This window comes from Yersinia fenwicki (assembly GCF_043099325.1).
In the GTDB taxonomy this organism is placed as follows: Bacteria; Pseudomonadota; Gammaproteobacteria; order Enterobacterales; family Enterobacteriaceae; genus Yersinia.
In genome coordinates this window covers 4665266-4722936 of record NZ_CP170755.1, presented here as the reverse complement: position 1 = coordinate 4722936, position 57671 = coordinate 4665266, and the positions used below count along the sequence as shown (strand labels likewise).

Genomic DNA, 57671 nt, shown 5'->3' with positions numbered 1-57671 from the left:
CCAGAGTAGTGGATGTGATCGGAATGGCGGATCATAGCGCAAAAGGAGCAATAGATCCTCCCCTTCCTCACAGATTAGATCCTTTTTATCCACAGGGCATAACTTCTGCTGGGAGTGTAACCTGGCGCACAGCTTTTCGTGCCCCTCAACAGCCAAGATCCGAAAGTATTTCGGAATATACTGGTATCACCTTCCCTTTTTCCAATCACAGATCCTCATTAATATGCAAAGGATCTCACGGCGATCCTTGCGATTTGTCAGGGAGTCCGTATAATCCTCAGCCCTACGTGTGATGCCTGTTCTCTTGATGACCTCGGTCAAAAAGAAACCAGCGGTGAACACGGACAGGCTCTTGGTAAACTCCCGATACAGAAAACTTCTGTGCGGGCGGGCGCAATGTCAATTGACTCAGGACTGTACAATTATTACAATCCCGCTTCTTTATATGTTGCGATTGAGGCGTCGGTGTCTTCACTCCGAGCAGCCAAACGCGTTTACTGAATCAGTAATTATTTTAAGTTTAGGTAGAAATCGCTATGAAACGCACTTTCCAACCGTCCGTATTGAAGCGCAACCGTAGCCACGGTTTCCGTGCTCGTATGGCCACCAAAAATGGTCGTCAAGTTCTGGCTCGCCGTCGTGCGAAAAGCCGTTCTCGTCTGACTGTTTCTAAGTAATAAAAGCTAACCATCTAAGTGGTTAAGCTAGCATTTCCTAGGGAGTTACGTTTGTTAACTCCCAGTCATTTCACTTTCGTCTTCCAGCAGCCACAACGGGCTGGCACGCCGCAAATCACCATCCTCGGCCGCCTGAACGAGCTGGGGCATCCCCGCATCGGTCTTACCGTCGCCAAAAAACATGTCAAACGTGCTCATGAACGTAATCGGATCAAACGCTTAACCCGCGAAAGCTTCCGGTTGCATCAACATACGTTACCGTCTATGGATTTTGTCGTTTTGGTGAAAAAGGGTGTGGCTGACCTCGATAACCGTGCGTTGACGGAAGCTTTGGAAAAATTATGGCGTCGCCACTGTCGCCAGGCTCCCGCATCCTGATCGGGCTAATCAGGGGCTATCAGCTCGTGATTAGTCCGCTGTTGGGGCCGCGTTGTCGTTTCCATCCGACATGTTCTCATTACGGAATTGAGGCATTGAGCCGGTTTGGTATGATAAAAGGCAGTTGGTTAACACTGAAACGCGTATTAAAATGCCACCCTTTGAACCCAGGTGGCGATGATCCCGTGCCGCCGAAACCCGACGATAACAGAGAACACTAACGATGGATTCGCAACGCAATCTTCTACTCATCGCTCTGCTGTTCGTGTCTTTCATGATCTGGCAAGCCTGGCAAGTGGACAACAATCCACAACCAGCCGCTCAGACCACGCAACAGACTGCGAATACTGCTACCGGTGATAAAGCAAGCCAGGCCGTGCCAGGCAGTGGTCAGGGTCAACTGATTACTGTAAAAACTGATGTGCTGTCTCTGACCATTAATACCCGTGGCGGTGACATCGAGCAGGCTAACCTGCTGGCTTACCCGGATGCTCTGGGTTCAGATAAAACTTTCGAATTACTGGAAACTACCCCTGCGTTCATTTATCAGGCGCAAAGTGGCCTGACAGGTAAAAGCGGTCCGGATAATCCAGCTAACGGCGAGCGCCCACTGTTTGAAGTTCCTCAAACCAGCTTTGTATTAGCTGATGGCCAGGACGAACTGCGTATTCCATTGACCTTCACCGGCAAAGATGGCTCCGTTTTCACCAAGACTTTTGTGCTGAAACGTAATGACTACGCCATCGGTGTGGATTATCACGTTAAAAACGTCTCTGCTGTCCCGCTGGAGCTGACACTGTTTGGTCAGTTAAAGCAAAGCATCAACTTGCCTAAACACCGTGATACCGGCAGCAATAACTTTGCGCTGCATACTTATCGTGGTGCGGCTTACTCTTCTGATGAAACTAAATATAAAAAATATAGCTTTAGTGATATCGAAGATAAGAGCCTGGACATCACCACCAAAGGCGGCTGGGTTGCGATGTTGCAGCAATATTTTGCAACCGCATGGATCCCAACAGCTAACGAAACCAACACCTTCTATTCCGCTGACTTGGGTAACGGTTTAGCGGCTATCGGCTTTAAAGGTGCACCGGTCGTTATTCAGCCAGGTGAGCAGAAACAACTGGGTGCCACCTTGTGGGTTGGCCCAGAAATTCAGGACAAAATGGCCGCTATCGCGCCACATCTTGACCTGACTGTTGACTATGGTTGGTTATGGTTTATCTCTCAGCCACTGTTCAAACTGTTGAAATTCATTCACAGCTTTGTCGGTAACTGGGGCTTCTCCATCATCGTTATTACCTTTATCGTGCGTGGTATCATGTACCCGCTGACTAAAGCGCAATACACCTCGATGGCGAAAATGCGTTTGCTACAGCCTAAACTGGCTGCCATGCGTGAGCGTATCGGCGACGATAAGCAGCGTATGAGTCAGGAAATGATGGCGTTGTACAAAGCTGAGAAGGTTAACCCGCTGGGTGGCTGTTTACCGCTGGTCATTCAGATGCCAATCTTCCTGGCGTTGTACTACATGTTGATGAGTTCCGTTGAATTGCGTCATGCGCCATTCATCTTGTGGATTCATGACTTGTCAGCACAAGACCCGTACTACATTCTGCCAATTCTGATGGGTATCACCATGTACTTCATTCAGAAGATGTCACCGACTACCGTGACTGACCCGATGCAGCAGAAAATCATGACCTTCATGCCAGTTATCTTCACAGTGTTCTTCCTGTGGTTCCCGGCCGGTCTGGTTCTGTACTATATCGTCAGTAACCTGGTGACCATCCTGCAACAGCAGTTGATCTATCGTGGTCTGGAAAAACGTGGTTTACACAGCCGCGATAAGAAAAAACAGTCTTAACATGATAGATACCCCAAGTCATTGGAGTCATAGCTAGATATCCAAGCCACTGGTATACATCAGTGACTTGGGGAGCAGCTAACAACGCTGTAACTTCAAATACGAAGGGTATATGAGGCGGTCATAATTATATGACCGCCTTATTCTTTTAAAGAGAGGCATACCATGAGCACCACTGATACTATCGTGGCACAAGCAACACCTCCAGGCCGTGGTGGCGTTGGTATTTTACGTGTTTCAGGTCGCGCTGCCGCCGCGGTTGCGCAAGCAGTTTTGGGGAAATTACCCAAGCCACGCTATGCCGATTATCTGCCGTTTAAAGATGTCGATGGCAGTACGTTGGACCAAGGTATCGCGCTCTACTTTCCTGGGCCAAATTCCTTCACCGGCGAAGACGTACTGGAGCTGCAAGGTCATGGTGGCCCAGTCATACTGGATTTACTGTTAAAACGCATTCTGGCCCTGCCAGGGCTGCGTATCGCACGCCCAGGAGAGTTCTCTGAGCGCGCATTCTTAAACGACAAGCTGGATCTGGCACAAGCAGAAGCTATTGCTGATCTCATTGATGCCAGCTCAGAGCAAGCAGCACGCTCGGCAGTGAATTCATTACAGGGCGCATTTTCAGTCCGTATCCATCAATTGGTGGAAGCACTTACTCACTTGCGAATCTACGTCGAAGCTGCGATTGACTTCCCAGATGAAGAAATTGATTTCCTGTCTGATGGCAAGATTGAAGGTCAGTTGAATGGGGTGATGGCAGATTTGGAACAAGTGCGCACTGAAGCCCGACAAGGCAGTTTGCTGCGCGAAGGGATGAAAGTGGTCATTGCGGGCCGACCGAATGCCGGAAAATCAAGTTTACTCAATGCGTTAGCGGGACGTGAAGCCGCAATTGTCACCGATATTGCTGGCACCACTCGTGATGTGTTGCGAGAACATATTCATATCGATGGGATGCCATTGCATATCATTGATACAGCAGGCCTACGGGAAGCCAGTGACGAAGTTGAGCGCATTGGTATCGAACGTGCGTGGCATGAGATTGAACAAGCTGATCGGGTGCTATTTATGGTTGATGGCACCACCACTGACGCCACTGAGCCGGCTGCTATCTGGCCAGAGTTTATGGCGCGCTTACCAGCTACACTGCCGATCACCGTGGTACGCAATAAAGCTGACATTACAGGTGAAACCTTGGGTCTGACCGAAGTAAATGGTCACTCACTGATTCGCTTGTCAGCCCGCACCGGTGAAGGCATTGACCTGCTCCGTAACCATCTCAAACAGAGTATGGGCTTTACCAGCAACACCGAAGGCGGTTTCTTGGCCCGCCGCCGTCATTTGCAAGCGCTGGAAACGGCCGCACAACATCTGGCACAAGGTCACGAACAGTTAGTAAGCGCTTACGCTGGTGAGTTACTGGCGGAAGAATTACGTTTAGCGCAACAGTCATTGAGCGAAATTACCGGTGAATTTAGCTCTGATGACTTACTGGGGCGGATTTTCTCCAGTTTCTGTATTGGAAAATGAGTGTGATGCCATAGAGGTATTTTGATAAGCTTGCTCTATGAGTCTGAACCGTCCATCAATCTGAACACGGCTCAAACACTTAACTATATCTATAAACCTGAGGTATCCATGATTATAAAACCACGTGTACGCGGCTTTATCTGTGTGACTGCTCATCCGGCGGGCTGTGAAGCTAACGTCAAAAAGCAAATCGACTATGTCACCGCAGAAGGCCCAATCGCTAACGGCCCAAAAAGAGTATTAGTGATTGGTGCGTCAACTGGGTACGGGCTGGCTGCCCGCATTACAGCAGCATTTGGTTGTGGTGCCGATACACTGGGCGTGTTCTTTGAACGTCCGGGTGAAGAAGGCAAACCAGGCACCTCTGGTTGGTACAACAGCGCCGCATTCCATAAATTTGCCGAGCAAAAAGGCCTGTACGCGAAAAGTATCAATGGCGATGCTTTCTCCGATGAGATTAAACGTCTGACAATTGAAGCTATCAAGCAAGATTTAGGTCAGGTTGATCAAGTCATCTACAGTCTGGCTTCACCGCGCCGTACTCACCCAAAAACTGGCGAAGTGTTTAACTCCACACTGAAGCCAATTGGCCATGAAGTGAAGTTCCGTGGCCTTGATACTGATAAAGAAGTTATCAAAGAAGCGGTGCTGCAACCGGCAACTCAAGAAGAGATCGACAATACTGTCGCGGTAATGGGTGGCGAAGACTGGCAGATGTGGATTGATGCACTGCTGGAAGCTGGCGTATTGGCCGAAGGCGCACAAACCACAGCGTTCACCTACCTGGGCGAAAAAATCACCCATGATATCTATTGGAACGGCTCTATTGGCGCGGCTAAGAAAGACTTGGATCAAAAAGTTCTGGCGATCCGCGATAGCTTGTCTGCTCATGGCGGCGGCGATGCGCGTGTTTCAGTATTGAAAGCGGTCGTGACTCAAGCCAGCTCCGCAATTCCAATGATGCCACTGTACCTGTCACTGTTATTCAAAGTGATGAAAGAGAAAGGTACTCATGAGGGTTGTATCGAGCAGGTTTATTCACTGTATAAAGATAGCCTGTGTGGCAGCGCGCCGCATATGGATCAGGAAGGTCGTCTGCGTGCAGATTACAAAGAACTGGATCCTGAAGTTCAAAACCAGGTACAGCAGTTGTGGGATCAGGTGACCAACGACAATATTTACCAGTTGACCGATTTCACCGGCTATAAAACCGAGTTCTTAAATCTATTCGGTTTCGCCATCGACGGTGTGGATTATGAAGCCGATGTTAACCCTGCGGTGAAGATCCCTAATTTGATTCAGGGCTAAACTCAGGTTTATATCGCAACAACCCACTGCATATGATGCAGTGGGTTGTTAATCTACTGATCGCACCCCTCTCGTTATTCCATCTGGATATACTCTCTCCTAATCCTATATATAGATAATGGATAAGCTAAGTCTATATTCTTCGTTTACGGAGAACCCAATAGCCTGCAACCTTGTGAATAAATTCCTCTTTAGAGTCTGAATTAATATTTATTCCACAGGGAAATGATGATGAAAATACGCTCGCTGGCAATAGCCTTACCTGGTTTAATTATTTTAACCTCATTGAATGCCCATAGTGAGGAGAAGAAAGTCATCAAATTAGGATTTAATCCTGGCCCCTATAAAGAGCAATTTGAGAAAGGCGTAGCACCTTATCTCATAAAGAAAGGCTATAGCGTCGAATATAAAGACTTCAATGATGGAATTCAGGTCAATAACGCCGTCAGTACTGGTGAAATTGATGGCAACATCATGCAGCATCCGATTTATCTGCAAGCGATAAATGACCGCTTACGAATTGATAATACTAGAATTGTTCAGGTTCCAACCCCACCGATGGGTCTCTATTCTAATAAGCATAAAAAAGAAGATAAGCCCAAAGATGGTGCATGGATTTCAGTCCCAAATCAGCCCTCAAACGAATACCGGGCAGCGCTATTACTGCAATCTATTGGCTGGATAAAGCTGAAAGAAAAAATTGATCCTGCCACCTTCTCCCAAAGAGATATTGCAGAAAACCCTTATCATTTGGTCATCAAAGAAATGGATAACGCTCAACAAGTCAGAGCATTACCTGATGTCGATTACGGTGCTATCCAAGGCAATTTTGCGGTTTCTAATGGAATAAAACTGACTTCTGCCCTGCAACTTGAAAAACCCACCTCTCAGTTTGTTAATGTGGTGACCGTTGCCGGTAAAAATAAAGATGCCGAGTTTGCCAAAGATATTATTGCAGGATATCACGCTCCTGAATTCAAAAAATATATTCTGGAAAACGAGAAGTACACAGGTTATATGCTGCCTGATTATCTAAACTAATGGAATAACAGATGATTGAGCTTCAACATATTTCTAAAACATTTGAACGTAAAGATATAAAACTACAGGCACTTAATGATGTTCATTTAACTGTCGAGAATGGCGATATATTTGGCATCATCGGCTACAGTGGTGCAGGGAAAAGTACCTTATTACGGATGGTCAATTCACTGGAAAGCCCAACGGCCGGAAATGTCACTATTGATGGCAAGAACCTGCATGATTTCAGCCAAGAGCAACTCCGGTTATTGAAAAAAAATATTGGCATGATATTCCAGAACTTTAATTTACTGGAATCAAAGACTGTTTTTAAAAACGTCGCAATGCCACTTATTTTATTAGGGAAAAACAAAAAATTCATTCAGGTACGTGTCGCTGAACTGTTGGATTTTGTCGGGCTGGGGGATAAAAGTCACAGTTTTCCTAGCGAATTATCAGGCGGGCAGAAGCAACGGGTCGGTATTGCCCGTGCGCTGGCAACTAATCCATCTATTCTGCTGTGTGATGAGGCCACCTCATCACTAGACCCCCAAACTACCGCTCAGATTTTATTGTTACTGAAGAAAATTAATCAGCAATACAATATTACGGTTTTACTGATTACTCATGAAATGTCCGTTATTCAAAAAATCTGTAATAAGGTGGCGGTTATGGAAAACGGTCAAATTATTGAGCAAGGTTCGGTATTGAAGGTATTTGGTCATCTAACTCATCCTACAACCATTAACTTTGTTCGCACCGTCATCAAAGATAGCTTACCCGAAAGTGTGAAAAAGCTATTGAATAATAGCCATACCGGTCGTCAATTCCGTTTGGCATTTGTCGGAGCTATAGCCACCCAACCGGTAATCAACCAGCTAATTAGGAAATACGATATTGGCGTCAATATTCTGTTTGCCAATATGTCAGAAATACAAGACACCACACTGGGCCATATGGTGCTGTTATTAACCGGCGAGAATCACACCATTGATAGCGCTGTTAATTATCTGGCAGGAACAGGAATTGATATACAGGAAATAAATTGATGATCGAAACCGCAATTACGTTAGACCAATTCGTCCAAGCGCTACGCGACACCTTGGTTATGGTCAGCATTTCATTAGTGATCGGTTCCCTTATTGGTATTCCTTTAGGCATTTTACTGGTAGTGACCCGGCCGGGCGGATTAATTAAAAACCGTACTTTTTATAATATTCTTAATCCCATCATCAATATCATCCGATCACTGCCTTTTATTATTTTGATGGTGGCGATTATCCCGCTCACTCGCCTTATTGTAAATACCACCATAGGAACACCGGGGGCGATTGTACCGCTGATTATTTTTATCGCGCCCTATATTGGCCGCTTAGTAGAAAACTCACTGCTGGATGTAAATCCTGGCATTTTGGAGGCAGCGAAATCAATGGGAGCCACCCCATTACAAGCCATTTGGTATTTTTTACTGCCCGAAGCACTCTCATCTTTAATATTGGCGCTGACCACAGCCACTATTGGTTTGATTGGCGCGACTGCGATGGCAGGTACCGTCGGCGGCGGTGGGATTGGCGATTTAGCCATTACGTATGGTTATCAGCGCTTTGATACTTTCGTCACTATAACCACGGCCATTGTATTGATTATCACCGTGCAGTTAATCCAATCGCTGGGTCATTTATTTGCCAGTAAAATTCGCCGTGAGTCATAAATAAAACTGAGGTTAATGATAAACCCATTGGCAAGCTAGGTGTGTGAAGGGGCGAGTGCTCCTAGGGCCGCTCCGGTCGCTTACGCGACTACGACCCCAACGGAACATTTCCCCTTCAATCGACTTAGCCAGCAGTCTTAACCCCTTCTGATATTTAAAAGGGGTTAATTTTTTGGCATAACAGCAATATATACCCTAAATAATTCGAGTTGCAGGAAGGCGGCAAGCGAGATACTAATCGGTCGGGAACCGATTTGTACAGCATTTATGCTGCCCGCAGGGTGGGCCTCAGGGATGAGGCTCAGTAATCCCGATGAGCTTACATAAGTAAGTGATTCGGGTTATTGAGCGTAGCCAACACACATGCAGCTTGAAGTATGACGGGTATAAAATTACACCTTAAAGCCGCTAATCACACTTTCTAACTGTAGGGTCTGATCCTGCATAGCTTGAGCCGCCGCCGCGACTTGTTCCACCAGGGCTGCATTTTGTTGCGTTGAGTTATCTAATTGATTAATAGCCAGATTAACCTGCTCGATACCCAAACTTTGCTCCTGGCTTGATGACATAATTTCATTCATTAATGCCGCCACATTAGAAACCCCACTCATCAGGTCATCCATCGTGGTACCCGCATCTGCCACCAAACCCGTGCCGATCGCAATATCAGCCACTGAGTCTTCAATCAGCTTTTTAATTTCACGAGCAGAAGTCGCTGAGCGCTGTGCTAAATTACGCACTTCAGAAGCAACTACCGCAAAACCTCGCCCTTGCTCACCCGCCCTAGCTGCTTCTACCGCCGCATTCAATGCCAGGATATTAGTTTGGAAGGCAATGCTATCAATCACACTAATAATATCGACGATTTTCTTCGACGAATGGTTGATTGACCCCATAGTATCCACCACTTTCTTGACCACCGTACTGCCTTTCACCGCCACTGTGGAAGCATCCATCGCCAGCTGGTTAGCATGGCTGGCATTATCCGCATTCTGTTTAACGGTACTGGTCAGTTCATCCATTGAAGCAGCCGTTTCTTCAATCGAACTGGCTTGATCTTCAGTTCGAGCGGATAAATCCAAATTACCACTGGCAATTTGGCGCGATGCCGACGCGATAGCTAAGCTACTTTCACCGACCTGACGCATTATTTGCTGCAAATAGTCGATAAAATCGTTGAAACTCTGGTTAATGGCATTGAATTCCGGACTACTGCTTTGTGGTAAGCGCTGGGTTAAATCAGCCCCTCCTGCAGATAATGCGGTAATATTCTCTTTCAAAGCCGCCAGACGTTTCATAAAGACGCGGATAGAGAATACCAAGAATAGTAGCAATATCAACATGATGGGAATCTGTACTAACCCCAAATGCAGCAAGATACTGTGGCTCTGTTTGACCAATAAGCTGGTTGGCAGGTCAGTGACCAAATACCACGGGCTATTGGCGATCGGACGTATAAACAGGGTATGAGAGGTTCCATCAACATCAAATTCACTTTCCAGTGATTTCTGGTCTTTCATCTGAGCCAATAACCGCTGTGTTTCTGCCGCCATTGGTGAGTTGGTAGCAAAGTCGGACAGATTTTTTAATTCTGCTTTGCCATCAGTCAAGGCGCTACTGCCTACAATCTTGCCATCAGCTTCAACAATCAGAATGGTGCCATTGACTTTCTGTTCCATCTCCTTAACCAGGCGGTTAAAGAAGCCTAAAGTGACATCAATGGTAGAAACACCATAAGCCTCATCACCTTTATAAATCGCCATTGCACAGTTGGTTCTCGGCTGCGGGCTGGCATCATCCTGATAAGCTTTCGCCCAGGCACAGAAACCTTTCGGGGCATTTAAGCCATCTTTGTACCACGGTTGTTCAAAATAATTTTGTGACTCTGGCGAATTCCAGTGGGTATTCACCGTTAATTTATTTTCCCCATTACGGGCAAAGAAAGTGCTGAATTTTATCACCCCTTGCTCGCGTTTATTAGGTAATGGCCAAATCCCACCACCAAAGACATTGCTGTCACCATATTGATCCACTAACCCCGGCAATAATGAGTCAATGGTATTACTGTCCATGATGGCAACGGCCTGGGTAATACTGCGGGCTTGTGCTTCCACCTTGTTCATTTGTGCGGTGATTGCAGTCGCGATTTGATCAACGCTATTACTAACAATGGTACTTTCAGATTGTTTAAGTTGTGGTGTCACAAAAAGCTGAATAACCACCACGGTGATTATTAGCAAGAAAATGAAAAACGCACTAACGAGTAAGGTGAATCGGGCTTGAGTGGTTTTTAGCATTATCGTGTCGCTCAATGTAAGAGAGCTGGATAGCTCCAGATCTATTAACGGCATTCCACTCATAGACTTGATAACAGTAAGAAACGATTTTTCCGTTTTTATCCTGCGATCACAATTTCAGTGCAATAAATCCACAACTGAGACTCATTTAAGTGAAATTTAAAGAGATAACAGGATAGATAGTCATTGTTTTATCGCATAAGTTTGCCCTACTCTGGGGATGGAACAGCACCATTTATTCACTTATCGGGAGCATGCAATGTCACAACCATCCCTTAAAATCGTTACCCTATTGGGTAGCTTGCGTAGTGGTTCCTACAATGCCATGGTGGCGCGAGCGCTGCCTAAATTAGCGCCAACTGGTATGATTATTGAAGCTTTGCCGTCTATTCGTGATATCCCGCTTTATGATGCTGATCTTCAGCAGGAAGAGGGGTTTCCGTCCACGATTGAGACCATTGCTGAGCAGATTCGTCAGGCCGATGGGGTCATTATCGTGACACCGGAATATAACTATTCTGTCCCCGGCGGGTTGAAGAATGCCATCGACTGGTTATCTCGTTTACCCAACCAGCCACTCGCCAACAAACCGGTGACCATTCAGACCAGCTCTATGGGGCCGATTGGCGGAGCGCGTTGTCAGTATCATCTACGCCAGATTTTGGTTTTCCTTGAAGCTATGGTGATGAATAAACCTGAATTTATGGGCGGAGTCATTCAAAGTAAAGTCGATGAACAAGCTAAAGAACTGACAGATCAAGGAACGCTGGATTTTCTGGCCAAACAGCTTGCGGCCTTTGCCACTTACATTGAGCGTGTTCGGGTGAAATAACTCTCGAAGGTTACAAAACCCCCACGGCACACGGTATTGGGGGTTTCCTCTGTATAGCGCCCTATGTTATCAATAGCCACCTTCTCTTTTGTGGATACGACCCACTCATGGCCTTTAAAATCACTGTCTGGTTTATCCTGACCCTGATGTCCACTCTCTGGCTGGGCTGGTACGGGCTGAACACACAACAAGCTGAGCGAGAAGTCGATTTTCGTACTATTCATCGTGAATTGAGCCAACAGTTGGCGCAGCAGCAAGCGATTTTATTTTTGGCGTTGGAACCGAGCCAACTGGTGCAATTACAGCGTCATTTCCCACAACTGGTAGCGATAAACCAAACACCAGCAGATCAATCGAAACCCGGTCAACTCACCTTGCACCTGCAGGATGGAGATTATCGTTTAGCGAACTCCTACAGTGGCAGTGGTTTGCAGGTTAATGCCCAGAAGTTACTGCAAGTGGTGGGTTTACCGCCCCATTTTGACAGTCTGGTATTGCGCTATCAGCAGCATCAACTCGCGATTTTAGGCCATTCAGCGCCTGAAAGTTTCTGGCAGTGGCAAAAACCGGTGGGCGAAGGGTCGCAATCTTTCACATTAATCGGTCATGCCACCCCAGTTTGGCGTGATTTACCCTGGTTCACCGCCCTACTACTTTCACTGATAATAGCCGCCGCCTTGTACAGTTGGCACCGCTGGCAACTATTGGCTCAGCACCGTTTACATGCCGAGCAGCGCGCCAAATTTGCCGATCAAGCCAGACTCAATGCCATGGGAGAAATTGCAACCGGCATCGCCCATGAATTAAACCAGCCGCTCACCGCAACATTGACCTATAACCAGACCGCGCTACGCCTGTTACCACCGCAAGATGAGAAAGTCGCCCCACTGCTGGTGGCCTCTGTCGAGCAAATCAAACGCATTGCCGCTTTATTAGACCGGCTGCGAACCCTACTCAGCCGTGGGCAGATAAATTTTCAACCGGTCGTGGTGGCTGATATCTGGCGGCGAGTGAATGTGTTGTTGAGTCAGGAAATAACCGCGGCGAATGTCAAAATCATAAATGTGATTCCGGCAAATCTATCCACACTGCAAAGTGATCCTTTATGGCTGGAGCAGGTTTTTCATAATTTACTCAGTAATGCCATTCAGGCGATCCAACATACACCTACCCCGACGGTGACTTTCACCATAAATATGACATCTAAACAATGGGTTATTCAGATTGAAGATAACGGGCCGGGGCTCACTCATCAGCAGTTAGATAGCCTGTTTACTCCCTTCTATACCACTCGAGAGAGCGGGTTGGGCTTAGGGCTGACTCTTTGTGAAACCTTAGTACAACGGATGGGAGGCGACATAAAAGCGGGAAACCATGAACATGGGGGCGCTTGCTTTACCCTCACTTTTCCTCTAATTGCCGGGAGTACACATGACAAAGCACATTTATCTGATTGATGATGATGAGGGTGTTCGGGCAGCGTTGAGCGCATTACTGACGACCATGGGCTGGGAGGTTAAAGCATTCAGTAACGGCCAGATATTCCTCGATACCTTTGCCATTACTCAGCCAAGTTGTGTACTACTCGATATTCGTATGCCGGGTAAAAGTGGCATGACAATATTAGACGCTATCCAAGAGCGAAATAGCACCCTGCCGGTCATCATTATGACGGGGCATGGTAATGTTGAATTATGCCGCCGGGCCTTTAAAGGTGGTGCGCTAGAGTTTTTAACCAAACCTATTGATGCCGATGTCCTGATCGAAACCGTCAGTATGGCGCTAGAGCAGCATGAACAATCGCTGACAGCCCATAAGCAGCGGGCGAGCTATCAACAGCTATTCAACCAACTCTCTGCTCGCGAACGGGAAGTTGCCGCCCTGATTATTCAAGGGGAAACCAGCAAACAGATAGCCCATACATTGTCGCTGTCTCCACGAACGGTTGAAGCTCACCGCGCGAATATCTTTGCCAAGCTAGAGGTCAACTCGCTGGCATTACTTATTTATCACTATCACTTATCCTCCCAATAATCCCCAAGGCAATTGGCGTTACAGGTAAGCCAATATACTCTAAATAATTCGAGTTGCAGGAAGGCGGCAATTGAGAGAATCCCCTGGAGCTTACTCAAGTAAGTGACTGGGGTGAACGAATGCAGCCAACGCACATGCAGCTTGAAGTATGACGAGTATAGGTAGAAGTACCTAGTAAAACGGGTAGTTAGCCGAATGTTTTTTCACCACTTTTCGCCGTAGCATAGCGTTACTGTGAGGAATTCACTTCGCTAACAATAAGGATTTTATATGATCAAGCCTATTGCCCTGACCTCTGCCTTATTTATCGGCCTGATAACTCAAGCTTCTGCTGCGGGTCTGAATACTGAACGCAATATCTCTTTGGCTCTGGCCACCGATGTAGCAAACCGTACCCTTGCCCTTTGCCAGGCTGACGGCTATAACGTTGCGGTCACCGTTGTGGATCGCGCTGGCATCATCAAAACTGTACTACGTGCTGATAATGCAGGCCCACATACCGTAAAAGCCAGTGAGCAAAAAGCCTTTACTGCGCTGTCGACCAAAACACCAAGTGGGACAGTTATGGAAAACAGTCAGAAAACACCCGCGGCCAATAACCTGAAAGATATTCCCGGTTTCTTACTCTTAGGTGGCGGTGTGCCAGTGAAAGCAGGAGATGAAGTGGTTGGTGCGATCGGTGTTGCTGGTGCGCCCGGTGGGCATCTGGATGCACAATGTGCCACAAAAGCACTGGAGCAAATCAGCGCTCAGTTGAAGTAATACAGTATTCAATAAAACGGCCCACTTTCCATACTGAGAGCGGGCCGTTTTGCTATTTGCTATTAATGCTCAACAGAATTTGCGATCAGTGATCAACAAACGCAATTTTCAGCACAAACAGTAGCGCAACTACCACCACGCAGGGGCTGATCTCACGCCAGCGACCAGTACCGAGTTTCATCAGGCAGTAAGAGATAAAGCCCAGCGCGATCCCTTCAGTAATCGAGAAACTGAACGGCATCATCACTGCGGTAACAAACGCCGGAACGGCTTCGGTCAGGTCATCCCATTTCACACGGGATAGGCTGGATGTCATCAACACGCCAACATAAATCAACGCACCGGCTGCGGCGTAGGCAGGTACCATTCCCGCCAGTGGAGAAATAAACATCACCAGCAGGAATAAAATCCCCACCACCACCGCAGTTAAGCCAGTACGGCCACCGACAGAAACACCAGAAGAGCTTTCGATATAAGCCGTCACTGATGACGTACCAATAAACGCACCGGCAACAGAGCTGATACTGTCTACATAAAGCGCTTGTTTCATGCGCGGGAACTTGCCTTTATGGTCGGTTAAACCGGCTTTATCCGTCACACCAATCAATGTACCGGATGAATCGAACAGGTTAACCAGCATGAAGGAGAAAATAATTCCAGCCATACTTATATTCAGCGCACCAGCTAAATCGACCTGCCCAACCACTGAGGTCACACTTGGCGGCATGGAGAAGATGCCAGAGTAATGGACATCACCCAGCGCCCAGCCAATTAATGTCGTCACAACAATCGATACCAGGACTGCGGCGTGGATATTGCGAGATGCCAGAACCGCGATAATAAAGAAGCCCAGCGCCCCCAACAACACACTGTGAGAGGTTAGATTGCCTACTGCGACTAACGTATCTGGGTTTGCGACCACGATGCCCGCATTTTTCAGCCCCATCATCGCAATAAACAGGCCGATACCGCTGGTAATCCCCACCCGCAGACTCAGCGGAATGTTAGCAATCATCCAATATCGGATACGGAAAATGGTGAGCAAAAGGAAACCGATTGCGCCCCAAAAAATAGCCCCCATGCCGACTTGCCATGAAATACCCATCGCGCCAACCACTACAAAAGCGAAGAAAGCATTAAGCCCCATCGCCGGTGCCAGAGCGACCGGTAAGTTAGCTAATAGGCCCATAAAGATGCTACCAAAAGCAGCAATCAGGCAGGTCGTCACAAATACGGCCTGCACATCCATACCCGCAACCCCTAAAATCTGTGGGTTAACGAACACGATATAGACCATAGTCAGAAAGGTCGTAATACCTGCAATTAGCTCAGTACGTGCCGTAGTCCCATGTTGCTTCAGTTTAAAAACACGTTCGAGCAGCCCCTGCTCAGTATCAAGGTTTGGTTTACTCATTCGAGGAGTTCCGCAGAAGGGAGTGATAGTTAGGGATATCCTATAACAAAAAAACCGTCGTTTAGAGAGAGATCACACTCTATTTGGCTATTTTTTATCTGCCGTGTTGCGCAACAGATGATTAAACATTAACCATTATTTATTCAACTTATTGAATTTTATTCATTTGATATGAGTAATATCGATACCGGAGTAATTAACCATCGCATTCTGGAGCAAGATAGTTAAAGTGGGATAAAGAGGGTTGGTATGATTAAAGGGAGAAATAAGTGAGTAATATTGAATGCGTTATGTTCGATTGCGACGGAACGTTGGTCGACAGTGAAGTCTTGTGTTGTCGGGCCTATGTCGTAATGTTTGCCCATTATGATATTCACCTGTCACTGGAAGAAGTGATTAAGCGTTTTAAAGGCGTAAAACTCAATGAGATTGTCGCGCGGGTGAGTCAAGAAAACGGCCTGGATGAACCCATAGAAAAGCTGGAAAAACTCTACCGTGCCGAAGTTGCGCGCTTATTTGATGCCGAGTTGCAACCCATCGCTGGTGCAAAAGCCCTGTTAGAGCAAATCACGTTGCCGGTTTGCGTAGTGTCCAATGGGCCGGTGAGTAAAATGCAGCACTCTCTTGGGCTGACCGGGTTACTGCCGTTTTTTGAAGACAAACTTTATAGCGGCTATGACATCCAGCGTTGGAAGCCCGATCCAGCACTCATTTACCATGCGGCTGAAGAGATGCAGGTCGCGGCCGAGCGCTGCATTTTAGTTGAAGACTCAGCAGCCGGTACCCATGCCGGTATAGCCGCAGGAATACCGGTATATTATTACTGCGCCGACCCGCATAACCAGCCGATTCACCACCCATTGGTCACTATGTTTGATGATATGCGGCAACTGCCTGACTTATGGCGCGCAAGAGGCTGGCAGATTACCCGCCATTAACTTGCTGGTAATACCGGCTTATTTTGCCACCAGCGCCATGACCGTTTAATGGCGCTTTGCTTGTTAATCGTATGTTGTGGGCTAAAACGGCGATTAAGACCATTGGCTAATAAGTCCAGTGTCAGACATAAAACGAAATAGACCAATGCCACAAACAGGAACACTTCCATCGGGTAAACCATGCTGCGGTTATTAACCTGAGTTGCCAAAAATGTCAGTTCATTTACCCCGACGATATAGGCCAGCGAGGTGTCCTTAATCAAAGAGATCCATTGATTAATGAATGATGGCACCATCATGCGTAAGGCTTGTGGCAAGATGATAAACCACAAAACCTGCCAGCGATTGAAACCTAACGACAAACCCGCCTGCCACTGTCCAGCCCCGATTGCCACGATCCCCGCTTTCACGGCATGAGCCAGATAAGCCGATGCAATCAATGCCAGCGCGCATACTACCGTGGTGATTTCCGGTATATCTACACCAAAGACAATTGGCAGTAGAAAATACGTCCAAAAAATCAACATAATCACCGGAATGGCACGGAAAAACCCTAGAACTGCGGCCAATACTCCGGCCCAAACACCACGGGACATCGCCAACACCACGCCCAGCACCGTACCTAAAATTGCCGAAGCCACGCCAGCCAACAGACTAATCAGCAACGTTAATGCAGCTCCACCTAATGGGCCATCAGGAAAAGTGCCCCATAACAGATAACTCCAGTTATCAGCAATAATCGTGAAATCCATCTCAATGCCCCCTAGCGAGGATTCGCTGCTGACGCCACATACCCCAGGCCTCAATCAACGCAATAATCGCGATATACAACACTGTCGCAACACCGAAAGCCTGGAATGTCCGTAATGTTTCAGTTTCAACCTGACGAGAGGCATAAGAAAGCTCAGCCACTCCAATAGCCATTGCTAACGACGAGTTTTTAATAATATTCATATATTGGCCAAGTAACGGCGACATCGCTATCTTCAACGCCTGCGGCAACACCACATGGCGCATAGCCTGCCACCCCGTCAACCCCAGTGCATGGGCAGCATACTTTTGTCCCTTCGCCACCCCGCTTATCCCCGAGCGCAACTCTTCAGCAATAAATGCCGTGGAATAGCAGGTCAACCCGATAAAACCAGCCAAAAATTCGAAAGAAGGCCAACCGAGGGTTAACCCGAAAAACATGATTTCATGAGGCGTATTAAGCCAAGGAATCCACGATGCAGGTAGAAACTGACTGGCAGCGAAGTACCAAAAGAACAACTGGATCAGCAGTGGTGTGTTGCGGAATAGGGTGCTGTAACCAATGGCAAACCATTGCAGCCCTTTGAGTTCACTGTCTCTGGCGGCGGCCAGCAAAAAGCCCAACAACGTCGATGCCACCACCGTGCAGGCTGAAATCCACAGCGTCAGCAGAAAACCGTGCCACAACCAGCCAAGATATTGCGGGGCCAGTAACCAGTCGGTGAGGTGATGTAGATTCATATATTCTGATACCCATATCTGCTTGAAAGCAAACAGCCCTGCATCATAACAATGCAGGGCTTTGGTGTTTTCAACATCACATTGAATTACGCTTTAGGCTGTTGATCCAACGGTGCAAACTTGAAATCACCACGAGGTTGAGCAGCTTTAGTTTCTGGCCCGAACCAGCGGTCATAAATTTTTGCCGCTTCGCCATCTTTTTCCAGTTTAACCAAAGTCTCGTTCACTTCAGCAGTTAAACGATCTTCGCCTTTAGGAATACCAATACCTTGATACTCTTTGGTAATACTGAATGGTGAAATTTCAAAATCTGCTTTTTGTGCCGCAGGCAGGTTACCCAGTAGCCCGACTAATTTGGCATCATCTTGAGTGATAGCTTGGACATTACCATTGCGCAAAGCGGTAAATGCCACAGGAGTATCATCATAGGAAATGACTTTCGCGGTTGGATAACGGTCACGCAAGGTTATTTCCTGTACCGTGCCTTTATCCGCACCGATACGTAATTTGCCGATATCTTCTGGCGTTTTCAGCACACCCTTATGAGCAATAAATTTCTGTCCAGTGGCAAAATACGGCAAGCTGAAGTTCACTTCCTTGGCGCGGTCATCAGTAATGGTGAAGTTGGCAGCAATCAAATCCACTTTTTTAGATGTCAGTAATGGAATACGGTTAGCTGGGTTGGTTGCCCGTAATTCAACTTTTACGCCTAAATCTTTCGCAATAGCATTCGCCACATCCACATCATATCCCACCAATTTTTTAGTCTGTGGGTCGATGTAACCAAACGGAGGGTTGCTATCGAAAACGGCAATCCGCACCACCCCTTCCTTCTTGATATCATCCAGTTTATCTGCATGAGCCGCACCAGAAAGTGTGGCTAAGCTTGCTAACAACGTCAGTGCCAGAACGCTTTTTTTTGTGGATAGAGATTGCTTCATTGAAAGCTCCTAAGATGATTTAGATGTTGCGATGTGTGTAAGCTATCAAATTCGGCGTTAGGTCAGGAAATAATATAAAACGATATATTTATAACCAAACAATCTCAGTGAATGAATCTCATTATATTAATAAAAAATCACTATTTAAGGAGTGCGGGAGCAAAGGAGAGAAACTCGGGAAATGGCCCCCAACCATACCTTAACCTTCGGTATGATTGGGGTAAAAAGGGTTACTTTTCAGTCTTATTAGAAAGTAGCTTTTCTAAATCGTCGCCACCCAAGTGACGGAAATCATGCCCTTTGACAAAGTAGAAGATAAATTCGCAAATATTTTGGCACCGATCCCCAATACGCTCAATTGAACGGGCACAAAACAGCGCTGTTAACACGCTTGGTATGGTGCGCGGATCTTCCATCATATACGTCATCAACTGGCGCACAATGCCTTCATATTCCTGATCAACTTTCTTATCTTCGCGATAAATTCGAATAGCTTCATCCAAATCCATGCGGGCAAAGGCATCCAATACATCATGCAGCATCTGCACAGTATGACGCCCTAAAGACTCCAAACTGACTAACAGAGGCTGGTGTTGATGCGAGAATTTTTCCAGCGCAGTACGGCAGATTTTATCCGCCACATCACCGATACGCTCTAACTCAGAAATCGTTTTAATGATGGCCATCACCAAGCGCAGGTCACTCGCTGTGGGTTGGCGTTTGGCAATGATGCGCACACAGGCTTCATCAATGGCCACTTCCATCATATTGACCTTCTTATCGCCAGCAATAACCTGTTTTGCTAACTCACCGTCCTGATTGTGCATGGCGGTGATCGCGTCAGATAATTGTTGCTCCACCAGCCCGCCCATGGTCAAAACCTGGGTGCGAATATGTTCAAGTTCTGCATTGAACTGGCCGGAAATATGTTTATTAAGATTCAAGTTATCCATGATACTTCCCATACTTATAATCAGGCAGAATGAGTGCGGTATGGATCTATCCCAGTAGGCGTAATTGTTGCAGTCAGTTTTGAACACGGACAGCGCGTAATAACCGGAGCGTACACGTAGTACGTGAGGATTCTGAGCACTGCCTTGGTTCAAAATGGCAAATAAAATAGCCATAATGGAGTAGATCCTTCAGCCATAGCGACCGGTGATATAATCTTCCGTCTGTTTTTGCTGTGGCGCGGTAAACAGGGTATCGGTATCACTGAATTCAATTAACTCACCCAGATACATAAATGCCGTGTGATCTGAGCAGCGAGCCGCCTGTTGCATGTTGTGCGTCACAATCACAACGGTATAGTCCGACTTCAACTCACTAATCAGCTCTTCAATTCGACCGGTAGAAATAGGGTCAAGTGCTGAGCAAGGTTCATCAAGCAACAACACATCAGGGCGGATGGCGATACCACGGGCGATACATAAACGCTGCTGCTGTCCACCGGACAAGCTATAACCGCTCTGGTGCAGCTTATCCTTGGTTTCATTCCACAAAGCCGCTTTGGTCAATGCCCATTGCACGCGTTCATCCATATCAGCGCGAGACAAGTTCTCAAACAGTTTCACACCAAAAGCAATGTTATCGTAAATCGACATTGGGAATGGCGTAGGCTTTTGGAAAACCATACCCACTTTGGCCCGCAGTAACGCAATATCTTGTTTATCGGTCAGGATATTCTGCCCATCCAGCAAAATATCACCTTCAGCACGCTGATCCGGGTACAACTGATACATTTTATTGAATGTACGTAGCAGTGTTGATTTACCACAGCCTGATGGGCCAATGAATGCTGTGACTTGGTTTTTGGCAATATCCAGCGAAATATTCTTCAGCGCATGGAATTTGCCGTAGTAGAAGTTCAGATCGCGAACCTGAATTTTGCTGTTGTTGATGTCAGTAGCCATACTCATCAAGACTTCTCTCTTTTAGCCAATGCCGCCGTAGCCGCATTTTGGAATTTATTGGCGAATCGTTATTTTCTTTGCTAATTAATGGCACTTTTTCAGCCGATTAATATTTTTTCTTAGCGAAAATAACGCGAGCCAGAATATTCAATAACAGTACACATAGCGTGATTAACAGCACCCCGGCCCATGCCAACTGCTGCCATTCGGCAAACGGACTCATGGCAAACTTAAAGATAGTGACCGGCAGGTTAGCAATAGGCTGACTCAAATCGGTGCTCCAGAATTGGTTGGAGAGCGACGTGAACAGCAAAGGTGCCGTTTCACCGGCAATACGTGCAACTGCCAGCAAGATCCCGGTCAAAATACCTGATATAGAGGCTTTCAACGTAATGGCCGATATCATGCGCCATTTTGGCGTTCCTAATGCGTAAGCCGCTTCGCGCAGGCTATCAGGCACCAGTTTCAACATATTTTCAGTGGTACGGATAACAATCGGTATTTGTAACAGCGCCAGAGCAATCACCCCAGCCCAGCCCGAGAAATGCTCCATCTTGGCAACTACAATGGTGTAGACAAACAAGCCAACCACGATAGAAGGAGCTGATAGCAAAATGTCATTAATAAAGCGGGTAATTTCTGCCAGCCAGGATTTACGGCCATATTCCGCCAGATAAATTCCCGCCATGATGCCCAGTGGGGTGCCGATGACGGTCGCCCACAGAATTAATAATCCACTCCCGGCAATGGCGTTAGCTAAACCACCGCCAGCGGTATTCGGTGGTGGTGTCATCTCGGTAAACAGCGCCAAAGACATACCGTCGATACCTTTGGTGACGGTAGAAAATAAAATCCACACTAACCAGAACAGGCCAAACGCCATAGTTGCTATTGAAAGTATCAAGGCAATACGATTCTTTTGACGACGCCAGGCCTGCTTTTTACGGCGGGTTTCCATCAGCGTCGCATCACTTTGCATATTCATCGTTGTCATCTTAGCGCCCCTCTTTCTTAGCCAGACGCAAAATCATTAGCTTAGATAAAGCCAGTACGATAAAGGTAATAACAAATAAGATTAGACCCAGTTCCATCAACGCGGCGGTATGTAAACCAGATTCAGCTTCAGCAAATTCATTTGCCAACGCAGAGGTAATGCTGTTGCCCGGCATAAACAGCGAGAAGCTGTCGAGCTGGTAGGTGTTACCGATAATAAAGGTCACTGCCATGGTTTCACCCAACGCACGACCCAAGCCCAACATCACACCGCCGATAACACCATTTTTGGTATAAGGCAGCACAATGCGCCAAATCACTTCCCATGTGGTACAGCCAATACCATAGGCCGACTCTTTCATCATCACGGGGGTTTGTTCGAACACATCGCGCATAACTGCGGCAATGTAAGGAATAATCATGATAGCCAGGATGACACCGGCGGCCAGAATACCAATACCGAATGCCGGGCCAGAGAACAATACGCCAACAATGGGGATGCCGGACATCACATTGCCGACGGGCTCTTGGAAGTAGCGGGCAAACAGCGGAGCGAAGACGAAAAGACCCCACATACCGTAAACAATACTTGGGATAGCCGCCAGCAGTTCAATCGCAACACCCAACGGGCGTTTTAGCCAGTTCGGCGCGAGTTCAGTGAGAAACAGGGCAATACCGAAACTAACAGGAACCGCAATGAGCAAAGCGATAACCGAGGTAACAACCGTACCGTAAATCGGCACTAATGCACCAAACTGTTCAGCTGGAGCATCCCACTCTTTAGTCCACAGGAAAGCCCAACCAAATTTCTCGATACTTGGCCAGGAAGCAATAATCAGTGAAACGATAATGCCGCCTAACAGAAATAGCGTAATCAGCGCAGCCAGTTTAACCAGCGCACTGAAAATGATGTCACCGTATTGACTCGGTGCTTTGATTGTCGGCTTGCCAGCCATAGACTCTCTTCTCATCTGAGTGTTATATCCCCCTCGTACTTGGAGCTGTAGGGGTGTTGGCTGCGTTCACTAACCCGAATCACTTACACCAGTAAGCTCATCGGGATTAGCTCAATTGCCGCCTACCTACAACTCCAATTACTTTAGATATAAGGTGATTTTATAAATAACTTATTACAGGTAAAACGGACTTCAATCAAAAGATTGGCTTACCGCTGCTGTCTTTAATCTGAGTTTTCCAGGCGGCACGGACTTGCTCAACAACTTCAGCTGGCAATGTTGCATAATCCAGCTCGTTGGCTTGCTTAGCACCGTGGGTGTAACCCCAGTCAAAGAACTTCAATACTTCAGCGCCGTTAGCGGCATTTTTTTGCTCTTTGTGTACCAAGATGAAAGTTGTTGATGTAATTGGCCATACATCATCACCTTTTTGATTGGTTAAATCTTGAGCGAATGTTTTGCTCCAGTCTACACCTTTTGCCGCGGAGCTAAAGCTGTGCTCAGTCGGGCTAACGGGTTTGCCATCAGCAGAAACCAGTTTGGTGTAAGCCAGGTTATTCTGCTTGGCGTAAGCATATTCTACATAGCCAATCGAGCCAGGTAGGCGCTGTACGAATGCGGCGATACCGTCATTACCTTTGCCACCCAAACCAGTCGGCCAGTTAACAGTAGAGCCTGCACCCACTTTTTCTTTCCATTGTGCATTCACTTTAGCCAGGTAGCTGGTGAATACGAATGAGGTACCGGAACCGTCAGCACGGCGCACTACAGCGATATTTTGATCGGGTAATTTAACGCCTGGGTTCAATTTAGTAATAGCCGGGTCATTCCACTTTTTCACATTGCCCAGATAGATATCACCCAGTGTTTTACCGTCTAAAGTCAGCTCACCGGATTTAATGCCAGGGATATTCACGGCCAATACCACACCGCCAATCACTGTCGGGAATTGGAACAAACCTTCAGCAGCCAGTTTGTCGTCTGCTAATGGCGCATCAGAAGCACCGAAATCTACAGTATTGGCAATAATTTGTTTCACGCCGCCTGAAGAACCGATCCCCTGATAGTTAACTTTGTTACCTGTTTCTTTCTGATAAGAATCTGCCCACTTGGCATACACCGGCGCGGGGAATGTCGCACCTGCACCTGTCAGGCTTGCAGCAGCGAATACGGACACAGTGGTCATAGATAAAGTCGCTGCCACAATGCTGGCTACGGTGGTACGCATCAGTTTCATAATCCCTCCTAATGGGATATTAGAATTAACTCTAAAGTTTTTTCATCAGATTAAGTATGGTGCAGGAGGGAAAATAGGACAGTTTAATGACAGAAAAATGTACGAAATATTACAGTTATATTACAATCAAGAAGAGTTTAAATAAATACATTTAATATCAATAAATTAACATCAATTTATGGCAATTGCTTTATCCTTTATTTCGCAAAAAACTCACTTTACCCGTGATAACACCCCCCATTACTGGTTTGTTTTTTGCGCAAAAATGACTCTTTATGAATAAACTATAAATACAAAAAAGCCGACAAGATGCCGGCTTTTTTTATACGATTTTCCGCTTATTACTCAACTGTGACCGATTTTGCCAGATTACGAGGCTGATCCACATCGGTACCTTTGATAAGTGCGACATGGTAAGACAACAACTGTAGCGGCACGGTGTAGAAGATAGGGGCAATAATCTCTTCCACATGCGGTAGCTGAATGATTTTCATGCCTTCGCTATCAGTGAAACCTGCATCTTGATCAGCGAATACATACAGTAAACCGCCGCGTGCGCGCACTTCTTCAATGTTAGATTTCAGTTTTTCCAACAATTCGTTATTTGGCGCGACCACGATGACCGGCATGTCAGCATCAATCAATGCCAATGGGCCGTGTTTCAATTCACCCGCAGCATAAGCTTCGGCATGAATATAAGAAATCTCTTTCAGTTTCAGCGCACCTTCCATCGCAATCGGGTATTGATCACCACGACCCAGGAACAATGCATTGTGCTTATCAGAGAAACCTTCAGCCAGCGCTTCAATGGTTTTATCCAGAGACAGCATCTGCTCGATGCGTGCAGGCAGCGCCTGTAACGCATGAACAATATCGTGCTCCAGACTGGCATCAGCACCTTTTAACTTGCCGATACGCCCCACCAGCATCAATAACACCGTCAACTGAGTGGTAAAGGCTTTAGTTGAGGCCACGCCAATCTCGGTTCCAGCTTTGGTCATCAAAGCCAAATCTGATTCACGAACCAGCGAAGAACCGGCGACGTTACAAATTGCCAGCGAACCTAAGTATCCTAACTCTTTGGATAAACGCAGAGCAGCCAGCGTATCCGCAGTTTCACCCGATTGTGACAAGGTGATCAGCAAGCTATTAGGGCGTACAGCAGATTTGCGGTAGCGGAATTCAGAGGCGATTTCTACGTCACAAGGCACACCAGCTAATGACTCAAACCAATAGCGTGAAACCATACCTGAGTTGTAAGAAGTACCACAGGCTATGATTTGGATATGTTGCACATCCGCCAGTAGAGCATCGGCTTTCGCACCAAGCTCTGATAAATCAATCGCCCCGTGGTTTAAACGGCCTTCCAGCGTATTTTTAATCGCCATCGGCTGTTCATAAATCTCTTTTTGCATGTAGTGGCGGTAAACACCTTTATCGCCGGCATCATATTGCACCTGAGATTCGATTTCAGGGCGCTCAATAGCATTCCCCTGTTTATCAAAAATAGCGATGCTACGGCGAGTCACCTCAACCACATCCCCTTCTTCCAGGAAGATAAAGCGGCGGGTTACCGGCAACAGTGCCAGTTGGTCGGAGGCAATAAAGTTTTCACCTACGCCACAGCCAATCACCAGCGGGCTACCAGAACGGGCAGCGACCAAGCGGCTTGGGTCACGGCTATCCATCACCACAGTGCCGTACGCACCACGCAATTGCGGGATCACACGTTTAACCACTTCCAGCAAAGAACCGCCTTGCTGTAACTCCCAATGCACCAGGTGAGCAATAACTTCAGTATCAGTTTCAGAACTGAAACGGTAGCCACGGCTAATCAATAATTCACGTAACGGTTCGTGATTTTCGATAATACCGTTGTGAACCACGGAGATATAGTCAGAAACATGAGGGTGCGCATTAGCCTCTGATGGCTCACCATGAGTGGCCCAACGGGTATGTGCAATCCCGGTTCCACCATGTAAATCCTGATTTTCGGCCGCATCAGACAGCGCCTGAACTTTACCCACACGACGTAAACGAGTCAGATTACCTTCAGCATCCACTACAGCTAAACCGGCTGAGTCATAGCCACGGTATTCAAGACGACGTAAACCTTCGATCAGAATCTCAGCGATATCACGTTGCGCTACTGCGCCAACAATTCCACACATCTGTTTTATTCCTATTTAAGATTCTTTTAGAACCTTGTCGATGTCAGTGACCTGAATTTCCGGATTTTCCGGGTTCCCCGAGCCTGTAGAGTTGGGGATTATTATATTTTGTTCTGTACTCTCAGCAGCAATATATAGGCTAAAAATACAGGGCAAAATATCCCTTCAATGCAGAATAACTAAGATTGAAGGGACTGTTTTATATACCCTAAATAATTCGAGTTACAGGAAGGCGGCAATTGAGCGAATCCCCGGAGCTTACATAAGTAAGTGACTGGGGGGAACGAAAGCAGCCAACGCACATGCAACTTGAAGTATGACGGGTATAGATTATTTTTTCTTAACCGGACGTTGCCAACCCTGCACATGAACTTGCTTCACACGACTAAGCACTAACTCGTTTTCGGCGATATCACGGGTGACAGTTGTTCCTGCGGCAATCGTCGCGCCGTTTGCAACAGTCACTGGCGCGACAAGTTGAGTATCTGACCCAACAAAGACATCATCGCCAATAATAGTTTTAAACTTATTAGCTCCATCATAGTTGCAAGTTATAGTCCCTGCGCCAATATTTACGCCAGAGCCAATTTCAGCATCGCCCAAATAGGAGAGATGACCAGCTTTAGAGCCTTTACCCAAGCGGGCTTTCTTGATCTCAACAAAGTTACCGACATGCGCGCCTTCAGCTAATTCCGCACCAGGTCGCAAGCGAGCAAATGGCCCAACAGTACAACCCGTATCCAAACGAGAATCCTCTAATACACTGTATGGGCTGATTTCGGAATCATCACCAATCACACAGTTTTTGAGGACACATCCAGTTCCAATACGGACGCGATCACCTAAAGTCACATGGCCTTCAATGATGACATTGGTATCAATAGTGATGTCACGACCATGTGTTAATTCTCCGCGCAAATCAAAGCGCGCAGGATCCAATAACATCACCCCAGCGAGTAAAAGCTTCTCAGCTTGCTCTGACTGATAAACGCGTTCAAGAGCGGCTAATTGCAGGCGGTTGTTGACACCTTCAACCTCACTCAGACGAGCGGGATGCACCGCAGCTATCTTCTTATCATCAGCATGGGCCAGCGCAATAATATCAGTGATATAAAACTCACCTTGGGCATTATTGTTATCCAACAGTGATAACCAGCGCTTTAAATCACGACCATTGGCAACTAAAATCCCGGTATTGATTTCATTAATCTCACGCTGTGTGTCGTTAGCATCTTTATGCTCAACAATCCCGACTACATCGCCATTCTCGCGCACAATACGGCCATAACCACTAGGGTTATTCAGCTTCACCGTTAGCAAGCCAATACCACCTTGTGGCTTCGCCGCTAACAAACGCTGGAGAGTATCAACTGAGATTAACGGTACATCGCCGTACAGCATCAGGACATCTTCATCATCAGCAAAATGGGGGGCAGCTTGTTGCATCGCGTGGCCAGTACCCAACTGCTCAGCTTGCAGCACCCAGTTCAATGCGGGATCAGTCAGTGTTTTTTGCAGCAACTCACCGCCATGCCCATAAACCAAATGAACCTGCTGAGCACCCAGCTTCATGGCAGCATCAATAACATGCTGAACCATCGGCTTACCTGCCAGTGGGTGTAACACCTTAGGAAGGTCGGAATACATACGTGTCCCCTTACCTGCGGCAAGGATGACTACACTCATTGAGCTGTTAGACATAAGCAACCTGATAACTCCAAATTAATAGACGGAAGTAAACCTGTTTAGCGAAATAATTACTACATATTTCTCAGCGAAAAACGTGTCCAACCCGCATGGTTAAAGGGTTGTAGCAATAGAGCAGGTAATAAAAAAATGCAGATAAAAGTGTCTGCGATCGACGACGTTTTATGACCTGTTTTTATCAAAACACACCCACCTACGCAGGTCATTAGCCACTTATTTTACGACAAGAAACAAGAGTTTTCAGAAAGAAACGCTTTTAGTTTAGCTGATGCTTAATGAAATAGCAGAAAGCCGGAGGAGGGTGGTTAATGAATGCATATTATTAGGTATGAATATAAAAAAATGCCAATCAGCTTTACTGACTGGCATTCTATCGTTCTTTATATTCTTCGTAATTGAAGCTGTGGGCGGTTTAGCAGCCTTCACTAGTACCCGACATCCTCAATGACTTTAAATATATAATAATTTACAAATTAGTGGGTTACTAAAAACCCACCACTGTAAAATTACATCGCTTTCCTGGTCAGCTCGATTACACGTAGTTTTGCAATCGCTTTCGCCAATTCAGCGGATGCCTGTGCATAGTCGACATCGCCGTGGGAGTTATTGATATGTTCTTCTGCTTTACGTTTAGATTCTAACGCCTTAGCTTCATCCAGATCAGTTCCACGAATAGCAGTGTCAGCCAATACGATCACCACACTCGGTTGCACCTCAAGGATGCCGCCAGAAAGATAAATAAACTCTTCCTCACCGAACTGCTTAACGATACGTATCATGCCAGGCTTAATGGCAGTGAGCAGTGGGGCATGACCAGGGAAAATCCCTAGTTCACCTTCACTACCCGTCACCTGAATTTTTTGTACCACGCCAGAGAACATCTTCTTCTCAGCGCTCACAACATCCAGATGGTAAGTCATTGCAGCCATGTCACCCTCCAGTCAACAGCGTTACAGTTTCTTGGCTTTTTCCACTGCTTCTTCAATGGTGCCAACCATGTAGAACGCCTGCTCCGGCAGGTGGTCATAGTCGCCGTTCATGATGCCTTTGAAACCACGAATGGTATCTTTCAGCGATACGAACTTGCCCGGTGAACCGGTAAAGACTTCTGCCACGAAGAACGGTTGAGACAGGAAGCGTTGGATTTTACGCGCACGGGATACCACCAGTTTGTCATCTTCTGACAACTCGTCCATACCCAAGATTGCGATAATATCTTTCAGTTCCTGGTAACGTTGCAGAATAGACTGCACGCCACGCGCTACATCGTAATGCTCCTGACCAACAACCAGCGGATCAAGCTGACGGCTGGTGGAGTCAAGCGGGTCAACCGCCGGGTAAATACCCAGAGAGGCGATTTGACGGCTCAGAACGACGGTTGCATCCAAGTGAGCAAAGGTGGTTGCTGGAGATGGGTCAGTCAAGTCATCCGCTGGTACGTAAACGGCCTGAACAGAAGTGATTGAACCCGTCTTGGTGGAAGTAATACGTTCCTGCAACACACCCATCTCTTCTGCCAGAGTTGGCTGGTAGCCTACGGCAGATGGCATACGACCCAGCAGTGCGGAAACTTCCGTACCGGCTAAGGTATAGCGATAAATGTTATCGATGAACAGCAATACGTCACGACCTTCATCACGGAATTTCTCCGCCATGGTCAGGCCGGTCAATGCAACGCGCAGACGGTTACCTGGTGGCTCATTCATCTGGCCATAAACCAAGGATACTTTGTCCAGAACGTTGGAGTCAGTCATCTCGTGGTAGAAGTCGTTACCCTCACGAGTACGCTCACCCACGCCAGCAAATACGGAATAACCTGAGTGCTCAATCGCAATGTTACGAATCAGCTCCATCATGTTTACCGTTTTACCTACACCGGCACCACCGAACAGACCGACTTTACCGCCCTTAGCGAACGGACAAATCAAGTCCATTACCTTGATACCGGTTTCTAACAAGTCTTGCGAGCTGGCAAGATCTTCGTAAGAAGGCGCTTCACGGTGGATTGCCCAACGCTCTTCTTCACCGATAGGACCTTTCATGTCGATTGGATCACCCAATACGTTCATGATGCGGCCCAGAGTTGACTTGCCCACTGGCACTTCAATTGGGTGTTCCAGGTTGATGACTTTCAACCCGCGGCTCAGACCATCGGAAGAGCCCATTGCGATACAACGAACAACACCACCGCCCAGCTGTTGCTGAACTTCCAGCACGAGCTTCTCAGCTGCGCCTTCAACCTCAAGGGCGTTGTACACTTTTGGTACAGCGTCTTGGGGGAATTCGACGTCCACTACGGCGCCGATTACCTGGATAATCTTTCCAGTAGCCATCTTGAATCCTCTACGTAATACGTTTACCCGTCATATTCCAAATTGCTGGGGCGTTGGCTGCCTTCTCTCACCCGAATTGCTTACTTGAGTAAGCGCCTGGGGATGTGCTCAGTTGCCGCCTTCCCACAATCTGAACTATTTAGGGTAATAACCTGGTTAAACCGCGGAGGCTCCCCCGACGATCTCGGTGAGTTCCTGAGTGATGCTGGCCTGACGAGCCTTGTTGTAAACCAACTGCAGCTCTTTGATCAGACTACCGCCGTTATCGGTGGCGGCTTTCATCGCTACCATTCGCGCGGCCTGTTCGCTGGCCAGGTTTTCAACGACGCCCTGATAAACTTGCGATTCCACATAGCGACGCAGGAGAGTATCCAGCAGTGCTTTAGGATCAGGTTCATACAGGTAATCCCAGGATTTCCTTTTCAGCTCACCATCTTCCGCTGGCGGAAGTGGTAGCAGCTGCATGATCCGTGGTTCCTGAGACATCGTATTGATAAACTTGTTATTAACGATATACAGTTTATCCAAACGACCTTCATCATAGGCTTGCAGCATGACTTTCACTGGCCCGATAAGTTCTGACAAAGAAGGGTTATCTCCCATGCCAGTCACTTGAGCAACAATTTTGCCGCCCACGGAACCAAAGAAAGATGCTGCTTTTGATCCGATCAGCGCTAAATCACACTCAACGCCTTTTTCAGACCAACCTTTCATTTCAGCCAACAGTCTTTTGAACAAGTTAATGTTCAAACCACCACACAAGCCACGGTCTGTAGAAACCACCAGATACCCAACGCGCTTAACATCACGCTCTTCCAGGTATGGATGTTTGTATTCCAGATTACCTAGCGCAAGGTGACCAATCACACTACGCATTGTTTCTGCATAAGGACGGCTGGCCGCCATGCGTTCCTGCGATTTACGCATTTTGGAGGCGGCGACCATCTCCATGGCTTTGGTGATCTTTTGCGTGTTTTGCACGCTGGCGATCTTGGAACGTATCTCTTTTGCGCCGGCCATTTCTGCTTCTCCTCATTGCCAGACGGCCTGCTTTCCTAATGAAAAGCAGGGCCGTATAGCGTTACCAGGACTGGGTTGCCTTAAATGTATCAAGGATGCCTTTCAGCTTGGCCTCGATCTCATCGTTATACGCGCCAGTTTGGTTGATTTGTTGCAGAAGCTCGGCATGCTCACGGTCAGCAAACGCCAACAGCGCAGCTTCAAAGCTACCTACCTTCGCCAACTCGATATCACCCAGATAACCACGTTCAGCTGCGAACAGAACCAGAGACTGCTGCGCAACTGACATCGGTGCGTATTGTTTCTGTTTCAGAAGCTCGGTCACTTTCTGACCGTGGCTCAGCTGTTTACGTGTTGCATCATCCAAATCGGATGCGAACTGGGAGAACGCAGCAAGTTCACGATACTGTGCCAGAGCGGTACGGATACCACCGGACAGTTTTTTCATGATCTTGGTCTGCGCTGCACCACCCACACGGGATACGGAGATACCTGGGTTAACCGCAGGACGAATACCGGCGTTAAACAGGCTGGATTCCAGGAAGATCTGACCATCAGTAATAGAAATTACGTTGGTCGGAACGAACGCGGAAACGTCCCCTGCTTGGGTTTCAATGATTGGCAATGCGGTCAAAGAACCGGTTTTACCTTTCACTTCACCCTTGGTAAAGGCTTCAACGTAATCGGCGTTAACACGCGCAGCACGCTCCAGCAAACGTGAGTGGAGGTAGAATACGTCGCCAGGATAAGCTTCACGACCTGGTGGACGACGGAGCAGCAAGGAGATTTGACGATATGCAACAGCCTGTTTAGACAGGTCATCATAAATAATCAGCGCATCTTCACCACGGTCGCGGAAATATTCCCCCATGGCACAACCGGAGTAAGGTGCCAGGTATTGTAATGCTGCTGATTCTGATGCAGTAGCTACCACCACAATGGTGTTAGCCAACGCGCCGTGTTCTTCCAGTTTACGCACTACGTTTGCAACAGTAGAGGCTTTCTGGCCGATAGCAACATACACACATTTAATGCCTGAATCGCGCTGGTTGATGATCGCATCAATCGCCAGAGCAGTTTTACCTGTCTGACGGTCGCCGATGATCAATTCACGCTGACCACGACCGATTGGAATCATGGCATCGACTGACTTATAGCCAGTCTGAACAGGTTCATCAACGGATTGACGTTCGATAACGCCAGGTGCGATAGCTTCAACAGCTGAGAAGCCGTCGTTTTCTACCGGACCTTTACCATCAACAGGTTCACCCAGAGTATTGACGACGCGCCCCAACAGGCCACGACCGACAGGAACTTCCAGGATACGGCCAGTACATTTAACCTTCATGCCTTCAGCAAGATCGGCGTACGGACCCATAACTACAGCACCTACGGAGTCGCGCTCCAGGTTCAGTGCGATTGCGTAACGGTTGCCAGGCAGTGCGATCATCTCGCCTTGCATTACATCAGCCAGACCGTGTACACGAATGATCCCGTCACTAACGGAAACAATAGTACCTTCATTGTGAGCTTCGCTCACTACATTGAACTGAGCAATGCGCTGCTTGATCAGTTCGCTGATTTCGGTGGAATTCAGTTGCATATGCTCCAGTCCCCTTAAGACTGCAAGACGTCCGCCAGGCGTTCTAGACGACCGCGAACGCTGCCATCTATCACCATATCGCCTGCACGTATTACTACGCCGGCCATTACGGACTTATCGATTTTGCAATTCAGCTTAACTTTGCGTGATAGACGTTTTTCCATCGCAGCGGCAATTTTAGCCTGCTGTTCGTCGTTCAATGGGCTCGCAGAGCTCACTTCAACGTCGACGGTCGACTCCAGCGAGGCACGCAGTTGAATAAACTGCAGTAATACCTCAGGAAGAACCAGTAAACGGCCATTCTCCGCCATAACTCGAATGAAGTTCTGTGCGGGTTCATCGAGCTGATCACCACAGACAGCAATAAACGTCTTAGACATTGTTTCTGGCGCTACAGCACCGGAAAGCAATTCAGCGATCTGTTCATTGCGAGTCACTTGGGCAGTAAAAGCCAGCATATCCTGCCAACGATCAACCGCCTGGTGCTCAACAGCAAAGTCAAAAGCTGCTTTGGCGTAGGGGCGAGCTACAGTGACAAATTCAGACATCAGCCCCTCCCTCCTTACAGTTCAGCGACCAGTTTATCAACGATGTCGCTGTTAGCAGCTTCATCCACGGAACGTTCGATGATCTTCTCGGCGCCAGCTATAGCCAACATCGCGACTTGCTTACGCAACTCTTCACGAGCACGCTTACGTTCGGCGTCGATCTCTGCCTGCGCTTGCGCCACGATTTTGTTACGTTCCTGTTCAGCTTCTGCTTTAGCTTCATCAAGGATCTGAGCTTTGCGTTTACTTGCCTGCTCAATGATCACCTGTGCTTCTGCTTTGGCCTTCTTCAGTTGGTCGGTCGCATTGGCTTGCGCTAAGTCCAAATCTTTTTTGGCACGCTCTGCAGAAGAGAGACCGTCAGCAATTTCTTTTTGACGCTTCTCGATGGCAGCCATGATCGGCGGCCATATATACTTCATACAAAACAGGACAAACAGGACAAACGCGATGGCCTGGCCGAGGATTGTTGCGTTAAGATTCACAGCACAATGCCTCTTTAAAAGTTAATAGTTTGGTGTAGTTCACAGTAGAGAAAACTCTACTTACGCGACAGCAAACATCACGTACAGACCCAGACCAACAGCGATCATAGGGATGGCGTCAACCAGGCCCATGACGATAAAGAACTGTGTACGCAGCAGAGGAATCAGGTCAGGCTGACGTGCAGCGCCTTCCAAAAATTTACCACCCAGGATGCCGATACCGATCGCAGCACCGATTGCCGCTAAACCCATCATTATAGCGGCAGCCATGTACAGCAGATCCATATTCAGGTTTTCCATGACAGTCTCCAGTTATTTCAGTTAAAACGCAGTAGTGTTATAAGAAAATCAGTGCTCTTCGGACGCCATCGACAGATAGACAATCGTCAGAACCATGAAGATAAAGGCTTGTAACGTAATAATCAGTATGTGGAAGATAGCCCAAGGTAAACTGAGCATCCACTGTGACCACCACGGCAACAGGCCAGCAATCAGGATGAAGATCAACTCACCCGCATACATGTTGCCGAACAGTCGTAGACCGAGTGAAACCGGTTTGGACAGCAGGCTGACACCTTCCAGAATTAAGTTAACTGGAATGAATATCGGGTGATTGAACGGCTGCATCGTTAATTCTTTTACGAAGCCGCCTACACCTTTCATTTTAATGCTATAGAACAGGATCAGGATGAAGACACCCAATGCCATGGACAAGGTAATACTCACGTCTGCGGTAGGTACCACACGCAGCGCAGGTAACCCAAAGACATGTTCACCAATGTAAGGCAGTAAATCGATTGGTAGTAAGTCCATCATGTTCATCAATAAAACCCAAACAAACACGGTCAGGGCTAATGGTGCGATGACTTTACTTTTGCCGTGGTACATATCCCGTACGCTGTTATCGACAAAACCGATAATTAACTCAACAGCCGTCTGCAATTTGCCAGGCACACCACTGGTGGCACCTGCCGCAACTTTACGGAAAACAAACAGAAAAGCTAACCCCAGCACGACAGAGAAGAACAAAGAGTCAATGTTCAACGTCCAGAACGTCGCAGGGCCAGGTGAGTGGGGATTGACCAACTCAAAGGTACGCAGGTCCAACTGAAGGTTATTCAGATGGTGACCTATGTAGTCCCTTGGAGTAGAGATTTCTCCTGATGCAGACATGATGCCTCTTACCCTTTTTGTAGTTAAATACGGTGACCGTTAAATACGATAACTGTTAAGTACGGTAGCCGCTTATCACGGCCGGTGCCAATATCTGCACAATCAGCACCGCTAAATAGGTTAAACCGAGTGGCGTAAACGCTGCTTTAAACAGCCCTAATGCCACGATCAGCAAAATTATCGTCATGATAACTTTTAACCCTTCGCCAATGGCAAATGACCACGCAACACGACCCGGAGCAGCTGTTTTTACCTGATGGCGGCAAGCAAACAACATAAATATGGCACTGGGTAACCAGGCTGCCAACCCTCCAGCTAAAGCTGAAGCACTCCATTCCAGGCTTCTAAAACCAAAAACAGCACTGAGAACAACAAAAGTCATTAACTGCAACAACAGTAACTTTCGTGCAATTTTCCCACTGTAAAGGGATACAGGCATGACGTTTGTTCTCTCCGAACCACACTAAAGGCATATTAAGTGAGGTATAGAACTGCCTTTTACCCCATTGAGTCAAGCAGCAAAAAACGAGCAAATTATACGGGCCACTCAAACGAATTCAATCGATAAGTAACGAAAAGGTGAACAATTATTCAATTTTTTTACTTTCTGGCTTTTTTCAGCAGATTACTCTCGGAATATAGGCCAAATTGAATTGTCTGACGATTCCAATTATTATCAATAAAGCGTGCAATGGATCACAAAAATTAAAACAAAACGATTTATAGCCCATAACAGCCTGCTTTGTCTTTAACGAAAAGAGCCATTAAAAACTTTTATAAATCATAATGTTAAATTATTACCATTATCAAACAACTTATCTACTTAGTAAAAACTTACCGTTGACATTTCAGATAATAATCCAGCAACACTTCGGACACATAAAAAGAATGATATCTTAGATAAAATAATAACCAGCGTAACTATTTGATCACCTGCAATATGATTATGTCGTTTATTACTGCTGATATTGTAAACAAGGCGTTAAATATAATCTTTCCGAACTATAGTCAGCGGATAAATAATCGCCAATATTAAAAGTGCTACTGCAGACAATTCACCTTACTTGCACTAAGGATTTATTACATTTTTTTGATAAATAGCAAAGTTAGTTTGACTTAAGAATAACCAAATGACGTTCACCGTCCAACTCTGGTACCTGCAGTCGAACAACCGATTCAAGAACTATCCCTTCAGGCAATGTTGCTAATTCATCATCCGGCCTTACCCCTTTAAGCGCATAAAAGCGCCCTTCAGGCTTAGCGGGCAAATGATGACACCAGGACAGCATATCTTGTAAGGATGCAAATGCACGGCTTATTACACCATCAAATGGCGGTTTTGCGGCAAAGTCCTCAACACGGCTTTGTACCGGTTCGATATTGCTTAACCCTAACTCATGCTGTACCTGACGTAAAAAGCGAACACGCTTGCCCAAGCTATCAAGTAAGACGAAGTGTGCATCGGGCCGCACGATGGCTAACGGTATCCCTGGAAGCCCTGGCCCCGTACCGACATCAATAAAACGACTGCCTTGCAAGTGTGGGTTAACGACAATGCTATCCAGGATATGCCGCACCAGCATTTGCATTGGGTCACGCACAGAAGTCAGATTATAAGCTTTGTTCCACTTATCAAGCAGTTCAACATAGCCTATCAATTGGAATTTTTGCTGATCGGGTAACTCAATATCTGCTGCATTCAGCAGGGAATCTAATTTTTTTAACACAATGGTATCCTCTGACTGAAAAAACTCTGTCAGCGTGTAATGAGCCAATATGTGGGATGATAATCTAGCTTAGCTGTGGTTTGAATAGTTGGTTATGGCCTGAATTACCGGGCTGCTTATTTTTGCAACCCGGCAAATGTTTAATGGTTACGCGCTACGGCGCAACAAACCTTGTTTTTTCAGCCAAACCAATAAGATGGAAATTGCCGCAGGTGTAATGCCGGAAATACGTGAAGCTTGCCCGATCGAGTTAGGTTTATGATCATTCAATTTAGCGATAACTTCATTCGATAAACCAGACACTTGGCGATAATCGAGATCAGCGGGCAATAAAGTATTTTCATTCCGTAACTGCTTTTCTATCTCTTCCTGCTGACGGGCAATATAACCTTCATATTTAACCTGAATCTCAACCTGATCTGCTGCTTGTGGATCGATTAATGCCGGGCCAAATGAAGGCAACGTTGTCAACAAACGATAGTCAATTTCAGGGCGGCGCAGCAATTCCTCCCCATTGGCTTCTTTAGACAAGGGAGCTTTCAGCACCGCATTGATTTCAGCTACGTTCTCAGAATGAGGATGAACCCAGATATCACGCAAGCGTTGGCGCTCTTTTTCAATTTGCTCAATTTTTTGGCTAAAGTGAGCCCAGCGAGCATCGTCGACCAGCCCTAATTTACGACCCATTTCGGTCAAACGCAGATCCGCATTGTCTTCACGCAGCATCAAACGATATTCCGCTCGTGAGGTAAACATGCGGTACGGCTCTTTAGTGCCTAGAGTACTTAAATCGTCCACCAGCACGCCGAGGTAAGCTTCATCGCGACGAGGTGACCATCCATCTTCATCGTTGGCGAAACTGCCAGCATTGAGGCCTGCAAGCAGCCCTTGAGCCGCAGCTTCTTCATAGCCCGTAGTCCCATTGATTTGCCCGGCAAAGAACAAACCTTGGATATATTTACTTTCCAGAGTCGGTTTCAAATCACGAGGATCAAAGAAATCATATTCAATGGCATAACCAGGACGAACGATGCGCGCATTTTCAAGCCCTTTCATCGAGCGGACTATCTGCATCTGAACATCAAATGGCAAGCTGGTAGAAATACCGTTTGGATAGATCTCATTACTGGTTAGACCTTCCGGCTCAAGGAAGATCTGATGTGAATTACGATCAGCAAAGCGCATGACTTTGTCTTCGATCGATGGGCAATAACGTGGCCCGATCCCCTCAATGATCCCAGCATACATAGGGCTGCGATCCAGGTTATTACGGATCACTTCGTGGGTTTTCTCATTGGTGTAGGTAATATGACATGCCATTTGCTCTGGATGCTGGCTGGCATTTCCCAGGAATGAAAAGACCGGAATAGGTGTATCGCCCAGTTGTGGTGCTAATTGGCTAAAATCAATAGTTCGGGCATCAATACGCGGCGGAGTACCCGTTTTAAGGCGATTTACACGTAGCGGTAACTCACGCAGACGTTGTGACAATGAGATGGATGGTGGATCACCTGCTCGGCCGCCGCTGTAGTTCTCAAGGCCAATATGAATTTTGCCATCGAGGAAAGTGCCGACGGTTAAAACCACAGCTTTAGCGCGGAATTTTAACCCCATTTTGGTCACTGCACCGACCACACGATCGTTTTCAACAATCAGATCTTCTACTGGCTGCTGGAAAATCATCAAGTTAGGCTGGTTTTCCAATGCGGTACGCACGGCCTGTCGATACAGAACACGGTCTGCTTGGGCTCGAGTTGCTCTTACCGCTGGCCCTTTGCTGGCGTTTAGTATCCTAAACTGAATACCGGCCTGGTCAGTTGCCATTGCCATTAACCCGCCCAGAGCATCGATCTCTTTTACCAAATGCCCCTTACCAATACCGCCAATCGCTGGGTTACAAGACATTTGTCCCAACGTGTCGATATTGTGCGTCAGCAATAAGGTCTGACGTCCCATGCGTGCCGCTGCCATTGCAGCTTCCGTGCCGGCATGGCCACCACCAATGATGATGACGTCAAATTGATCTGGATAAAACATGGTACTGCACCTCGCCGTTATGCGAATTTCTGTGTTTGCCCTGGGGTGGGGGATTCTACTCAAGTTTAGACGATCGACCAAGCAGCTTAGGATCGCTCTTAATTAAAAGAAGATCTTTTTATTTAAAGATCTCTTTATTAGATCTCTTATTAGGATCATGATCTTCTGTGGATAAGTGATTATTCACATTTAAGATCATGTAATTAAGGAGGATCGTTTGCTGTGAATGATCGGTGATCCTATTGCGTATAAGCTGGGATCTAAATGGCATGTTATGCACAGGCACTTTAAGTCACTAAGGTTGTTATGTGGATATGTACTGCTTATACCCTGCTTTCAAGCTTACTTATCCACATTCGTTCGCGTGATCTTTAAGCAAGTTAGAGTAAATTAATCCAGTTTTTAACCCAAATCTCTGCCGGGTCCTCAGGAATTTCATGTTTGATGACGTCAATTTCTAAAATATCACCCACACGCATGGCTCCCTGGATGATCAGTTGCTGATCCAATTTTCTGACCGCACCACAGAAAGTGTCATATTCTGAACTACCCAAACCAACAGCACCAAAGCGAACCTGCGAGAGATCCGGCTTCTGCTGTTCGATTTGTTCTAATAAGGGTTGAAGATTGTCCGGCAGATCACCTGCACCATGAGTGGAAGTGATAATTAGCCACATACCATCCAGAGTCAGTTCGTTTAATTCAGGACCATGCAGAGTTTCTGTCGTGAAACCCGCCTCTTCTAATTTCTCAGCTAAATGTTCAGCAACGTATTCAGCACTGCCAAGCGTACTGCCACTGATCAAGGTAATGTCAGCCATAAAGAACCCAACCGAAGTAATGAACCGGTATTGTACGCTGTGAATCAGCTGGGATCTACCTGTGGATAATGTGGGTATAGTTATTTAGTGCTTAGGGCACGATGGTACGCATGATGGGGTTTTGCAGGGAAATAAGAGTCTCGGTTGATTGGATCTCATCAATGGTTTGGATCTTGTTGATAAGTACCTGTTGCAGTGCATCTATCGATTTACACATGACCTTAATGAAGATGCTGTAATGGCCAGTGGTGTAATAGGCCTCGACAACTTCTTCTAAACTTTCCAGTTTCTTTAACGCCGAAGGGTAATCCTTGGCACTTTTCAAAATGATGCCGATAAAGCAGCACACGTCATAACCCAGCTGTTTTGGATTAACGTGAACACAAGCTGCGGTGATAATCCCCGCCTGGCGCATTTTCTCAACTCGGACATGAATTGTTCCTGGACTGACACCAAAATTTTTGGCTAATTCAGCATAAGGAGTACGCGCATTTTCCATTAATGCGGTCAGGATGCCACGATCGAGATTATCGATTTGATAAATTTCACTCATATTAACCCCCTTTTTTTATCGATTATCTAATTATAGATGCATAAAAATGAATGATTAAAAGTGAAAAGGCAATATTGTTTATTGGATATTGAATTTAACCCTCATTCTGTTGCTTAATCGATGACAAGCCAAACGGCATAACAGACAATTTGCATAACCGACAGCAACGAATTGAGAAAACGACAATGAAAAAGCAATTTATCCAAAAACAACAACAGATCAGTTTTGTAAAATCCTTCTTTTCCCGTCAATTAGAACAGCAGTTGAGCCTAATTGAGGTGCAGGCACCCATCCTGAGCCGTGTGGGTGATGGTACCCAAGATAACCTGTCTGGTTCGGAGAAAGCCGTTCAGGTAAAAGTTAAAAGCTTGCCTGACGCAACTTTTGAAGTTGTTCATTCATTAGCTAAATGGAAACGTAAAACCTTAGGTCGCTTTGATTTTGGTGCTGACCAAGGGATTTATACTCATATGAAAGCATTGCGTCCTGATGAAGATCGCTTGAGTGCCATTCATTCCGTGTATGTAGATCAGTGGGATTGGGAGCGTGTCATGGGAGATGGCGAGCGCAACCTGGCTTACCTGAAGTCTACTGTTAACAAGATCTATGCGGCTATTAAAGAAACCGAAGCAGCGATCAGTGCTGAATTTGATATAAAACCTTTCTTACCAGAACAGATTCATTTTATTCACAGTGAAAGCCTGCGCGCTAAATTCCCTGCTCTGGATGCGAAAGGTCGTGAACGCGCGATCGCTAAAGAGTTGGGCGCTGTTTTCTTGATTGGGATTGGCGGCAAATTAGCTGACGGTAAATCTCATGATGTTCGTGCCCCGGATTATGATGACTGGACCTCTCCTAGTGCAGATGGTTTTGCAGGGCTAAACGGTGACATTATTGTTTGGAACCCTGTGTTGGAAGATGCTTTTGAAATTTCATCCATGGGCATTCGTGTCGATGCAGAAGCACTGAAACGTCAATTAGCTCTGACGTCTGATGAAGATCGTCTGAAACTGGAATGGCATCAATCGCTGCTGAATGGTGAAATGCCGCAGACAATCGGTGGGGGTATTGGTCAGTCCCGTTTAGTGATGTTATTGCTGCAATTACCGCATATTGGTCAGGTACAATGTGGTGTGTGGGGGGCAGAAGTCAGCGAGAAGGTAGAAGGTCTGCTGTAATTCCCTTTCATACTTGAAGTTGCAGGGTTGTTGGCTTGCTGCTTACCTGCAACACAAATTATTTTGGAGATATATTATATTTCCTCAGCCCGCGAGGGCCTTTGCTGTCATCGCGGGTTATCAATCTATGCTGTAGTGAGATATAAATGTAACCATCACTACATGCAAAGGTTGTTGACGTTATGGCCCTATTTCATCCTCTTAAACACTACTCACATGCGCGTCCAAGGCTATTATTATCTGTTGGTGCTGGAGTCATCACTTATTTCCTGTTGCCGTTACATTTCACTGTATTGCTGCGCTTGATGGTGAGTTGGAATATATTTGCGTGGCTATATTTATTCTTTTTATGGCTGCAATTATTGCGTAATGATCCGAAAAAAATCAGATTAATAGCTCGTGTGCAGGATGAAAGTGCCAGTATGGTGCTAAGTATTGTTAGCATGGCGTGCTTGGCGAGTATTTTGGTTATTCTGTTTGAATTAAGCACGGCGAATCAACTATCGGGTTCGGCCAAAGCATTCCATTTAGTCCTCACAGGAATGACGTTATTGGTCTCGTGGTTATTATTGCCAACCGCTTTTACTATGCATTATGCCCATTTATTTTATTTATCCCGCGATGAGTCAGACGCTGTTCTCCCGTTAATTTTCCCTAAAGAGGTTACTGAGCCTACTTATTGGGATTTTCTTTATTTTTCATTCACAATTGGTGTCGCTTCCCAAACCGCTGATGTCTCGACCGGCACGTCAGATATCCGCCGTGTGGTGCTCTTACAGTCAGTATTATCCTTTATTTTCAATATGACGATCTTGGGGTTATCAATTAACGTCGGAGCAGGGTTACTGAACTAGAATAGTTTCTTAGCGTTTCCAGCGGCGCATTAAACGGCTTTTTAACCCGGTATCAAAGCGCCAGATATGATCGAAAATCCGCATGATACCGGGCTTACCATAGGCCGACATCGCCACGGCATGGAACCGGTGTTGATGAGCTTGCTGCTGAATTTTAATTTTTCGGATCAATTCCTCGGGTAAGCGCTGGGCAATGAAATCTGAAATAATCACGGCATCGGCGTCATACCAATCTCGCTCTTCCATTTTGCTCAGCGTGCTGGCTAAACAGGCCGCTAAATCGGTGCCGCCACGAAAATGTTGGCTGAGAAAGCGTATTGCCTGCTCAATACCACTGGCTGATGATAGCTCGTAGTGAATGATTTCTGTCGCGAACAGCATGATGTAACAGCGGCGATTATCTTCTAGCGCAATACGTAGCAGGGCTAGACAGAAAGCTTTGGCACACTGCTCATTGAAGCCACCCATCGAACCCGATGTATCGACACAGACAATAAAGGGGCCGCGAGGTTGTTCGTCATGATTTTTAAGGCTGATAGGGCGCTGTAAGGTTTTTTCCTGCCAATTATCACCTTGTAAGCGATAGGTGAGTAAACGTCGCTCCAGTAAACGGCGATAAAACTCAAACTCCAACTCACTCATTCCTAACATGACCAACTCGGTTGGCAATAATCGTAGAATATCATTGCTTTGGTGAATGCCACTGACTTCTTCTGGCACGGCATCAGGTTGGCGAACCATGACAGTGTAAGGTTCAAAGCGGGCATCGGGTGTAGGTTGTGCCTTGGCTGATCGACTACGCCCCAATTGCTCTGCAAGTTGCTGTAGTTCTGGCTGCTGTTGCAGAAAGTCGCCATATTGCAACAATAATTGATAATCACCGCGTTGCAGATGTCCCTGACTCATATCCCAAAGCCGCCCTGCAGCTCCATCATTGGTTGCAAGAATGGGTTCTAAAGCACCACTGAGCGCAAGCCGCTGTTGTAATTCGGCTAAAAGTTGCTCTCGTTCTTGCTCCAACAGCTGATGATGGATGGTGATGGTTTGTAAGGTCAGACTGATACGCCAGCGCTGTAAAAAGAGAGTTTGAAAGCTATCACCGGTTTGGGGATTTCTCTCTAAATCAGCAGTATGCAGCAATGTTTTAGCTTGCGTGGCGAAAGGGGAATGCCATTGTTGCAGTTGCACCACAATCTGTGGGATATGGGCATAAAATAGCGGGCTATCTTCCAATTGACTCTGTTGGTATAAAGCAAACTCATTTGCCAGACCTGCGGGGACTTTTGCCTCCCGAATACGCTGTTGTAAGTTTTGCTTCCAGCCGGGGATATCCTTCATTAATGCCCGTTTAATGCGCGGAAATTTTTCAAAGAATATGGCTAACTGCGGTGAGGCCAGTAACCCCACCACCATCTCTTCGATAAGCTCATTTTCACTTATCGATAGCAGCAAATCCAGTGTTGCCAGGCTGAGCATAGATCAATGACCGCGTAGTTTTTGTTGTAGCTGTTTCACTTGCTCAGCCACATTCAATAAGCTGGCTTCTATTTTTGCCAACCAAGAGGACGGCGTAAACAAGCAAGGTTGATGTTGACTGAATAGCCGCCGTTGCTCAGCCAGGCTATTTTCCAATTCAGCCAACTCCACCAGCAATTCGGGGGGCACACTGGCGGTGGAAGCTCCGGGTTGCGACAGTATTGATGATTGGCGACTGACATCCAGCACCGTGATATGCAGTTGATCATCAACTTCAGCATCAATAGATTGGGCATAACCGACACCATTTAGTTTGGCGCGTAAAACCCCACCTTTATTTAACCATTGAGCCAGCGCCTCTTTCTCTATTTGCAGATGATTGACCTGAATGTCATGCAAGCTGAGTGGTTTTTGCAAGAACAGTGTCAGGGTGTTATCAGTCAGATGGTCTGGCAGGGAATATTGCGGTTTACGGCTGAACATACCGCTTTGTTTGCTCACCGTCAGTGCTTGATGGTCACTTTGCTGTTGCTGGTGTTTCAACCATTGAACATGTATATGCTGGAGCTTCATTAATAGGCTTTGTTGCTGATACCCCTGTTCAGTTAGTAACTGTTCAAGCTGTTGCTGTAGCAATTTAAGCGAACTTAAATCATGCCATAAGCAATCTTTCAGCAAAATTAAGTCTATTGGCGTTATTTTATCTCGCCCGCTGAAGAAAGCGCTGGCTTGCAGTAAACGTAGGGCCTTTTTCCACCGTCTGTCAGAGACATACGGCGCTTGCTCTTGTGCGCTGAGCTGCTGACGGAGCTGAAAAATAAGCTCAAAACAGTTATCCGGTAGAGCTATTTTGTCTATTAAGGGTTGCCACTGATAAAACTCTTCATCGCTGATACTGAGATTTTCAGCTACTGGATTATGATTTTCATTTTGTCGACTGAGAAGCAATGAGCGGAAGTTCTGCTTTTCTTGCACGCGGTCCAGCCATAGGCGGATCAGCATTCGGTCATAAAGCGCTTCCAGGCTACTGTCTGCATCCGGTAATTCGTTAGAGGCCGTTACCAATAAGCGCATAGGAATACTCTCTTCCCGATCACCATTACGAAAGCGCCGTTCGTTAATGGCGGTCAGCAAAGTATTCAGAATGGCTGGGCCCGCTTTCCAAATTTCATCCAGAAAAACGATTTCAGCTTCGGGTAAATAACCTCCAGTCATGCGCTGATAGCGCCCCTCTTCTTTCAGAGCTTGAATGGATAGTGGGCCAAATACTTCTTCCGGTGTCGAAAAACGGGTCATCAGATATTCAAATGCCCGGGCATTTCGAAAAGCAAATTTTAGGCGTCGAGCAATCAGACTTTTAGCAATCCCCGGTGGGCCGAGCAGGAATACGCTTTCGCCACTCAGTGCGGCCAGCAAACACAAACGGATAGCTTCCTGTCTTTCATACAGACCACTTTCAAGGGCACTGCTTAAGCGGGAGATTCTTTCTGCTAATTGTGATGATTGCGCCATAATTGCTCTATATGTTCCGTTAGTTGATTGATTTTTTAACTGATCGGGGGGAATCGGTCCTCTTTTTCTTAGTGGTATAGCATGTTTTTCTTAACAGGATAGCTCATTGATTAGTAATATATTTATATCATCAGCTGTTTGTAGTCGATCTATTTTCGTGCTTTTTATTGTTTGATTTAAGAGTAGGCAATCTATTGAAATGGTGCATACTGTGCGCCTTTTGGCAGGCGTATAAGAATACATAACAGGCAGTAGCGATGACTAAGTGCACGCATCGGCTTATGGATGTTCTAGCAAAAAGAAATCAATTATGAGCACAGAACATAAAAAACAATCTTTATCGGCGGTAACCCTGGCTGCAATAGGGGTCGTTTATGGTGATATTGGTACCAGCCCACTCTATACCCTGAGAGAGTGCTTTTCTGGTCATTATGGTTTTGATGTCCGTCCTGATGTGGTATTTGGTTTTTTATCACTGATTTTCTGGATGTTAATTCTGATTGTCTCGGTTAAATATCTGACCTACGTCATGCGCGCGGATAACGCCGGTGAAGGGGGTATTTTAACGTTAATGTCTTTGGCTGGGCGTAATACCTCTTCCAGAGCCACTTCAATTTTGGTTATTCTCGGCTTAATTGGCGGTAGTTTCTTTTATGGCGAGGTGGTTATCACACCAGCCATATCCGTTATGTCGGCTATTGAAGGGCTGGAAATTGCCGCACCTGCACTTGATCCTTATATTGTTCCCTGCTCGATTGCTGTTTTAACCCTGCTATTTGTTATTCAAAAACACGGTACCGGTAGCGTGGGTAAATTGTTTGCCCCGGTGATGCTGGTTTGGTTCCTGACACTGGCGCTGCTGGGTTTGCGCAGCATTATTGCTAATCCAGAAGTACTGGCTGCACTGAATCCTAAATGGGCAATCAGCTTCTTTACTGAATATAAGTCTGTTTCTTTCTTTGCCCTTGGTGCGGTGGTGTTGGCAATTACCGGGGTGGAGGCTTTATATGCAGATATGGGGCACTTTGGTAAATTTCCTATTCGGTTGGCGTGGTTTACTGTGGTTTTACCGTCATTGGTGCTGAATTATTTTGGCCAGGGCGCGTTATTATTGAAAAACCCAGAAGCTATCAAGAACCCCTTCTTCCTACTCGCCCCTGACTGGGCATTGATTCCACTATTAATACTGGCAACATTGGCGACGGTAATTGCCTCACAGGCTGTCATCTCCGGTGTATTCTCCCTGACCCGGCAAGCCGTCCGTTTAGGCTATTTGCCGCCGATGCGTATTATTCATACCTCAGAAATGGAGTCAGGCCAGATATATATCCCGGTGATTAACTGGACACTGTATCTGGCGGTGGTATTGGTGATTGTCGGCTTCGAACGTTCCAGTAATTTGGCAGCGGCTTACGGCATCGCGGTGACGGGCACGATGGTTATTACCAGTGTTCTGTTCTGCACCGTGGCACTGAAAAACTGGCACTGGAATCGCTTCTTTGTCTACTTCTTGCTGGTGGCATTATTGGTTATTGATGTGCCGATGTTCTCTGCTAACGCATTGAAATTGTTCTCCGGCGGTTGGTTGCCTCTGTCATTGGGCCTGGTGATGTTTATCATCATGACCACTTGGAAGAGTGAGCGTTTCAGCTTGCTGCGTCGTATGCATGAACACGGTAACTCACTGGAGGCGATGATTGCCTCATTGGAGAAATCGCCTCCGGTACGTGTTCCTGGTACAGCGGTATATATGTCTCGGGCGATGAATGTCATCCCGTTTGCATTGCTGCATAACCTTAAACATAACAAAGTGTTACATGATCGGGTTGTTCTACTGACACTGCGCACTGAAGATGCACCTTATGTCCATAATGTTAATCGAGTGACTATCGAGCAGCTTTCACCGACATTCTGGCGGGTCGTGGCGAGTTACGGTTGGCGCGAAACCCCGAATGTGGAAGAGATTTTCCATCGCTGTGGTTTGGAGGGATTACCTTGCCAGATGATGGAAACTTCATTCTTTATGTCTCACGAGTCACTCATCCTAACTAAGCGGCCGTGGTATTTGTTCTTGCGCGGTAAGTTGTTTGTGGCCCTTAGTCGTAATGCGCTGCGCGCAGCTGATCAGTTTGAAATCCCACCGAATAGGGTCATTGAGCTGGGGACGCAGGTAGAGATTTAATGTAGAAGGCCGATATGATTAACGGCCTTTTTCACATTCATCATTCCCACTTTTCATTTGTTCAGCGAAACGTTTCGATGGCGATCACAATTTCACCAAATTGGGTTTGCCTTCTACTGTCATTTTTCTAAACTCAGTATCAGCGAAACGTTTCGCTGTTGGAGTAGAAAATGAAAAAAGGTGCATTACTAAATTCTGATATTTCCGCTGTTATCTCTCGCCTTGGCCATACCGATCAGATTGTGATAGGTGATGCGGGGCTGCCAATACCGGCAACCACCACGCGTATCGATTTGGCACTGACTCAAGGCGTTCCTGGATTCCTCCAGGTTTTTGAGGTGGTAACGCAAGAAATGCAGGTTGAGAGTGCTTATCTTGCGCAGGAGATTGTTAAAAATAACCCGCAACTCCATGAAACGTTACTCGCACAACTATCACAACTTGAGCAACACCAGGGAAACCAAATTGCTTTGCACTATATCAGCCATGAGGCTTTTAAAGAGCAGACCAAACAAAGCCGGGCAGTGATTCGTAGCGGGGAATGTTCCCCCTTTGCTAACATTATTCTCTGCTCCGGCGTAACTTTCTGAGGCGTTTATGCAACCTTTGCTGCAACTGAAAGGGATTGATAAAGCCTTTCCCGGCGTCAAAGCACTCTCAGGTGCTGCGCTAAGTGTCTATCCTGGCAGGGTGATGGCACTGGTAGGCGAAAATGGGGCCGGAAAATCGACCATGATGAAAGTGCTGACTGGCATCTACAATAAGGATGCCGGTAGCCAGCATTTCTTGGGTAAAGAAGTGGTGTTTAATGGCCCGAAAGAGTCGCAGGAAGCGGGTATCGGCATTATTCATCAGGAACTGAACCTGATTCCACAGTTAACCATCGCAGAAAATATCTTTTTAGGGCGCGAGTTTGTTAATCGTTTTGGCGGCATTGATTGGAAAAAAATGTATGCCGAAGCTGATTTACTGTTGGCGCGCCTTAATATCAGCTACAGCAGCCATCGGCTGGTGGGCGAACTTTCGATTGGTGATCAGCAAATGGTGGAAATCGCCAAAGTGCTGAGCTTTGAATCCAAAGTCATCATTATGGATGAGCCTACCGATGCCCTGACTGATACCGAAACAGCCTCTTTATTTAATGTCATTAAAGAGCTGAAAGCGGAAGGTCGCGGCATTGTTTATATTTCCCATCGTCTTAAAGAAATCTTTGAGATTTGCGATGACGTCACGGTATTCCGTGATGGGCAGTTTATCGCCGAAAAACCGGTTAATGCACTTACTGAAAACTCTCTGATTGAGATGATGGTCGGCCGCAAATTGGAAGAGCAATACCCGCGTTTGAATTTACCACGTGGCGAGAAACGTTTACAGGTCAAACAGCTATGTGGCCCTGGAGTCGAGAATGTCAATTTCACTCTCTACCGTGGCGAGATCTTGGGTGTGGCGGGTTTGATGGGCGCTGGTCGCACTGAGCTGATGAAAATCATCTATGGTGCGCTGCCGCGTAAATCGGGCTTTGTGATGTTGGATGGTCGTGAAGTCGTGACTCATTCACCGCAGGACGGTTTAGCTAATGGCATAGTTTATATTTCTGAAGACCGTAAACGGGATGGCTTAGTACTCGGAATGTCAGTTAAAGAGAATATGTCTTTGACAGCATTGCGTTATTTCAGCCGTTCAGGCGGTTCACTCAAACATGCTGATGAACAGCAGGCGGTGGCGGATTTCATTCGTTTATTTAATATCAAAACGCCTTCCATGGAACAACCGATTGGTCTGTTATCTGGTGGTAATCAGCAAAAAGTGGCTATCGCTCGCGGTTTGATGACCCGACCCAAAGTGTTGATCCTCGATGAACCGACTCGTGGTGTGGACGTCGGGGCCAAAAAAGAGATCTACCAGTTAATCAATCAATTCAAACAAGAAGGGCTGAGCATCATATTGGTCTCCTCGGAAATGCCAGAAGTGCTGGGCATGAGTGACCGCATCATTGTGATGCATGAAGGTCAGCTAAGTGGTGAGTTCTCTATTGAACAGGCTACCCAGGAAGTGTTGATGGCAGCAGCCGTCGGCAAGCGCGATTTATTGGAAAAATAATTTATTTAGACTCTAAATAATTCGAGTTGCAGGAAGCCAACGCACATGCAGCTTGAAATATGACGAGTAGAGCAGGAGTAATCAGATATGAGTTCCCAGACTATTAATACAAAGCGCTGGTTCAGTAAAGAATGGTTATTAGAACAAAAATCACTGATTGCGCTGCTGGTGCTGATTGCTGTGGTTTCGTCACTAAGCCCGAACTTCTTTACCCTGAATAACATGTTTAACATTCTCCAGCAGACTTCCGTCAACGCTATTATGGCCGTCGGGATGACACTGGTTATCTTGACCTCAGGGATCGACCTGTCAGTGGGGTCATTATTGGCACTGACCGGCGCGGTTGCGGCCTCCATTGTCGGGTTGGAAGTTAATGCTCTGGTTGCCGTGGGTGCCGCACTGGCATTGGGGGCGTTTGTCGGTGGCATCACTGGGGTTATTGTGGCTAAAGGCAAAGTACAGGCCTTTATTGCTACCCTGGTCATGATGCTGTTACTGCGTGGTGTCACCATGGTTTACACCAATGGTAGCCCGATAAACACCGGTTTTACTGATGTGGCAGATACTTTTGGCTGGTTCGGTATTGGCCGCCCATTTGGTATTCCAACACCTATCTGGCTGATGGCGATTGTCTTTATCGCGGCATGGTACATGCTACACCACACGCGCCTGGGCCGTTATATCTATGCGCTGGGAGGGAATGAGTCCGCAACACGTCTTTCTGGTATCAGCGTTGATAAAGTTAAAATTATTGTCTATTCACTCTGTGGGTTGTTAGCGGCATTGGCGGGGATTATTGAAGTTGCCCGCTTATCATCAGCACAACCTACTGCCGGTACCGGTTATGAACTGGATGCGATTGCAGCCGTCGTTCTGGGTGGTACCAGTCTTGCTGGGGGTAAAGGGCGGATCGTGGGTACTCTGATCGGCGCATTAATCCTCGGATTTTTAAATAACGGTTTGAATTTATTGGGTGTCTCCTCTTACTACCAAATGATCGTCAAAGCAGTCGTTATCCTGCTTGCGGTGTTGGTAGACAATAAAAAGCAGTAGGCTATTTTACTTGCCATTTTGGGCTTGGGCAGTGCTCAGAATCCTCACGTACTTTGTGTACGCTCCGGTTCTTGTGCGCTGGCTGCACCCAAACTGTCTGCGACAATAACGCCTACTAAATTGAATTTGCTAACCCCTACAGGAATTGCGACCATGAAAATGAAGAAACTGGCTACTTTGATCTCGGTTGTTGCATTGAGCGCTACCGTCAGTGCTAACGCGCTGGCAAAAGACACGATTGCATTGGTTGTTTCCACGCTGAATAACCCGTTCTTTGTTTCAATGAAAGACGGCGCACAAAAAGAAGCGGATAAACTGGGCTACAACCTGGTGATTTTGGATTCCCAAAACAACCCAGCTAAAGAATTAGCCAACGTGCAGGATTTAACTGTGCGCGGCACCAAATTGCTACTGATCAACCCAACTGATTCCGATGCCGTGGGTAACGCGGTTAAAATGGCCAATCAGGCAAATATTCCCGTTATTACTCTCGATCGCCTGGCTAATGCAGGCACGGTGGTGAGCCACGTAGCCTCTGACAACCGTTTCGGTGGCAAGATGGCCGGTGATTATATTGCTAAGAAAGTCGGTAGTGATGCCAAAGTCATTCAGTTGGAAGGGATTGCTGGTGCGTCTGCTGCTCGTGAGCGCGGCGAAGGCTTCAAGCAATCAATGGAAAAAAACAAATTCCAGTTGTTGGCGAGTCAGCCTGCAGATTTTGACCGGACGAAAGGTTTGAACGTCATGCAGAACTTGCTGACAGCTCATCCAGATGTTCAGGCCGTGTTTGCTCAGAATGACGAAATGGCACTTGGCGCACTGCGTGCCTTGCAGACTGCGGGCAAAGCCGATGTGTTAGTGGTTGGTTTTGATGGCACTGACGATGGTATTAAAGCTGTCGAAAGTGGCAAAATGGGTGCAACTATTGCTCAACGCCCAGACCAGATTGGTGTCATTGGTGTACAAACTGCGGATAAAGTATTGAAAGGCGAGAAAGTCCAGGCCGTTATCCCAGTAGACCTAAAGTTAGTGACTAAATAATATCGTCATTCATTCATAATATCGAAAAGCATGGCATATAACGCCGCTGCCTTAAAACGGAAAACAAAACGTACCGGCAGCGGCGTCATTCACAAAGGAATAAATACGATGACAGGTAAACTGGTGGTCCTGGGCAGCATCAATGCCGACCATATTCTGAATATTGAGCAGTTTCCGCGTCCAGGTGAAACGGTGATCGGGAAGCAGTATAAAGTTGCTTTCGGTGGCAAAGGTGCTAATCAGGCCGTTGCTGCTGGCCGTAGTGGGGCGAATATCGCGTTTATTGCCTGTGTGGGTGAAGATGATATTGGTGACCGGGTACGTCTGCAATTAGCCAGTGACAATATTGATACCGCACCTATTGAGGCGGTAGCAGGCACCACGACAGGGGTAGCGCTGATTTTTGTTAATGGTGAAGGCGAGAACGTCATTGGTATTTATGCTGGGGCAAACTCGGCAGTCACACCGGAGTATCTTGGCCGTTATCAACAGCAAGTTATTGATGCCGATGCATTATTGATGCAACTGGAATCTCCACTTGAGGCGGTTATCGCCGCTGCTAAATTGGCAAAACAGCATCAAACTCAGGTTATCCTGAATCCGGCCCCTGCACGCGAACTGCCAGATGAACTGTTATCGCTGGTGGATATGATTACACCAAATGAAACAGAAGCTGAGCGCTTAACGGGCATTCATATTGAGCAGGATGATGACGCAGCGAAAGCCGCGCAAATTTTGCATGATAAAGGTATCGCCACTGTGATTATTACTTTGGGTAGCCGTGGTGTATGGCTTAGTGAGCAAGGCCTGGGTAAATTGGTCGCTGGCTTTAAAGTTAATGCAGTAGATACCATTGCCGCCGGTGATACATTCAATGGCGCATTATTGACTGCTTTACTGGAAGGTCAATCAATGGATTCAGCCGTCCGTTTTGCTCATGCTGCGGCTGCGATTGCAGTGACTCGCCCGGGCGCACAACCTTCCATTCCTTGGCGGGCCGAGATCGATAGTTTCTTACAAGATCGGGTATAACTTTGGCCACCATGAAAGATGTCGCCCGTTTAGCGGGCGTATCAACCTCTACTGTTTCCCATGTTATTAATAAAAATCGTTTTGTTAGCGATCCTATTCGCGACAAAGTGCTGGCTGCCATCAAGCAACTTAACTATGCCCCATCGGCGTTAGCGCGTAGTTTAAAACTCAATGAAACCCGGACTATCGGCATGTTAGTCACTGCTAGTAGCAACCCGTTTTACGCAGAAGTGGTTCGTGGTGTGGAGCGCAGTTGCTATGAGCGCGGCTATAGTTTGATTCTGTGTAATACCGAAGGTGACATCGATCGCATGAGTCGTAGTATTGAAACTCTAATGCAAAAACGTGTCGATGGTTTGCTGCTGATGTGTACCGAAAGTCACCGCCCGTCGCAGGATATTCTGCGCTGCTACCCTTCTCTACCGATCATTATGATGGACTGGGCCCCTTTTGAAGGGGTGAATGATGTCATTCAGGATAACTCTTTATTAGGTGGGGAAATGGCAACCTCGTACCTTATCGCCAGAGGATATACTCGTATCGCCTGTATTGCTGGCCCACAAGATAAAACACCGGCTAAAGAACGTTTGCAAGGATTCCGACAGGCAATGGATCGCGCGGGTCTGCCTGTGCTCCCTGATTATGAAGTGGCCAGTGATTTTGAATTTGGTGGCGGCTTGGTTGCCATGAAGCAACTACTGGGATTACCGCAGCCTCCAGAAGCGGTCTTTACCAGTAATGATGCGATGGCGGTTGGGGTTTATCAGGCCTTACATCAGGCTGGATTATCGATTCCGCAAGATATGGCGGTCATTGGTTATGATGATATCGAAATTGCACAATATATGACGCCACCGCTGACGACCATTCATCAGCCAAAAGATGATCTCGGTGAGTTGGCTATTGATACTCTTATTCATCGTCTAAATAACCCGGAAGCGGAACCACAAGTTCTGATTCTCACTCCCGAGCTAATCGAGCGCGGGTCGGTCGCTACACGTTAAACTTCATTCTCTGCGGGTTGCGTAACTTTTTTCACATTACGGCCCTGAATCAAGTTATCTCCATCTCTAGTTTTGAGTAATAAGAACACCACGGATGACAGCAATGTCACGGCACCCATGGTAATAAAGGTGTAGTGGAAGTGGTCAATATTATTCCCAAACGACAACCCATCGTAAAACCGCAAAACCACGGCACTGATGGCAACGCCAAAGCTAATCGCCAGTTGCTGGGTTACTGCTAAAACACTGTTACCTGAACTGGCATTGTTATCGGTTAAATCAGCCAGAGTAATGGTATTCATTGCCGTAAATTGTGTCGACATCGCCATACCCAATATAAACAGTGGCAATACCATCAACCAAGGTGACATGCCCGGCGATTGAAAAGCAAACAAGGCAATCAGTACACCGATAATAGCCGTAATGCCCACCAACACTGTGCGATAACCCAGTGAGCGTAAAACTTGAGTTACCGCTGATTTTGCCATCATCGAGCCAATGGCGGTGGGTGCCATCATGCAACCGGCAATAATAGCGGAATAGCCAAACCCGACTTGCAACATGAGTGGCATCAGGAAAGGAACGCAGCCAGTGCCTAAACGTGAAGCTACATTACCGGCAATGCCGACGGAAAAGGTTCGGGTTTTAAACAGCGGCAAACCAATTAGCGGATTAGGATGGCCTTTGGCGTGGAATATATAGAAGAGCAACATTAATAAACCGCTCAACAGCACTGTGGCTGGTAGGTAGCTGGCAATATCTGGACGGCCCATTATTTCCAGGCTCACAGATATCATAACCAAGCTGCTACCGAATAGCAGGAAACCGATAATATCAAAGGCGCGTTTCGGCATGGTGAAGTCGGGCATATATTTACGGGCATAAAAGATACCCATTAAGCCGATAGGAATATTAAGGATAAAAATCCAGTGCCATGTGGCGTAGGTGACCAATAATCCCCCTAATAATGGCCCCATGACCGGGCCGATTAATCCGGGGATGGTGACGAAATTTAATACTGGCAATAACTCACTGCGCGGATAAGCCCGGATAAGTGCCAGCCTGGCGACGGGCATCATCATAGCGCCGCCCACCCCTTGAATAACTCGGGATGCCACTAAAAATGGTAGAGAACCGGAAAGCGCACACAGTAATGATCCCAGCGTAAATAATGAAACAGCCAAAATGAAAACTCGTCGAGTGCCGAAACGATCGGCCAACCAACCACTTACCGGAATCAACATCGCCACCGTGAGGGTATAACTGATAATGGCTGACTGCATGGTTAGAGGTGAGCGATGAAGGCTTTCAGCGATTGAAGGGAGTGCCGTATTCAGTATGGTGGCATCCAAAGCCTGCATAAAGAAAGCCATGGCAGCTATCCAAGGGAGGCCCGCCATGCTGCGCGCAGATTTTATCATTGTTCGTCCTGATTCTATTGGGTGGGTATGAGTACCCTCTCTTTATCTATATATATAGATAAACAACATCTGACTGTTAGTCTTTCTCTTTCAATAACACTTGGCAAGCCACCAACGCACCTTGGCTATCACCGGCCAGAATAGTATCGACAATGTTTTGATGGTGTTGCAGCTTAATCACCTCATCACCGGTAATAGAACGAAAGTAACTGTGATAAACCGAACTGAACAAATTAGCAAAAGAGGTTAAAAATGGATTACCACTGGCCTCATAGATCAATTGATGAAACTCGGCATCCACTTGAATCCATCGTTCGCGATTAAAATGGGCATGCAGCTCGCACATTTCTGTCATTAAGGATGCTAACAGGGCTTTTTGTTTTCCACTGGCATTGATAGCCGCCAGGGAACAGGCTTGAGGTTCGAGTGATCTCCTTAATATAAGGAAGTGTTGCATCACTTGATCGAAGTTCTCTCTGGTCATCCACCAGGTCAGCAACTCTTGATCAAGGAAGTTCCAATTAGTTTGTGGCATCACTCGGGTACCGATACGCGGACGCGGTAATAACATGCCTTTTGCGGCGAGCATCTTTACTGCCTCACGTACTGCGGTACGGCTGACACCAAATTGCTCCCCCAACTCTATCTCGCCAGGCAATATACTGCCGGCTTCATATTCCCCCGCAAGAATACGCTGGCCAATTTTTTCGGCCAACAGATACGAAAGATTGCGCTGGGCGGCCTGCTGTTGGGTATTTAGCTGCATGGTGTTTTGTCCTATCTATCTTCTTATACTTCTATTTTACTCTACTGTTTAAGTTGAGTAGTTAATGTTTAGCTTAATAATTGTTTAAATTCTGGCCTTTTATCCCCTTTTTGCTGAAATAAAACACGGTTGAAAAGTTTTTTGAAATTAGGGGTTGCAGGCTGTCAGGAACTCCCTATAATGCGCCTCCACTGACCGGGAACAACGAAATACACTTCGCCGGGTCAGGAAGAGAAATGATTGAGTTTGACTTCGAAAGAAACCAAATAAACTCTTGACTCTGTAGCGGGAAAGCGTATTATCTGCCTCCCGCGTTACCGTAAGATTCGCCGCAAGGCAAACGGGTAGCGAACGCTCTTTAACAATTTATCAGACAATCTGTGTGGGCACTCGCAAGACGATATCGAAGCCTGTTTCGGCAGGCAGAAGAAATATCAAAGTCTTGAAGAGTGACCAAAGCAGTACACATTTGAACTTCGGTTCGAATGCATATTTGCAGAAAGTAATCTTTGAGCATCGCTATGTTAACTCATAGCAAATCAAACAAATCTTAAATTGAAGAGTTTGATCATGGCTCAGATTGAACGCTGGCGGCAGGCCTAACACATGCAAGTCGAGCGGCAGCGGGAAGTAGTTTACTACTTTGCCGGCGAGCGGCGGACGGGTGAGTAATGTCTGGGAAACTGCCTGATGGAGGGGGATAACTACTGGAAACGGTAGCTAATACCGCATAACGTCTACGGACCAAAGTGGGGGACTTTCGGGCCTCACGCCATCGGATGTGCCCAGATGGGATTAGCTAGTAGGTGGGGTAATGGCTCACCTAGGCGACGATCCCTAGCTGGTCTGAGAGGATGACCAGCCACACTGGAACTGAGACACGGTCCAGACTCCTACGGGAGGCAGCAGTGGGGAATATTGCACAATGGGCGCAAGCCTGATGCAGCCATGCCGCGTGTGTGAAGAAGGCCTTCGGGTTGTAAAGCACTTTCAGCGAGGAGGAAGGCATAAAGGTTAATAACCTTTGTGATTGACGTTACTCGCAGAAGAAGCACCGGCTAACTCCGTGCCAGCAGCCGCGGTAATACGGAGGGTGCAAGCGTTAATCGGAATTACTGGGCGTAAAGCGCACGCAGGCGGTTTGTTAAGTCAGATGTGAAATCCCCGCGCTTAACGTGGGAACTGCATTTGAAACTGGCAAGCTAGAGTCTTGTAGAGGGGGGTAGAATTCCAGGTGTAGCGGTGAAATGCGTAGAGATCTGGAGGAATACCGGTGGCGAAGGCGGCCCCCTGGACAAAGACTGACGCTCAGGTGCGAAAGCGTGGGGAGCAAACAGGATTAGATACCCTGGTAGTCCACGCTGTAAACGATGTCGACTTGGAGGTTGTGCCCTTGAGGCGTGGCTTCCGGAGCTAACGCGTTAAGTCGACCGCCTGGGGAGTACGGCCGCAAGGTTAAAACTCAAATGAATTGACGGGGGCCCGCACAAGCGGTGGAGCATGTGGTTTAATTCGATGCAACGCGAAGAACCTTACCTACTCTTGACATCCACAGAATTTAGCAGAGATGCT

Annotated in this window: 52 protein-coding genes and 1 rRNA gene (1 of these 53 cut by a window edge); 24 read left to right on the top strand and 29 right to left on the bottom strand. The window is 46.8% G+C overall.

The features are described from left to right. The first annotated feature begins 536 nt into the window (after positions 1-536). The 9 genes from rpmH (at position 537) to ACF3VQ_RS21435 (ending at position 8494) form a co-directional block, all read left to right on the top strand. Complete coding sequence (rpmH, locus tag ACF3VQ_RS21475; protein WP_002220736.1) at positions 537-677, top strand: 50S ribosomal protein L34; 141 nt, start codon at positions 537-539, stop codon at positions 675-677. Positions 678-695: 18 nt separating this feature from the next. Beyond that, the gene (gene rnpA, locus ACF3VQ_RS21470) at positions 696-1055 is read left to right on the top strand and encodes a ribonuclease P protein component (RefSeq protein WP_025380108.1); all 360 of its coding nucleotides are present in this window, start codon (positions 696-698) and stop codon (positions 1053-1055) included. Further along, entirely contained in the window at positions 1019-1276 is a 258-nt protein-coding gene (gene yidD / locus ACF3VQ_RS21465) for a membrane protein insertion efficiency factor YidD (RefSeq protein ID WP_005161103.1), read from the top strand. Before rnpA ends, yidD begins: the two co-directional genes overlap by 37 nt. Before the next feature lie 2 nt (positions 1277-1278). Further along, a complete protein-coding gene (gene yidC, locus ACF3VQ_RS21460; protein WP_392432901.1) occupies positions 1279-2925 on the top strand; it encodes a membrane protein insertase YidC in 1647 nt (548 codons plus the stop codon). A 165-nt stretch (positions 2926-3090) separates the two neighbouring features. Further along, positions 3091-4455 (top strand): tRNA uridine-5-carboxymethylaminomethyl(34) synthesis GTPase MnmE, encoded by a 1365-nt coding sequence (mnmE, locus tag ACF3VQ_RS21455; protein ID WP_019084188.1) that lies wholly within the window; start codon positions 3091-3093, stop codon positions 4453-4455. A gap of 108 nt (positions 4456-4563) precedes the next feature. Then, positions 4564-5763, top strand: a complete 1200-nt coding sequence (gene fabV, locus ACF3VQ_RS21450; protein ID WP_005161110.1) for an enoyl-ACP reductase FabV — start codon at positions 4564-4566, stop codon at positions 5761-5763. A 231-nt stretch (positions 5764-5994) separates the two neighbouring features. Next, the gene (locus tag ACF3VQ_RS21445) at positions 5995-6804 is read left to right on the top strand and encodes a MetQ/NlpA family ABC transporter substrate-binding protein (protein WP_392435753.1); all 810 of its coding nucleotides are present in this window, start codon (positions 5995-5997) and stop codon (positions 6802-6804) included. Positions 6805-6815: 11 nt separating this feature from the next. Beyond that, a complete protein-coding gene (locus tag ACF3VQ_RS21440; RefSeq protein ID WP_392432900.1) occupies positions 6816-7832 on the top strand; it encodes a methionine ABC transporter ATP-binding protein in 1017 nt (338 codons plus the stop codon). Beyond that, the gene (locus tag ACF3VQ_RS21435) at positions 7832-8494 is read left to right on the top strand and encodes a methionine ABC transporter permease (RefSeq protein ID WP_392432899.1); all 663 of its coding nucleotides are present in this window, start codon (positions 7832-7834) and stop codon (positions 8492-8494) included. The genes ACF3VQ_RS21440 and ACF3VQ_RS21435 overlap by 1 nt, the downstream gene beginning before the upstream one ends. Positions 8495-8886: 392 nt before the next feature. On the opposite strand, the gene ACF3VQ_RS21430 is transcribed toward ACF3VQ_RS21435, so the two are convergent. Beyond that, positions 8887-10791, bottom strand: coding sequence for a methyl-accepting chemotaxis protein (locus tag ACF3VQ_RS21430; RefSeq protein WP_392432898.1), 1905 nt, complete (start codon positions 10789-10791; stop codon positions 8887-8889). Positions 10792-11050: 259 nt separating this feature from the next. Here ACF3VQ_RS21430 and ACF3VQ_RS21425 point away from each other — a divergent pair, with 259 nt between their 5' ends. The 4 genes from ACF3VQ_RS21425 (at position 11051) to ACF3VQ_RS21410 (ending at position 14419) form a co-directional block, all read left to right on the top strand. Continuing rightward, complete coding sequence (locus ACF3VQ_RS21425) at positions 11051-11623, top strand: NADPH-dependent FMN reductase (protein WP_392432897.1); 573 nt, start codon at positions 11051-11053, stop codon at positions 11621-11623. A 107-nt stretch (positions 11624-11730) separates the two neighbouring features. Then, the gene (locus ACF3VQ_RS21420) at positions 11731-13080 is read left to right on the top strand and encodes a sensor histidine kinase (RefSeq protein ID WP_392432895.1); all 1350 of its coding nucleotides are present in this window, start codon (positions 11731-11733) and stop codon (positions 13078-13080) included. Further along, positions 13055-13657 carry a response regulator transcription factor gene (locus tag ACF3VQ_RS21415; RefSeq protein ID WP_392432894.1) on the top strand — a complete coding sequence of 201 codons (603 nt, stop codon included), beginning with the start codon at positions 13055-13057 and terminating at the stop codon, positions 13655-13657. The genes ACF3VQ_RS21420 and ACF3VQ_RS21415 overlap by 26 nt, the downstream gene beginning before the upstream one ends. A gap of 270 nt (positions 13658-13927) precedes the next feature. Further along, positions 13928-14419 (top strand): heme-binding protein, encoded by a 492-nt coding sequence (locus ACF3VQ_RS21410; RefSeq protein ID WP_392432892.1) that lies wholly within the window; start codon positions 13928-13930, stop codon positions 14417-14419. Positions 14420-14504: 85 nt separating this feature from the next. On the opposite strand, the gene ACF3VQ_RS21405 is transcribed toward ACF3VQ_RS21410, so the two are convergent. Further along, positions 14505-15833, bottom strand: coding sequence for an NCS2 family permease (locus ACF3VQ_RS21405; RefSeq protein ID WP_392432891.1), 1329 nt, complete (start codon positions 15831-15833; stop codon positions 14505-14507). 269 nt (positions 15834-16102) lie between these two features. Between ACF3VQ_RS21405 and yieH the strand changes: the two genes are divergently transcribed. Then, positions 16103-16771 carry a 6-phosphogluconate phosphatase gene (yieH, locus tag ACF3VQ_RS21400; RefSeq protein ID WP_392432889.1) on the top strand — a complete coding sequence of 223 codons (669 nt, stop codon included), beginning with the start codon at positions 16103-16105 and terminating at the stop codon, positions 16769-16771. Here the strand turns inward: yieH and ACF3VQ_RS21395 are convergent. The 23 genes from ACF3VQ_RS21395 to asnC all read right to left on the bottom strand — a co-directional run bounded on the left by ACF3VQ_RS21395 (position 16768) and on the right by asnC (position 40480). Further along, the gene (locus tag ACF3VQ_RS21395; protein ID WP_392432887.1) at positions 16768-17523 is read right to left on the bottom strand and encodes an amino acid ABC transporter permease; all 756 of its coding nucleotides are present in this window, start codon (positions 17521-17523) and stop codon (positions 16768-16770) included. The two genes, yieH and ACF3VQ_RS21395, sit on opposite strands and share 4 nt — an antisense overlap. Before the next feature lies 1 nt (position 17524). After that, positions 17525-18262, bottom strand: coding sequence for an amino acid ABC transporter permease (locus ACF3VQ_RS21390; protein WP_392432885.1), 738 nt, complete (start codon positions 18260-18262; stop codon positions 17525-17527). Positions 18263-18348: 86 nt separating this feature from the next. Further along, the gene (locus ACF3VQ_RS21385) at positions 18349-19203 is read right to left on the bottom strand and encodes an ABC transporter substrate-binding protein (protein WP_019081474.1); all 855 of its coding nucleotides are present in this window, start codon (positions 19201-19203) and stop codon (positions 18349-18351) included. 230 nt (positions 19204-19433) lie between these two features. Beyond that, positions 19434-20156: a phosphate signaling complex protein PhoU gene (gene phoU, locus ACF3VQ_RS21380; RefSeq protein ID WP_048618616.1), complete on the bottom strand. Its 723-nt coding sequence runs from the start codon at positions 20154-20156 to the stop codon at positions 19434-19436. A 189-nt stretch (positions 20157-20345) separates the two neighbouring features. Further along, a complete protein-coding gene (pstB, locus tag ACF3VQ_RS21375; protein ID WP_004713904.1) occupies positions 20346-21122 on the bottom strand; it encodes a phosphate ABC transporter ATP-binding protein PstB in 777 nt (258 codons plus the stop codon). Positions 21123-21222: 100 nt separating this feature from the next. Then, positions 21223-22110: a phosphate ABC transporter permease PstA gene (gene pstA / locus ACF3VQ_RS21370; RefSeq protein WP_392432882.1), complete on the bottom strand. Its 888-nt coding sequence runs from the start codon at positions 22108-22110 to the stop codon at positions 21223-21225. Position 22111: 1 nt separating this feature from the next. Then, complete coding sequence (gene pstC, locus ACF3VQ_RS21365) at positions 22112-23080, bottom strand: phosphate ABC transporter permease PstC (RefSeq protein WP_155410464.1); 969 nt, start codon at positions 23078-23080, stop codon at positions 22112-22114. Positions 23081-23261: 181 nt separating this feature from the next. After that, the gene (pstS, locus tag ACF3VQ_RS21360) at positions 23262-24302 is read right to left on the bottom strand and encodes a phosphate ABC transporter substrate-binding protein PstS (protein ID WP_392432881.1); all 1041 of its coding nucleotides are present in this window, start codon (positions 24300-24302) and stop codon (positions 23262-23264) included. A gap of 341 nt (positions 24303-24643) precedes the next feature. After that, positions 24644-26473, bottom strand: a complete 1830-nt coding sequence (glmS, locus tag ACF3VQ_RS21355) for a glutamine--fructose-6-phosphate transaminase (isomerizing) (RefSeq protein WP_392432880.1) — start codon at positions 26471-26473, stop codon at positions 24644-24646. Between the two features lie 330 nt (positions 26474-26803). Further along, the gene (gene glmU, locus ACF3VQ_RS21350; protein ID WP_392432878.1) at positions 26804-28174 is read right to left on the bottom strand and encodes a bifunctional UDP-N-acetylglucosamine diphosphorylase/glucosamine-1-phosphate N-acetyltransferase GlmU; all 1371 of its coding nucleotides are present in this window, start codon (positions 28172-28174) and stop codon (positions 26804-26806) included. A 512-nt stretch (positions 28175-28686) separates the two neighbouring features. Next, the gene (locus ACF3VQ_RS21345) at positions 28687-29109 is read right to left on the bottom strand and encodes a F0F1 ATP synthase subunit epsilon (RefSeq protein WP_005175169.1); all 423 of its coding nucleotides are present in this window, start codon (positions 29107-29109) and stop codon (positions 28687-28689) included. 21 nt (positions 29110-29130) lie between these two features. After that, positions 29131-30513: a F0F1 ATP synthase subunit beta gene (gene atpD / locus ACF3VQ_RS21340; protein WP_005161168.1), complete on the bottom strand. Its 1383-nt coding sequence runs from the start codon at positions 30511-30513 to the stop codon at positions 29131-29133. A gap of 156 nt (positions 30514-30669) precedes the next feature. Beyond that, entirely contained in the window at positions 30670-31533 is an 864-nt protein-coding gene (gene atpG / locus ACF3VQ_RS21335) for a F0F1 ATP synthase subunit gamma (RefSeq protein WP_004393031.1), read from the bottom strand. A 61-nt stretch (positions 31534-31594) separates the two neighbouring features. Then, positions 31595-33136, bottom strand: coding sequence for a F0F1 ATP synthase subunit alpha (gene atpA, locus ACF3VQ_RS21330; RefSeq protein WP_005161175.1), 1542 nt, complete (start codon positions 33134-33136; stop codon positions 31595-31597). Positions 33137-33150: 14 nt separating this feature from the next. Continuing rightward, positions 33151-33684 (bottom strand): F0F1 ATP synthase subunit delta, encoded by a 534-nt coding sequence (gene atpH / locus ACF3VQ_RS21325; protein ID WP_392432875.1) that lies wholly within the window; start codon positions 33682-33684, stop codon positions 33151-33153. Between the two features lie 14 nt (positions 33685-33698). Further along, positions 33699-34169 (bottom strand): F0F1 ATP synthase subunit B, encoded by a 471-nt coding sequence (gene atpF, locus ACF3VQ_RS21320; RefSeq protein ID WP_004393038.1) that lies wholly within the window; start codon positions 34167-34169, stop codon positions 33699-33701. A gap of 60 nt (positions 34170-34229) precedes the next feature. After that, complete coding sequence (gene atpE / locus ACF3VQ_RS21315) at positions 34230-34469, bottom strand: F0F1 ATP synthase subunit C (protein WP_004393045.1); 240 nt, start codon at positions 34467-34469, stop codon at positions 34230-34232. Positions 34470-34517: 48 nt separating this feature from the next. Then, the gene (gene atpB, locus ACF3VQ_RS21310; protein WP_005161179.1) at positions 34518-35342 is read right to left on the bottom strand and encodes a F0F1 ATP synthase subunit A; all 825 of its coding nucleotides are present in this window, start codon (positions 35340-35342) and stop codon (positions 34518-34520) included. 55 nt (positions 35343-35397) lie between these two features. Beyond that, positions 35398-35781, bottom strand: a complete 384-nt coding sequence (gene atpI, locus ACF3VQ_RS21305; RefSeq protein WP_392432874.1) for a F0F1 ATP synthase subunit I — start codon at positions 35779-35781, stop codon at positions 35398-35400. A gap of 667 nt (positions 35782-36448) precedes the next feature. Continuing rightward, on the bottom strand, positions 36449-37069 hold the full coding sequence (gene rsmG, locus ACF3VQ_RS21300; RefSeq protein WP_392432873.1) for a 16S rRNA (guanine(527)-N(7))-methyltransferase RsmG: 621 nt from the start codon (positions 37067-37069) through the stop codon (positions 36449-36451). 147 nt (positions 37070-37216) lie between these two features. Further along, on the bottom strand, positions 37217-39106 hold the full coding sequence (gene mnmG / locus ACF3VQ_RS21295; protein WP_392432872.1) for a tRNA uridine-5-carboxymethylaminomethyl(34) synthesis enzyme MnmG: 1890 nt from the start codon (positions 39104-39106) through the stop codon (positions 37217-37219). A 380-nt stretch (positions 39107-39486) separates the two neighbouring features. Continuing rightward, positions 39487-39927, bottom strand: coding sequence for an FMN-binding protein MioC (mioC, locus tag ACF3VQ_RS21290; RefSeq protein WP_392432870.1), 441 nt, complete (start codon positions 39925-39927; stop codon positions 39487-39489). Positions 39928-40018: 91 nt separating this feature from the next. Continuing rightward, complete coding sequence (gene asnC / locus ACF3VQ_RS21285; protein ID WP_392432868.1) at positions 40019-40480, bottom strand: transcriptional regulator AsnC; 462 nt, start codon at positions 40478-40480, stop codon at positions 40019-40021. A gap of 185 nt (positions 40481-40665) precedes the next feature. Between asnC and asnA the strand changes: the two genes are divergently transcribed. Together asnA and ACF3VQ_RS21275 are read left to right on the top strand one after the other, a co-directional pair. Then, on the top strand, positions 40666-41658 hold the full coding sequence (gene asnA, locus ACF3VQ_RS21280) for an aspartate--ammonia ligase (RefSeq protein ID WP_392432867.1): 993 nt from the start codon (positions 40666-40668) through the stop codon (positions 41656-41658). A 182-nt stretch (positions 41659-41840) separates the two neighbouring features. Beyond that, positions 41841-42512 carry a DUF1345 domain-containing protein gene (locus ACF3VQ_RS21275; RefSeq protein ID WP_392432866.1) on the top strand — a complete coding sequence of 224 codons (672 nt, stop codon included), beginning with the start codon at positions 41841-41843 and terminating at the stop codon, positions 42510-42512. Positions 42513-42521: 9 nt separating this feature from the next. Here the strand turns inward: ACF3VQ_RS21275 and viaA are convergent, their stop codons facing one another. Then, positions 42522-43988: an ATPase RavA stimulator ViaA gene (gene viaA, locus ACF3VQ_RS21270; protein ID WP_392432865.1), complete on the bottom strand. Its 1467-nt coding sequence runs from the start codon at positions 43986-43988 to the stop codon at positions 42522-42524. 3 nt (positions 43989-43991) lie between these two features. Next, positions 43992-45500 carry an ATPase RavA gene (gene ravA / locus ACF3VQ_RS21265; RefSeq protein ID WP_392432864.1) on the bottom strand — a complete coding sequence of 503 codons (1509 nt, stop codon included), beginning with the start codon at positions 45498-45500 and terminating at the stop codon, positions 43992-43994. Positions 45501-45810: 310 nt separating this feature from the next. On the opposite strand from ravA, the gene kup reads away from it, so the two are divergent. From kup to rbsR, 7 genes are all read left to right on the top strand, one after another. Then, on the top strand, positions 45811-47682 hold the full coding sequence (kup, locus tag ACF3VQ_RS21260; RefSeq protein ID WP_019081485.1) for a low affinity potassium transporter Kup: 1872 nt from the start codon (positions 45811-45813) through the stop codon (positions 47680-47682). Positions 47683-47852: 170 nt separating this feature from the next. Then, a complete protein-coding gene (gene rbsD, locus ACF3VQ_RS21255; protein ID WP_005161210.1) occupies positions 47853-48272 on the top strand; it encodes a D-ribose pyranase in 420 nt (139 codons plus the stop codon). A 7-nt stretch (positions 48273-48279) separates the two neighbouring features. Next, positions 48280-49782 carry a ribose ABC transporter ATP-binding protein RbsA gene (gene rbsA / locus ACF3VQ_RS21250; protein WP_392432863.1) on the top strand — a complete coding sequence of 501 codons (1503 nt, stop codon included), beginning with the start codon at positions 48280-48282 and terminating at the stop codon, positions 49780-49782. An 87-nt stretch (positions 49783-49869) separates the two neighbouring features. Beyond that, complete coding sequence (gene rbsC / locus ACF3VQ_RS21245) at positions 49870-50835, top strand: ribose ABC transporter permease (RefSeq protein ID WP_392432862.1); 966 nt, start codon at positions 49870-49872, stop codon at positions 50833-50835. Between the two features lie 153 nt (positions 50836-50988). After that, positions 50989-51876: a ribose ABC transporter substrate-binding protein RbsB gene (gene rbsB, locus ACF3VQ_RS21240; RefSeq protein WP_392432861.1), complete on the top strand. Its 888-nt coding sequence runs from the start codon at positions 50989-50991 to the stop codon at positions 51874-51876. Between the two features lie 108 nt (positions 51877-51984). Beyond that, positions 51985-52908 carry a ribokinase gene (rbsK, locus tag ACF3VQ_RS21235; RefSeq protein ID WP_392432860.1) on the top strand — a complete coding sequence of 308 codons (924 nt, stop codon included), beginning with the start codon at positions 51985-51987 and terminating at the stop codon, positions 52906-52908. Positions 52909-52910: 2 nt separating this feature from the next. After that, positions 52911-53912 carry a ribose operon transcriptional repressor RbsR gene (gene rbsR, locus ACF3VQ_RS21230; protein ID WP_392432859.1) on the top strand — a complete coding sequence of 334 codons (1002 nt, stop codon included), beginning with the start codon at positions 52911-52913 and terminating at the stop codon, positions 53910-53912. On the opposite strand, the gene mdtD is transcribed toward rbsR, so the two are convergent. Next, positions 53909-55333, bottom strand: coding sequence for a multidrug transporter subunit MdtD (mdtD, locus tag ACF3VQ_RS21225; protein ID WP_392432858.1), 1425 nt, complete (start codon positions 55331-55333; stop codon positions 53909-53911). The two genes, rbsR and mdtD, sit on opposite strands and share 4 nt — an antisense overlap. A gap of 76 nt (positions 55334-55409) precedes the next feature. After that, on the bottom strand, positions 55410-56099 hold the full coding sequence (locus ACF3VQ_RS21220) for a FadR/GntR family transcriptional regulator (RefSeq protein ID WP_392432857.1): 690 nt from the start codon (positions 56097-56099) through the stop codon (positions 55410-55412). Positions 56100-56651: 552 nt separating this feature from the next. Here ACF3VQ_RS21220 and ACF3VQ_RS21215 point away from each other — a divergent pair. Further along, positions 56652-57671: ribosomal RNA gene (locus ACF3VQ_RS21215) — 16S ribosomal RNA — on the top strand; it runs 523 nt beyond the window's last position.

What these genes read in the sequence shown, in the direction of transcription:
- rpmH (WP_002220736.1), top strand. Translation starts at nt 537, where the DNA reads ATGAAACGCACTTTCCAACCGTCCGTATTGAAGCGCAACCGTAGCCAC.
- yidD (WP_005161103.1), top strand. Translation starts at nt 1,019, where the DNA reads ATGGCGTCGCCACTGTCGCCAGGCTCCCGCATCCTGATCGGGCTAATC.
- yidC (WP_392432901.1), top strand. Translation starts at nt 1,279, where the DNA reads ATGGATTCGCAACGCAATCTTCTACTCATCGCTCTGCTGTTCGTGTCT.
- mnmE (WP_019084188.1), top strand. Translation starts at nt 3,091, where the DNA reads ATGAGCACCACTGATACTATCGTGGCACAAGCAACACCTCCAGGCCGT.
- fabV (WP_005161110.1), top strand. Translation starts at nt 4,564, where the DNA reads ATGATTATAAAACCACGTGTACGCGGCTTTATCTGTGTGACTGCTCAT.
- ACF3VQ_RS21445 (WP_392435753.1), top strand. Translation starts at nt 5,995, where the DNA reads ATGAAAATACGCTCGCTGGCAATAGCCTTACCTGGTTTAATTATTTTA.
- ACF3VQ_RS21440 (WP_392432900.1), top strand. Translation starts at nt 6,816, where the DNA reads ATGATTGAGCTTCAACATATTTCTAAAACATTTGAACGTAAAGATATA.
- ACF3VQ_RS21435 (WP_392432899.1), top strand. Translation starts at nt 7,832, where the DNA reads ATGATCGAAACCGCAATTACGTTAGACCAATTCGTCCAAGCGCTACGC.
- ACF3VQ_RS21430 (WP_392432898.1), bottom strand. Translation starts at nt 10,791, where the DNA reads ATGCTAAAAACCACTCAAGCCCGATTCACCTTACTCGTTAGTGCGTTT.
- ACF3VQ_RS21425 (WP_392432897.1), top strand. Translation starts at nt 11,051, where the DNA reads ATGTCACAACCATCCCTTAAAATCGTTACCCTATTGGGTAGCTTGCGT.
- ACF3VQ_RS21420 (WP_392432895.1), top strand. Translation starts at nt 11,731, where the DNA reads ATGGCCTTTAAAATCACTGTCTGGTTTATCCTGACCCTGATGTCCACT.
- ACF3VQ_RS21415 (WP_392432894.1), top strand. Translation starts at nt 13,055, where the DNA reads ATGACAAAGCACATTTATCTGATTGATGATGATGAGGGTGTTCGGGCA.
- ACF3VQ_RS21410 (WP_392432892.1), top strand. Translation starts at nt 13,928, where the DNA reads ATGATCAAGCCTATTGCCCTGACCTCTGCCTTATTTATCGGCCTGATA.
- ACF3VQ_RS21405 (WP_392432891.1), bottom strand. Translation starts at nt 15,833, where the DNA reads ATGAGTAAACCAAACCTTGATACTGAGCAGGGGCTGCTCGAACGTGTT.
- ACF3VQ_RS21395 (WP_392432887.1), bottom strand. Translation starts at nt 17,523, where the DNA reads ATGGATTTCACGATTATTGCTGATAACTGGAGTTATCTGTTATGGGGC.
- ACF3VQ_RS21390 (WP_392432885.1), bottom strand. Translation starts at nt 18,262, where the DNA reads ATGAATCTACATCACCTCACCGACTGGTTACTGGCCCCGCAATATCTT.
- ACF3VQ_RS21385 (WP_019081474.1), bottom strand. Translation starts at nt 19,203, where the DNA reads ATGAAGCAATCTCTATCCACAAAAAAAAGCGTTCTGGCACTGACGTTG.
- phoU (WP_048618616.1), bottom strand. Translation starts at nt 20,156, where the DNA reads ATGGATAACTTGAATCTTAATAAACATATTTCCGGCCAGTTCAATGCA.
- pstB (WP_004713904.1), bottom strand. Translation starts at nt 21,122, where the DNA reads ATGAGTATGGCTACTGACATCAACAACAGCAAAATTCAGGTTCGCGAT.
- pstA (WP_392432882.1), bottom strand. Translation starts at nt 22,110, where the DNA reads ATGACAACGATGAATATGCAAAGTGATGCGACGCTGATGGAAACCCGC.
- pstC (WP_155410464.1), bottom strand. Translation starts at nt 23,080, where the DNA reads ATGAGAAGAGAGTCTATGGCTGGCAAGCCGACAATCAAAGCACCGAGT.
- pstS (WP_392432881.1), bottom strand. Translation starts at nt 24,302, where the DNA reads ATGAAACTGATGCGTACCACCGTAGCCAGCATTGTGGCAGCGACTTTA.
- glmS (WP_392432880.1), bottom strand. Translation starts at nt 26,473, where the DNA reads ATGTGTGGAATTGTTGGCGCAGTAGCGCAACGTGATATCGCTGAGATT.
- glmU (WP_392432878.1), bottom strand. Translation starts at nt 28,174, where the DNA reads ATGTCTAACAGCTCAATGAGTGTAGTCATCCTTGCCGCAGGTAAGGGG.
- ACF3VQ_RS21345 (WP_005175169.1), bottom strand. Translation starts at nt 29,109, where the DNA reads ATGGCTGCAATGACTTACCATCTGGATGTTGTGAGCGCTGAGAAGAAG.
- atpD (WP_005161168.1), bottom strand. Translation starts at nt 30,513, where the DNA reads ATGGCTACTGGAAAGATTATCCAGGTAATCGGCGCCGTAGTGGACGTC.
- atpG (WP_004393031.1), bottom strand. Translation starts at nt 31,533, where the DNA reads ATGGCCGGCGCAAAAGAGATACGTTCCAAGATCGCCAGCGTGCAAAAC.
- atpA (WP_005161175.1), bottom strand. Translation starts at nt 33,136, where the DNA reads ATGCAACTGAATTCCACCGAAATCAGCGAACTGATCAAGCAGCGCATT.
- atpH (WP_392432875.1), bottom strand. Translation starts at nt 33,684, where the DNA reads ATGTCTGAATTTGTCACTGTAGCTCGCCCCTACGCCAAAGCAGCTTTT.
- atpE (WP_004393045.1), bottom strand. Translation starts at nt 34,469, where the DNA reads ATGGAAAACCTGAATATGGATCTGCTGTACATGGCTGCCGCTATAATG.
- atpB (WP_005161179.1), bottom strand. Translation starts at nt 35,342, where the DNA reads ATGTCTGCATCAGGAGAAATCTCTACTCCAAGGGACTACATAGGTCAC.
- atpI (WP_392432874.1), bottom strand. Translation starts at nt 35,781, where the DNA reads ATGCCTGTATCCCTTTACAGTGGGAAAATTGCACGAAAGTTACTGTTG.
- mnmG (WP_392432872.1), bottom strand. Translation starts at nt 39,106, where the DNA reads ATGTTTTATCCAGATCAATTTGACGTCATCATCATTGGTGGTGGCCAT.
- mioC (WP_392432870.1), bottom strand. Translation starts at nt 39,927, where the DNA reads ATGGCTGACATTACCTTGATCAGTGGCAGTACGCTTGGCAGTGCTGAA.
- asnC (WP_392432868.1), bottom strand. Translation starts at nt 40,480, where the DNA reads ATGAGTGAAATTTATCAAATCGATAATCTCGATCGTGGCATCCTGACC.
- asnA (WP_392432867.1), top strand. Translation starts at nt 40,666, where the DNA reads ATGAAAAAGCAATTTATCCAAAAACAACAACAGATCAGTTTTGTAAAA.
- ACF3VQ_RS21275 (WP_392432866.1), top strand. Translation starts at nt 41,841, where the DNA reads ATGGCCCTATTTCATCCTCTTAAACACTACTCACATGCGCGTCCAAGG.
- viaA (WP_392432865.1), bottom strand. Translation starts at nt 43,988, where the DNA reads ATGCTCAGCCTGGCAACACTGGATTTGCTGCTATCGATAAGTGAAAAT.
- ravA (WP_392432864.1), bottom strand. Translation starts at nt 45,500, where the DNA reads ATGGCGCAATCATCACAATTAGCAGAAAGAATCTCCCGCTTAAGCAGT.
- kup (WP_019081485.1), top strand. Translation starts at nt 45,811, where the DNA reads ATGAGCACAGAACATAAAAAACAATCTTTATCGGCGGTAACCCTGGCT.
- rbsD (WP_005161210.1), top strand. Translation starts at nt 47,853, where the DNA reads ATGAAAAAAGGTGCATTACTAAATTCTGATATTTCCGCTGTTATCTCT.
- rbsA (WP_392432863.1), top strand. Translation starts at nt 48,280, where the DNA reads ATGCAACCTTTGCTGCAACTGAAAGGGATTGATAAAGCCTTTCCCGGC.
- rbsC (WP_392432862.1), top strand. Translation starts at nt 49,870, where the DNA reads ATGAGTTCCCAGACTATTAATACAAAGCGCTGGTTCAGTAAAGAATGG.
- rbsB (WP_392432861.1), top strand. Translation starts at nt 50,989, where the DNA reads ATGAAAATGAAGAAACTGGCTACTTTGATCTCGGTTGTTGCATTGAGC.
- rbsK (WP_392432860.1), top strand. Translation starts at nt 51,985, where the DNA reads ATGACAGGTAAACTGGTGGTCCTGGGCAGCATCAATGCCGACCATATT.
- mdtD (WP_392432858.1), bottom strand. Translation starts at nt 55,333, where the DNA reads ATGATAAAATCTGCGCGCAGCATGGCGGGCCTCCCTTGGATAGCTGCC.
- ACF3VQ_RS21220 (WP_392432857.1), bottom strand. Translation starts at nt 56,099, where the DNA reads ATGCAGCTAAATACCCAACAGCAGGCCGCCCAGCGCAATCTTTCGTAT.